We start from the raw sequence: 57,671 nt of genomic DNA, 5'->3' as shown, positions 1-57,671 counted from the left end.
TAATCGCCATTGTGGAGAACCCCCTCGGGAAAGAAATGCTCCGCACCAACAATACGAAAATCAGCCACATCCGCGGTGGTACAAAGGACCACCCCCCGGTCGGGATCGATTTGGGCATCAGCGTAATGGGGGCGGTCCGTTACGGAGAGAAGCCGACCGGTACTATCCCGAAGGACCAGGTGGGAGCCCTGGCTGAGGCAGGCAGGCGCATAGTCTGTGCTCCGGGACCAGGTAATGGGGTTAATGGCAATGGAGCCCTTTGGGAGGGTGATGTTCTGTCCGGTGACACCCGGGGCTTCGGTATTGTAGGAGATAATGACACCTGTATCCCGGGCTCCTTGGGCAAAATGGAGGTGGGGATTAGCCGTGAGATATTCTGGGGTGATGCCAAAGCCGATAATATAAGCCGCCACCATTTGATCCAGATACTCCGGATGCTGCCGAAAGGCCGTGGACAGCAGCATTCCCCCTAAAAGTGCCCCCTGGGAATGACCGGCTAAAATAAAGGGGCGGCCGCCATTTAAGTTTTCCATATAATAAGTAAAGGCATTTTGGATATCGGTGCAGGTTTTATCGATGAACTCCCCAAAAATGGTTTGATCGTCACTCAGCAGACATTCAATACAAGCCTGGCGGTAAAAGGGAACGAAATAATTACCAACGGTCTGAAAAGCTGAGCCTTTGTAGGCAAGGTGCTCCGTGGCCCGGACCCGCATGGCGGGGTGGTCCACATCACAGATGAGGGGGGCACGGCCGGTTTTAAAATAAGCGGTGGGATAGAGATAGAAAATATCCACCGGATGGTCGATGGTTCGAGGAATTTCCATCCAATGATGGGCATTACGATAATCAGTCATTCTATTTTGTGACACGTTCGGGTTCCTCCAGTTTTCAGGTTTTGTCAATTTTCAGTGAGGGTCAACGTATAGGGATGGTCCCAGTTTTGATAAAAAACAACACTGGCGCTGCTGCTGTACAGGTCGTAGACCACAGACCATCGTGTGGCCTCATCCCCCTTGGTAACAGCTGTTTTTTTCAGAATAGTAAAGGCCTCCTTTTGGGAGACGGTCTTTTTAGTTGCGGCAATGGCCGATTGGATGGTCTTGAAGGTTTTAGCAGCATGATCCCCGGGACCCTTGGTCACGGCACCCTTGGATTGGTAACGATCGGTGGCAATGGTACTGCTCACCGTGGCCATTTTGTTCTTAGGATATTCAACCACCGTCGAATCCCCGGTTTTATCAGCAATCAGAAAGGCGTAGCCATGATCCCCGGGTGCGGTCATATCGTAATTGCCCAGGAGGACAACGGCCTCCTGGACTGTGGCGCATTGGTCTAGCATCATGCGGACAGCCAGGGTAGTGGTAATGGGAAGCAAGTCATTTTTTTCTTGGGTAGGAGGATCACTGAGGCGAATGGCCGCAACGGAGAGGCCCTGATCATTGACACCGTCTGTGGAAAGCAGAGGCGCGGCAAGGAGTCGGGCATAGCTTGCAGTCTTTAAAAGGTTGCCCGGAAGGCTTGACATGGCCAGGGAGGCATAGCCGGACCGGGGTGTGCTTCGGATGAGCAGGGCACTGGTAGCCGTCCCGTTATAATTGCGGGCGAGAAGATAGTTCTGGGTTAGGGATTCGATCCGCTGCCCCATGACATGGGTATCTGGGGAGGCCTCGGCATCAAAGGCGGCCCCACCGGCTGAAAGGGCCGGCAGGCTGAAGGCGGTATTGAGGCCGAGAAAAAGTTGATGATTAATGGCGCTGGCCAGGTCCTCCGGTGCGGTGGCTCCAGATTCCAGAATATTGGAAAGGCGATAACTGCTGGTATAATCCATGGTGTACAGAGCATCCTCGCCGCTTGACGTTCCTGAAATTTGCCGGAGGGAGGAAAGGGTGCTGATTGTCCGCCCCTCCAGCGTAAGGATGGCCATGAGGAAAATCCCCAGGACGATGGGAATACCAACCCACCATTTTTTAGTTTTTGTCATCTGTTTCATTGGTTTCATAATGGCAGTATATCATCAATGGGGCAATGACCTCAACAAAAATTGAAAGATTTCAGAAATTGCAGGCTGACTATTTTCCAGAAATGCCAGCGGCCTCCAGGGCATTCATGATGGCTTCAAAGGTGTCAGTTTGCCAGGCACTGCGGCCAATGAACAGCCCGTCCACATCCTGGCATTTGGCATAGGGCACGGCATTATCTAAATTGACACTGCCGCCAAAGAGCAGAGGGATGGTGTGCCCGATGCGTTCGCCATAAAGTTCAACCAGGACCCCACGAAGGGCTGTGTGAATCTCAGCCACGACCTCAGGTTCTGCAGGAATCCCCTCGACACCAATGGCCCAATAGGGCTCGTAGGCAACCCATACCTTGGGGGCATCCTCGGCGGAGACCCCGTGAAGGGCAATTTTAAGGGATTTGGCCAGGGTTTCGGCAGAAACGCCAAATTCCTTTTCCTGCATGGAGTCGCCAATGCAGACCAGGGGGGTAAAGCCATGGCGCAAGGCAGCCAGGGTCTTTAGATTGACGGTATAGTCCGTCTCGTTAAAATATTTCCGCCGTTCGCAGTGGCCGATTTCCAAAATATTGATGCCGATTTCCTTTAGTTGGACGGGGGAAATTTCACCCGTAAACTGTCCGGCATCCTCATAATGGACATTCTGGGCACCTAGCATCAGGGGGGAATGGGCGTGATCAATGGCCTCCCGCTGCTTCCAAAGCTGCACATAGGGCGGGATGATGAAGAAATCAAAGGCCGGGTGCTTGGGAATAATGGCGGTCAGCCCCTTTGTATAGGCCAGTCCTTCCGCCGTGGTTTTATTCATTTTCCAATTGGTACCGAGTAAAAATTTATTCATGATGGTTCCTTTTCTTAATCTTAATCTGGGGAATAAAATAGCAATAAAGGCCACTTGGTGCAGACTCGCACCAAAATGGCCTCAATGGTCAGGACGCAAAGGCCCTATTTCTTCATGTATTTCGCTTCCAGCTCACGCATCCGTTCAACCTTACGGGTGGATCCGCCGCCAGCAAATTCGCTATTCATCCAGGCGTCCGCAATCATTTTGCCCAGTTCAACACCGATGCAGCGTGCACCCATGGTGAGGACATTGGCGTCATTGCTCTTGGCCAGACGTTCAGCAGCAAAGCAGTCAGAACAAGTTCCGGCGAATACACCAGGGACCTTGTTGGCCATCATGGCAACGCCTAAGCCCGTGCCGCAGATCAGAAAACCACGGTCATAGGATCCGTCGCTAATCTTTTCAGCCAGGTTAAAGGCAATGTCAGGATAGTCACAGTCATGGGTTTCAGAATATTTTAAATCGGTAATATCGAAGCCCTCTTCTTTTAGGTGTGCGTAAATAGCATCCTTGAAATCAAAAGCAGCATCATCACAATCAATGCAGATTCTCATAATGGGTTCCTCCTCGATTCACATAAGTTATGCGATTTTTATGAGTTAATTATGACACATTTTCAAGCATAAGGGAAGCAGAAATTATGTTCAATATTGAGTTTTCAGAATTTTATCGGTGTTGGGTAAAAAAATACACTTTGAGGGTCGGGGAACGTGCTATGATACAGTTAGAATCTTATTGGGATTACTTTTACTTAATTTCAGAAATTCGCTATTTTCAAATTCATAAAAATACGTTATCCTAAAGGCACAAAATCATTAGGAGGACAGAATGGCAAAAACGGGAATTATCATTGTATCCCACAGTGAACAATTAGCAGCCGGTGTTGCAGAATTAGTGGCTGAAATGGCCAATGATCAGGTTGTAATCCAGGCGGCAGGTGGAACTGGTGACGGGCGTATTGGAACCAATACCCTGCGGATTTTAGAAGCCATCGAGTCGATGGAGGCATGTAAAAGCATCCTGGTGTACTGTGATATGGGAAGTTCCATCATTAGTACAGAAACGGCCATGGATATGATTGACGACGAAGATTTAGCCGAAAAAGTCCACATCGTGGATTGCCCTTTAGTGGAAGGCTGTTTCGCAGGAACCGTCCAGGCAAGCATTACCGATGATACAGAAGAAATAAAGGCGGTATCCGCCCAGGCAAGAGAACTCCATAAGGCATAATTTATAATTAGAAGATATAATAGGCTTTTAATCGGATGGCAATGGCGGTCCGTTAAAATAATAAATTCAGGAGGAAGTAATATCATGGTTATGAAACGTTTGATCAACGACCCGTATGATGTTGTAGAGGAAATGCTGGAAGGTTATTGTGCGGCCCATGCTGGCTATGTCAAAATGGACGACAGTGACGAAGCACAGGGCCGTGTCATCTTGGCCAAAGATGCCGGTACCAAGGATAAAGTTGGTGTGGTTATCGGTGGTGGCTCCGGCCATGAACCGCTGTTCTTAGGTTACGTTGGGGAAGGCTTTGCCGATGCGGCTGTCATCGGAAATATCAACACTTCACCCTCTCCGGACCCCTGCTATGCTTCTGCCCGTGCGGTAGACAACGGTAAGGGTGTCATCTTCATGTATGGTAACTACGCTGGCGATGTCATGAACTTTGACATGGGCGCTGAAAAAGCCGATGAAGAAGACGATATCCGGGTAGAAACCGTGCTGGTAACCGATGATGTTATTTCTTCAGAAAACATTCCGGACCGTCGTGGGATTGCCGGGGATTTCTTCGTCTTTAAGGCCGCTGCTGCTGCCGCTGCCATGGGTAAAGATTTAGACGAAGTCGTTGCTGCTGCCGAAAAATGTAATGATGTGACTCGGACCATGGGTGTGGCCATGAGCTCCGCTACCCTGCCTTCAAAGGGTGGCCCCATTTTCGAAATGGAAGATGGCGATATGGAAATCGGTATGGGGATTCACGGTGAACCCGGTGTACGCCGTGGGAAGATTGAACCCGCAGATGCTGTCATTGACGAAATCATGGCACCCATCCTGGCTGATCTGCCCTATGAAAATGGGGATGAAGTTTACGTCCTGGTTAACAGCCTTGGCGCAACACCACTCTTAGATCTCCACATCTGTTTCCGCCGTGTGGCTCAGATCCTGGAAGAAAAGGGCATCAAAATCTACAAGGGCTTAGTCGGTCCCTTTGCAGCTTCCATGGATATGGCAGGCATGTCCGTTACCTTGGTTAAACTGGATGACGAAATGAAAGAATTGCTCGACTATCCCTGCGACGCACCATACTTTACACAAGTCTAAAGTCGCGTGTTTTAAATGGTGAAATGACCGTGGAGAAGAGTTTACTCTTCCCACGGTCATTTTGGCCGTTAAAATATAGGGCATAGCCCTAAATGAGCGTAGTCGAAGGCGGAGCGAATGTGCACTGCGCGACGTATGTTAAGTTATTATTTAGGAGGAAAAATGAGCGAATATATCTTAGAAAAACAATACTTTGTGGATGTCATCAAGGACCTCATTCCCTGGTCCGAAGAACGGAAGGATTATTTTACCGATCTGGACTCTGCCATCGGTGATGGTGACCACGGCATGAACCTGTCCATTGGTTTCCGGGAAGTCGCCAGCCATATTGATGAATGGCAATCGGAAAGTGTTTTCAATCTCTACAAAAAAGTAGGAACCGCCCTTTTAGATAAGGTTGGCGGATCTGCTGGCCCACTCTACGGCAGCTTTTTCATGAAGTTTGGCCTGCCGGTCAAAGCTAAGGGCGAGGATGAAGGGGTTACCTTCGATGAATTTATCGAGTGTATGGATAAGGGCATTGCCATCATCCAGAAGCGCGGGAAATCCACCATCGGTGAAAAAACCATGAATGATACCCTGATGCCAGCCTTGGACGCTCTTAAAGCGGCTAATGAAGCGGGGGATACCCCCAAAGCCGCCATGGCTAAGGCTGTGGAAGCCGGAAAGGTCGGTTTGGAATCCACCCGGAATATCGTGGCCACCAAGGGCCGGGCCATGCGCCTGGGCGAACGGGCCATCGGCCATTTAGATCCTGGTGCCGCCTCCACGGCAGAAATGCTGGAGATTTTTTATAAGAATATGCCGGAGTAAGAGAATCATTAAAAAGATACACTCAAACAGGACAGCCCCTCGGTAGAGATGCTGTCCTGTTTTACAATGCCCAGTTATGCATAAAAAAGGAGTAGGAATGTGAAGCCAATCATTGTAATTCCCATGGGGGATGCGGCGGGGATCGGTCCGGAGATTACGGTAAAGGCTCTGGCCGATCCAATGATTCAGCAGATTGCCCGATGTGTCGTTGTCGGGGACCGGGAGGTGCTCGAAGATGCCCTTCGTTTCAGCAAGGTGGATTTAAAAATCAAATGTATCGAGACACCCGATACCGGTGATTATCAACCAGGTATCCTGAATTTAATGGATCTTAAGAATATTGAAATGAAGACACTTAGAATCGGTGAAATCCAGGCGATGACCGGGCGTGGGGCTTATGAATATATTAAGACAGCCACTGAATTGTGTTTACAGGGAAAGGCGGATGTCCTGGCTACCACTGCCATTAATAAAGAATCCCTGAAGCTGGCTGAGGTGCCCTATATTGGGCATACCGAAATTGTTGGGGCATTGACGGGAACCCAAAATCCCCTGACCATGTTTCAGGTGAGAAACCTTCGGGTATTCTTCCTTACGCGCCACATCTCCCTTCGCCGGGCCTGTGATTTGGTCACAAAAGATGCCCTGTTAACCTTTATGGATGCTTGTGTAGAGGCCCTTAATGTACTGGGAGTAGATGCCCCCAAACTAGCTGTGGCTGGACTCAATCCCCATAGCGGGGAGCATGGACTCTTTGGAACTGAAGAAGTGGACCAGGTTATCCCCGCCGTGGAAGCTGCCCGGGCCAAGGGCATGGATGTAGTCGGTCCCATTGGGGCAGATTCCGTGTTTTATCAGGGACTGCAGGGTCAGTTTGATGCCGTCCTGTCTTTGTACCACGACCAAGGGCATATTGCTACCAAGATGGTGGATTTTGAGCGGACTATTTCCATTACCTGTGGGATGCCCATTCTGCGGACATCGGTGGATCATGGGACGGCCCTGGACATTGCCGGAAAGGGGATTGCCAGCCCTGTTAGCATGATTGAGGCCATTCGTTTAGCGGTGGCATATGCGCCGAAGTTTAAGCATGGAGGTAATGTTAACAATACAACCATTTAAGTTTTAACACTTTAAAAAAACAGAGTTGTCACCGTTGTAAGGGACAGCTCTGTTTTTTTAAAGTGTGATCGATTCTTCTAAAATCCGCAAGGACAATTCCAAATACAGCCGCTCATCCAAATCCTCTAAATCCAACTCAATCAACTCCCGAATCCGGTCCATGCGCCCAATAAAAGAATTACGATGGATATACAAAGCCGTAGCGGTGGCCGAAGCATTGTAGCGGTGGCGAATAAAGTGGGCCAGGGTGGTGAAAAAGGCGGTGCCTTGCTTTTCATCGTGCTGGATGAGGGCCAGAAGCCCGGGGTGGCACACCAGTTCCGGAGGAAAGGTGTGGATACCAAGGTCTAACAGACAGTTCAGGGCATCCTCATCAAAGGTGTGAACCCAGCGGGAGGGGGCCGCCTCCTGACCCCGGGTGAGGATGTAGCGAGCCTGTTTCCAGGCCGCCAGGAATTGCAGGGGCTGGACGAAGGATCGGCTGAGACCGGCCCGGAGGAGGTTTTCCCGCAGAAAGTAGGAGAGCTCACTTCGAAAATCCCGATCGGGACAGCAGCGTTTAAAATCGGAATTGTTGAGGAGCAAAAGGAGGGAATCCTCAAAGCTCAGGCAACAGGCACCGGGCCATTGGCGCTCCATTTGTCCCTGAAGATAGGCCAGGTTATAGGCCACCCGGTCGGTGGCATTTAAGGTAAAGGCAATGCCTTGGAGGATATCCCCTGGGGTATAGCCATTGTCCCCAAGGGCATCCAGCAGGCCATCGGGGTCCACTGGTTTGCCCCCATAGTAGTCCTCCAGCAGCTGTCGAAGGCGGAGCCGGCTGGGCGGGGTGATATCAAACCCCCGGGATTGGGTATAAATCTCCTCGACAAAGGGGCCAAGGATATTAAAAATGGCTTTTTTATAGGCTACTTCTACGGCATCATCATCCAGGACAATAACGTTCAGGCGGCCCACACACCGGTCATCGCAGAAAATATTTCGGGTGACGACGGTATTATCCGCAGAAAAAACATAGGCTTCCCTTCGGTTTTGGGCTTCACCAAAGCCCGGTGCTGTGGTGAGGGAGCTGATGTTTTCCATGGGGAGGTAGTTGGCCTCATCGATGTAGTGGGTGAGGGTCGGAAGGGAGTCATCGGTGTAGGCCACGTATTTAAATTCCTGATCACTTAGGCTGAGAGGGGCTGGCAGAACCTGTTGGGTCGCTTCGAGAAGGGCGTGAAAGTCCATGGAGCTGTGGAGGATTTGAAAAAGACTTTGATGCCATTTTTCGAAAAGCTGGAAGATGGTCGCCAAAATATTAAAGATGATCTGATGGGAGATGGGATCACTTAATACAATAAGGTCATTGTCGCCGATATCCAGGTCATCTCCAGGCGGCTCCAGGCAGATGATGACACAGTGGTGGATGATGGGGATGTCCTTTGGGAGGTCCTCCCCGGAAAAGATGATGGCACAGCCGGTCATGGGGAAAAAGGCGTTGTAGTACAGGGCATGGCTGACGGGGTAATGGTTTGAGCATCGGGCCTCGGCCACATCAAAATACTGGGACAGCTGGTATAAAAGAATATCGCCATTGATCTGCATATCATCCTCCACTGTGCAGGTTGCACATTATTTCTATAAAGATTTTAACAGATTCACGGATTTACAGCAAGATGAAACGGGTTTATGATGGGGACATAAGAGAGTGACAGGGCAAAATGCCGGCATGCTGCTGTCCGGATACCGCCTTTTGTAATGCGGTCGTATTGTTTTGTTAAGGAGGGTATGTATGAGTAGGACAAAAAAGCGTAATGCGGCGATGATCGTCATCACCTTGGTGTTCCTGGGGATTTTCTTTGGAAGCTATTCCCAGTATCAGGTGGCGGCGGTGCCATCCATGGTTTATTCGGCTTATGGGCTAACGGATGCCCAGTTTTCCAGTATTATGACGGCACCACTGATTCCTGCACTGTTTTTAAGCATCGTCCTTGGGGTGTTGGTGGATAAGTATGGGGTGAAGCAAATTGTTTCGGTGTGTATGGTGATTTCGGCCATTGGGCTGTTTATAAGGGTTTTCGCCACGAATTACACCATGGTCTTTTTAGGGATGGCCCTGGCGGGCTTTTCCATTGCGGTGCTCAATGCGAATCTCGCTAAGATTACGGCGACGCTGTTTCCCATGGAGAAGGTTGGGGGCGTAATCGGCATCATTATGGGGGGCTCTACCGGAGCCATGGCAGTCGCCTATGGGACCACGGCCCTTTTCCCAAGTCTGGAGCTGCTTTTTTGGGTAACGGCTATTATTTGCGCCATTATTACCGTGTTGTGGCTGGTGCTGGTCCGGAAGTCGGATTTTCAAGGCGCATCCAGCGGGGTGGTGGAAAGTGTTCCCATTAAAGAGGCCCTGGGGGTTTCTTTAAAGAGTAAAAATGTGTGGCTTTTGGGACTGACGATGCTCACCATGCTGGGTGGAGCCATGGTCATCGCTAATTTCCAGGTGGCCTATCTGACCACTTACAAGGGCTACACGGAAATTTCCGCAGGGTCCTTTGGAACGGTATTGATGATTGGCTCCATCATTGGGTCTGTCAGCTTCCCGATGATTATAGCTAAATCCAAACGACCCGCTTTAATCCTGCTCATCGCCGGACTCATTGCCGGTGGTGCGGCGGTGGCCATGGTGGAAGGGGCGGCCTGGAGCATTTATCTGGCATCCTTTTTAAACGGCGCCCTGCGCAGCGGGATGATTTCCATTATGGTTTCCCTGACGGTGATGTTCCCGGAAATCGGGGCGAAGTATGCTGGGACAGCCAGTGGGATGGCATCCACCATGATGAATCTGGGGTCCATCATCATCCCCACCTATATCGTCATTCCCCTGGCGGGCGGCAATATGATGATGTATTTTTACCTAGCAGGGGTGTCCATCGCCATTTCAGCAATACTGCTCTTTGTCCTTACCCGGAAGATGAATCTGGGTACCAATGTGTGATTGTAGTTTAAATAAACGGAGGAAAAATCATGTTAACGAAACGTCAAAATCTGCTTGAAACCATTCGCGGCGGTCATCCCGATCGCCTGGTTAATCAGTACGAAGCCTTTGAATGTACGGATGCCGTGTATAAAATGCTCATGGCCGATCCCATCAGCGCCCAGGGAGAAATGGTCTTCCCCGGAAGCGGGCCCAAGAAAAACGCCTGGGGCATTACCTTCGATTGGCCAGAGGGTGTGCCCGGGATGTTTCCTGTCCATGACGATGCCCATAAGGTTTTAAAGGACATTTTAGATTGGCGGGAGGTGGTTGTGGCACCTAAAACCGATTTTACAGCAGAGGATTGGGCACCTTTTATGCCCGCCGTCTCCGCCATCGACCGAAATGAAGTCTTTGCCACCTGCTTTGTGGCACCCGGTGTCTTTGAGCAGTGCCATCACCTCATGGGGATGGAGGACTGCATGATCAATCTCTACGAGGAGCCCGAAGAAATGGCGGCCCTCATTGAGTATATTACGGACTACGAGCTGCGCTACGCCGAGCAACTCTGCACCTATTATAAGCCAGACTGTATCTTCCATCACGATGACTGGGGCAGTGCCAAATCCTCCTTTATGTCACCGGCCATGTTCGAAGAATTCATCGTTCCGGCCTATAAGAAGATTTATGGCTATTACAAATCCCACGGGGTCGAGCTCATCGTCCACCACAGTGACTCCTACGCCGCCAACCTAGTCCCGGCCATGATTGAAGTGGGGATCGATATCTGGCAGGGCTGTATTGACGCCAATGATATCCCCACCCTGATCAAGGAATACGGGGGACAGATTTCCTTTATGGGGGGCATCGATAATTCCAAAATCGATAAAGAGGATTGGACCCCGGAAGGTGTGGCCAAGGAAGTGGACGCCGTGGTGGAAGCCTGTGGCAGCCAGTACTTTATTCCCTGTATCACCCAGGGTGGCCCGGGCAGCGTGTACCCCGGAGTGTACGGGGCCATTACGGAGGAGATTGAGAAACTGAACGGAAAATAAGAAGGGAAGAATGGATTAAAGGGAATGCACAGTGTTATGGCTGTGCGTTCCCTTTTGATATGATTGCGTAAATTATGTATTGGAGGGGTCAGAATATTTCTGAGTCTGCTGTTTTCGATAGTTCATTGGGGAGAGGAGATGTCGGCTTTTAAAAGCCCTGGAGAAAGAGCTGCTTTCACGATAACCACAGTGCAGGGCGATTTCCTCCACGGTTTGGTTGGTTGTGGTGAGGAGGTGGCAGGCCTTGGCCAAACGGAGATTAAGGATATAGTCCTTGTAATTGAGATTTTCAATCTTATTAAACATGCGGCTGAGATAGGAGGTGGAGATATACATTTCCTGGGCAATGGATTCTAAAGAAAAATCCACATCATTTTCGATATAATGGGCAATTCTTTTTTTGATATCAGCAATCCGTTCTTCATCGATGGAGATATAGCTGGGATGAATGGTGTTATAACAGGCCCTCAGAAATTGTTCAAGCAAACGAAGCAGGGATTTGGTCCTGCTAATGGATTTAAGGTTAAGAAGCAAATTGTTATAATGTTCAGACAAGCGGGTGACCACTGGTGCATCTAAATCCCGGGTAATAGTGGAAATAAAGAAGGTGGCAAAAGCCTTAGAACGACCAAGGGCATCTGAGCAATCCATTTCAGGATCAGGGATGATTATCTTTCCTGATTTTTTAATCCATGAGGAAAGCCCGGTATCTGTACATTGATCAAATTCCTGGATTAGAGGAAGATAATTGGTGTTGAGGGATGGGGCATCCAGGGGAGGCTGGATGGCGTTAGCCTTCGATGCTGTGATATTACTATAGAGGTATTCCCATCGCAGAGGCTTCATCATAATTTGAGCATTGGCATTGGTTTGGACCAATTGGGTGAGCTGGTCAAAATAGGTATTGGCTGTAAAGAAAAGCTGACAGTGGTTGGTTCTGGGGTAATTGCGCAGAAACGAAACACAGTTCCGATAGTTATCAGGGCTGATGTTAATAAAAACCACATCATGGGGATAGCGATTATTCCACAGACCAGAGGCAATGCGGTAATTCCCTAAATAATTGAGGCGATTATCGGCAGTGAGGTACCGGGAAAAAACCTGGGCTTCAATATGATTGAATTCCAAGGCCAAAACGTTCTTACGTGGTACCATGGGAAACCTCCTTAAGATTTTAGAATCGATGGAAATTGGAAATAAAAGCAGTCCGAGGATGTGTACATTTTAAAGTCGGTGGGATAAAAATCCCCGAGGTGATCCGCCACTAGCTTGAGGGTGAAGAAGCTGGCTTTAGAAAAAAACAGCTCCTGATCCAGAAGGGCGTCCTCGGATTTAAAGTTAATATCCGGAAACTGAACCAAAGGGCAGGAAATCCGTGACTTGAGCAGATGGTTTTCCTTAATCAGGGTCATATAAATCTGGACCGGGGTATCGGCTTGGGAAAGGCTGGACAAAAACACATTGGTGATAATGGGCTGCAGTCCGGTGATGGGGACCAGTTCATGGGATAGTTTTGATGGGACATCTAGAACCAGCGTAACCTGCTGATCGAAGGTGGTGTTAAATAGATCCACTAATCCTAAAATATCCTCCATTTCCTTTTCCATAGAAATATAATGGGTATCCGTGGCGATGTTGCGCTGGAACAGGGTGGAAAAAGAAAACAGCAGATCTGCGGTATGACCAGCGTTCTCTAAAATAGCTTGATTATAGATGGTATTAAAGGCTTCGGTCAAAAATAGGGCATTGTACTGATTCACCATGAGCTTTGATTTCAATTTGACATTTTTATTTTCTAAAAGCTTTTTTTCTTGCTCCTGGAGCTTTTGCTGCAGGATTTTTTCATAGCTGATTTTTGCGATATAATTTGCAATTTCGGTAATAAAGGTTGAGTAGGAACGAATCTGCTCATAGGACATCCGCGGAGCAGTTTCCAGATGGTGGGTATAAATGGGGCCAAGATAAGGATCGGAGAGAATATCAGTCCGTTCATCACAGATATAAGGAATCTTATCGGCATCTGCTTCGGTTAAAAGCATCTGGCCGGTGAATAGATTACCCACAGACTTTTCATTAATAATGATAGGGGCACAGACATCCACTAAGCCCGCATGGCATTTATAAATACAGGGCTTTTCCTGGATGGAGGCTTCCAAACCGCCGAGAGCATCACATTTTATACAGCGTTTTTGACGCTCAGGGTCCTCCCGAACCGCCAGGCAAATGGGGTGGAACAGACGCTCGGTGGTTACCGGATTCCCACGGTAGTCCGTAACGAGAGAGCTCATTTGTGTGGCATCGGTATAAGCGCTCAATATCTTTTCCAATTCATCAACATTAATAATTTCAGCTAAATTCATGATAAATTGCGGCATCTCCTTTTTCTCCTTTGCCTGTATTCCGTTGGTATAAACACCTAATTGTTATCTTTTAATGGCAAAATAATTCTACTACCTTCCTAAACTAAATGCAAGAAGGTTTACAATTCCTTAAGTGGAGTAAGAATGACAAAAAAATCTCTTTTGGGAGGGGAAGTGTATCAAAATTAAATCTTTTAACTATTAAAATACTTTTGATTTAAAACGAATTTAAGATAAATTGTCTTTTGTTGTCTTATTGATAATTTTTAACTGAAAAGTCCGAATTTCTACTGTATGCGATGTCAAAAAATGCACAATTTCCAACAAATGGTGCAATGGTTAAAAAATCATCCGGCCAGTACAATTAAACCAATCACTTCTTGCGAGGAGGGGAGTTATGGATGATAAGTTTCAACTCGGGCTGGTCCTGAATATCCAACGGTTTACCGTACACGATGGACCAGGGATCCGCACGGAGATCTTTTTAAAGGGATGTCCCATGCGGTGTACCTGGTGCAGCAATCCAGAATCACAGATTATTCATCCGGAGGTCGGGGTACATGCGGATAAATGTATCGGATGTGGTGCGTGTCTGGCGGCATGCCAGCGGGGGGCCCATATCGTAAAGGATGGTCTGGTGACCGGTATTGATTACAGCCTGTGTGCCTATTGCATGGACTGTGTGAAGGAATGCCCGACGGGGACCCTGAAGGGCTATGGTGAATGGAAATCGGTCAAATCGTTGATGAAGATTATCGAAGCGGACCGTTCCTATTATAAGAATTCCGGCGGCGGCGTGACCATCTCCGGGGGCGACCCGCTGGTCCAGTGGGAATTCGTCCGGGAGCTGCTGCGTCAATGCAAAAAGAAACGCATCAACACCTGTGTGGAAAGCGAGCTGTATTGTCGCCAGCACGTCTTAGATGAAATCCTGCCCTATGCGGATCTCATCATCTCGGATATCAAGCACATCGACCCGGAGGTCCATAAGGGCTTCGCTGGTGTGAGTAATGCGCTGGTTCTCGAAAATATCAAGCATGTGGTGGATTGCAAGGTACCGCTCATCCTGCGGATTCCCATCGTTCCGGGCTACAATGACGATGAGGCCAATATCCGGGGGACGGCGGCATTCATCCAGAAGGAGCTGGGCAATCGCATTGTGCAGCTGCAGCTCCTGCCCTTCCGGCCCATGGGCGAGGATAAATACCTTTCCCTGGGACGGGAATACCCCATGGAGGGCCAGAAGCAGATTGACGCCAAGGTGTACATGCCGGCCAACCGGCGCATCGCTGAGATTTTCAGAGAATACGGTGTACCGGTGGAAAATGGTGCCGATAATCTGAATGCAGAGATGGTAGCCGGCGGCAAACGCTAAAAGCAGAGTGGCACCTGGTGCCAAAAGAAAGGGGATGAGGGAATTGGCAGGAGACGGTCGGCGGATTTTTACATCGGAATCCGTCACAGAAGGCCATCCTGATAAGGTGTGTGATATTCTGTCGGACTCCGTTCTGGATGCCCTGCTCCGGGAGGATCCGGATGCCCGGGTGGCCTGTGAGGTGACCGCGTCCACTGGACTCATCCACGTCATGGGCGAGATTACCACCACGGCGCATATTGATTACGACGCCGTCGTCCGGGAGGCCCTGGTGGGCATCGGATACGATGGCGAGGAAAGCGGCTTTGATGGCCGGCACTGCGGGGTGATGGTCAGCCTCCACGCGCAGTCTCCGGATATCGCCCGGGGCGTGGATTTGGCCCAGGATTCCAAAAGCCTGGGGGCCGGGGACCAGGGCATGATGTTCGGCTATGCCTGTGATGAGACCGAGGCCTTCATGCCTCTGCCCATCCACTATGCCAATGCTTTGACCAAGCGGCTGGCGGCGGTGCGCAAGCAGGGAATCTTAGATTATCTGAAGCCGGACGGGAAGGCTCAGGTTTCGGTGCGCTATGGCGACCATGGTCCCATGGCCGTGGAGACCATCGTGGTGGCGGCCCAGCATCGGCCGGAAATCAGCCCCTCCCGCATCCGTCGTGAGATGATCGCGGCGGTGATTGAGCCGGTGGTGCCGGATATCCTGCTGGGCGAGGATGTCCGCATCCTGGTCAATGCCACGGGGCGCTTCGTCCTGGGAGGACCGGGTGCGGATACGGGATTGACCGGCCGGAAGATCATCGTGGATACTTATGGCGGCTATGCCCGCCACGGCGGCGGCGCCTTCTCCGGGAAGGATCCCACCAAGGTGGACCGCACCGGCAGCTATGTCGCCCGGTACCTGGCCAAAAATATCGTTGCGGCGGGCCTGGCCCGAAAATGCGAAATCCAGCTGGCCTATGCTATTGGCGTGGCCAAGCCCGTATCCCTTTATGTGGATACCTTCGGGACGGCACAGGGGCACAGTGATGCCGCCATCGCCGGACGCATTGCCCAGGGCTTTGATTTAAGGCCCCAGGCCATCATCGAACGCTTAGGACTGCGGCGCCCCATCTATGCCCAGACCGCCAGCTATGGCCACTTCGGCCGGCTGGATCTGGAGTTGCCCTGGGAAGCCGTGGATTTAGGGGATTTATTTTAAGGGGGTCCCAGGACCCTTGTTGAAACGTTAAAAAACTGCAGTTGCAGATAATTTTTAAAAATTAATGGAGGTTTTATTATGAGTTGGAACATGAATGATCAGGATGTCAGCAAAATCGTATCTCGTATCTTGGGGGAGATGCAGGGATCGAAGCCAGCGGCGGTCAAGGATGAAAGCCGTCCCGATTTCTACAAGAATTTCGTTCCCAATGAAGTCTTAGGCGAAGGCGGGTGTGAACCCTTCGATACCGACTACGGCCTGATGGACTCCTCAGTCTTATCGACCTTGGGACCCAGCCCCTATCCGAGAGTGAACCGGATTCTCAAACGGGTACACGAAATTGAAGAAACCGTGGATGAAGAACGGGCCATGCTTTTCACCGAAGCCCATAAAAAACTGGGTGCCGGCGGCTCTGTGATTCTGAAGAATGCCAAAATCTTAAACCACATCCTCCAGAACATGACCATCAACATCTATCCGGACGAACTCATCGTTGGCGAAATGGGTGCACCGGCCCGTTTCTCACCCATCTACCCGGAATTCTCCTATGACTGGATTGTGGATGAGCTCCAGAACTCACCCTGGGCAGACCGTCAGTCTGACCGTTTCGCCTGCTCCGAAGAAACCAAGAAGAACCTGCTCTCCATCGCCGACTACTGGGAAGGCCAGAACTTAAAGGATCAGCTGGAACAGTTCTTAAGCGAAGAAGTCTTAATCGGTTCTTCCTTAGGCAATACCGCTCCCGTCCACTTCCCGAATCTGTACATGTACGGCGGCATCGGCCACTATACCATGGACTTTGACGGCGTGCTCAAATGCGGCCTCAAGGGCGTGAAATGCCACGTTGCCCGCTGCCTGACCAGCTTAGGTGAAGACAGCATCGATACCCAGGAAGGCCTGGAAAAACGGGAATTCTATACCGCCACCTTAATCGCACTGGAAGCCGGCTCCATGTGGATTCGCCGCTACGCCGCCCTAGCCAAGGAAATGGCCGATCAGGAAGCCGATGTCGAACGGAAGAAAGAACTCCTGAACATCGCAGAAAACTGCGAATGGATCTCCGAAAACCCGGCCCGCAACCTGTGGGAAGCCATGCAGCTCATGAACTTCATGGTGGAACTGGTCCTCATCGAATCCAATGGCCACTCCATCTCCTACGGCCGCTTTGACATGATTTTGAATCCTTACTACGAAGCCGACATGAAAGCCGGCCTCATCAAGAAATCCTTCGCATCCCAGCTCATCGAGTGCTTCTATGTGAAGATCTTCGAACTGCGTAAGCTCAGAGACGAACAGACCGCGACCCTTAACTCCGAAGTGGGTATCGGCGGCTCCTGCCTCCTCTGCGGTGGCGTCAATGAAAAGGGCGAAGATGCCACCAATGATATGACCTATCTGTGTATCGAAGCCTACAACCATACCCGCCTCACCGACCCCTGGTTCGCCGCTCGTTGGTTTGAAGATGCACCCTGGGAATACAAGGTGAAATTAGTGGAATCCATCAAGATCGGGACGGGCCAGCCGAAGCTCTTCAATGACGGCGGCGTTATTCCCACATTGATTGCCAATGGCCTCACCGTTGAAGAAGCCCGTGACTACACCGTCGTCGGCTGCGTGGAAGTGGAAGTCGCCGGCAAGACCTACGGTGCCCACGATGCCGATTACTTCAACATGGCCCGTGTTCTGGAATTCGCCATCAATAATGGGAAGACCGTCGAAGGCGAACAGGTATCCATCGACACTGGCAGCATTGCCACCTTCAAGAATATGGATGAAGTCATGGCCTCCTTCGAAACTCAGATGAAATATTGGGTTAACCGCATGGCCGCCTTCATGAATGCGACAGAAATCATGCACGCCCGGATTAAACCTCTGCCCTTCGCATCCTGCATGATCAACGACTGTATCAATAAGGCGAAGGATCTCACCCAGGGCGGTGCCAAGTACAACTTCGCCGGTCCCCAGGGTGTTGGGATCGCATCCGTCGCCGATGGTCTGTCCACCATTGAACAGATTATTTTCGATGAAAAACGCGCCACCGGTGCCGAACTCCTGGATGCCCTGAGCAAGAACTGGGCAGGTTATGAAGAATTATACCGCTATATCAACAGCGAACAGGTCCATCACTATGGTAACGATGATGACTACGCGGATAAATATGCGACCTATGCAGCAGACGTATACTGTGATGAAGTCAGCAGCCACAATTGTACCCGTGGTGGCAAAATGATCCCCGGGATCTATTCCGTCTCCGGTAATGTCGGCATCGGCCTGACCCAGGGAGCCTCCATTGATGGCCGTATGGCCCAGGAAGCCCTGTCCAACAGCTTAGGACCAGTGCATACCAAGATTGGCTGCCACGATGTCACCGGACCCACCGCCATGGGGAATTCCGCCAACAAGATCGACCATCAGAAGGCCGGAAATGGCACCCTGATGAACGTCCGCTTCAGCCCTGCCTGCGTGGCCGGTGCCAACGGAACCGAAAACTTTATCAATTACATCGATGGCTATTTCCATAAGGGTGCCCAGCACTGCCAGTTCAACATCGCCAATACGGAAATGCTGAAGGATGCTCAGAAGCATCCGGAAAACTACCCGGGCCTCTTAGTTCGTGTTGCCGGATATTCCGCTTACTTCGTACGGATGACCAAGGCCCTCCAGGACGACCTCATCGGCCGGAACTCCTACGATAATTTCAACTAGGATACCGTTTATCGATCAATACACACACCTCGTGATGGGGCATTCCGCTATCCGGAATGCTCCATCCTGAATAAAGAGATAGGAGATTATAATGCAGAATGAAGCCTTGGGCATGATTGAAACCAAAGGGATGGTGGGCTGTGTCGAAGCCGCCGATGCCATGGTGAAATCCGCCAATGTTGAGCTGACGGGCTATGAGATGATCGGCTCCGGTCTGATTACTGTTATGGTCCGTGGTGATGTCGGTGCGGTGAAAGCCGCCGTCGATGCCGGTGCCGCCGCTGCGGACAAGGTCGGACAGGTGGTTTCGGTCCACGTCATCCCCCGTCCCCATCCCGATGTAGAAAAAATGCTGCCGAAGTTTGAATCGGTTTAATGTGAGAGGAAGAAGCCATGAAAGAAGAATTAATGAGCCAATTAATGGAAGAAGTGATGAAGAAGATTGATACGGCAGAAGCAGCCGACTGCTGTCCGAAACCCGTTGCCAATTGTGGTTTGACCGAATTTGTTGGAACTGCCATGGGCGATACCATCGGATTCGTCATCGCCAATGTGGATGCCAATCTCCACGAAGCCATGAAGCTGGATGCCAAATACCGTTCCATCGGGATTTTATCCGCCCGTACCGGTGCCGGCCCCCATATCTTTGCGGCGGATGAAGCGGTCAAAGCTACCAATACCGAAATGGTCATTTGTGAAATGGCCCGGGATACCAAGGGCGGCGCCGGTCACGGCTCCCTCATCATTTTTGGCGCAGAAGATGTGTCTGATGCCAAGCGTGCGGTGGAAGTGGCGCTGGCCGACTTAAACCGGACCTTCGGGGATGTTTATGGCAATGATGCCGGTCATCTGGAATTCCAATATACCGCCCGCGCTTCCTTCGCCTGCAACATGGCTCTGGGCGCACCCATTGGCAAGGCCTTCGCCATCATCGTCGGCGCACCCGCCGGGATTGGTGTCCTTATGGCTGATGCCGCTTTAAAGGCTGCCAATGTGGAGCTCATCGGCTTTGCATCACCGGATAACGGTGGAACCAAGTTCTCCAATGAAGGCATGATCTTCATTTCCGGGGATGCCGGCGCTGTCCGTCAGGCCGTCTACGCCGCCCGTGAAATCGGACTGCCATGCCTGAACGCCCTAGCCGGTCCCGCCGCCAGCATGACGACCCCCTATATTTAAGCATCGCAGAGTGGAGGCGTGAAATGGAATTGAATTTAAAAGACATCGAAGAACTGGTAAAACAGGTGGTTGATCAACTCGGGGATACCGAAGCGCCCCAAGGGGTGGAACCGGCCATCAAATGGGGGATCTTTGATACCATGGATGAGGCGGTGGAGGCAGCTTGGACGGCCCAGCGGGATTATATGAAATGCAGCCTGGCTATCCGTCGTCAAATTATCCAGGCCATCCGGGATACGATGATGGAAAAGGAGCACAGAGAGACGATTTGTGCCATGGCGGTAGAGGAAACAGGTATGGGGAATTATGAGGATAAGCTTATTAAGCATGAGCTGGCCTCTCTCCATACCCCTGGAGTAGAAGATCTTAAGGCAGAATGTATAACCGGGGATGACGGCCTCACCCTTTTGGAGTTGTCCCCCTTCGGTGTAATCGGAGCGATTACACCAACCACCAATCCCAGTGAAAGCCTGATTGGTAACGGTATTTCCATGCTGGCTGGGGGGAATACCGTTGTATTTTCTCCCCATCCTAAAGCCGTTAAAACCTGTCACTACACCTTAAAACTCATCAATCAGGCGATCTATAAGGCAAGCGGTCTGTGTAACTTGATGGTAACCACTGTCAAACCCAGCATCGAAAGCGCTGACGTCATGATGGCCCATCCCAAAATCAACATGCTTTGTGCCACTGGGGGACCAGGGGTTGTTAAAGCCGTTCTGCAATCCGGTAAAAAAGCCATTGGTGCCGGTGCAGGGAATCCCCCGGCTCTGGTGGATGAAACCGCCGATATTGAAAAAGCCGCCAAGGATATCGTCGATGGCTGCTGCTTCGATAATAATATGCCCTGCATCGCCGAAAAGGAAGTCGTGGTGGTGGATGAGGTGGCGGATTACCTCATTTTCAACATGAAGAAACACGGCGCCTTCGAGTTGAAAGACCGGAAGGTCATCGATGCCCTGGCCGAAATGGTATTCCCCGGCGGTCGCTTAAGCCGAGAATTCGTGGGCAAGGATGTCCACTATATCGGAGCCGCCGCGGGGATCGAGGTCCCCAGGGAAGCCCGCTGCCTCATCATGGAGGTTCCCAGGGATCACCTGCTGGCTGTGGAAGAGCTGATGATGCCCATTCTGCCCATTGTTCGAGTCAAGGATGTGGATGAAGGTATCGATGTGGCCTGCGACTTGGAGCATGGCAATCGACATACGGCGACGATGCATTCCAAAAATGTGGATAAACTGTCTGAAATGTCCAAGCGCATCCAAACTACCATCTTTGTGAAAAATGGACCTTCCTTTGCCGGACTTGGCGTTGGCGGAGAAGGCTTTCCGACCTTCACCATTGCTGGTCCAACAGGAGAAGGATTAACCTCGCCTAAGTCTTTCGTCCGACGTCGCCGCTGTATCTTAAGCGGTGGATTTGAAATCAAGTAAGAGGGTTTAGCCCGATTACAATCCCTTGGAAAGAAAGCCAAATCATCTGACTTTGGCTTTCTTTTTAGCCAGTAGGGAATGGAGGAAAATATGCGCTTTATCAGAGACTATGCAACAAAGCTAACCACCGCAGAAAACGCCGTTAAGGCCGTTAAATCCGGAGATTGGGTCGATTATGGATGGACCACTGGAACACCGAGAGCCTCAGACTATGCCTTGGCTAAACGGATCATCAATGAAAATCTTACCGACCTTAAATTCCATGGGGGGATTCTGATGTGGGAGCCTGAAATTTTTAAAATTCCCAATCCAAGTGCCCATTTGGTGTGGAACTCATGGCATCTCAGTGGTATTGAACGTCGGGCGGTACAACAGGGATTTGCCTATTACTGCCCCCTGCGTTATTCGGAGCTGCCCCGATATTACCGTGAGAATATCGAGCCCGTGGATGTGGCCTTTTTCCAGGTAGCGCCCATGGATTCCCACGGGTATTTCAATTTTGGACCCAATGCTTCCCATATGATGGCCCTTTGTGAAACCGCCAAGGTCATCGTTGTTGAAGTCAATAAGAATATGCCCCGCTGCCTGGGCGGGGTGGAAGAAGCCATCCATATTTCCCAGGTAGACTATATCGTCGAAGGAGACAACCCGCCTATGGCCGAAATGGGGGCGGGCAAGGCTGGTGAGGTAGATCGAAGGGTCGCTGAACTCATCGTGCCGGAAATCCCCAATGGGGCGTGCCTTCAGCTGGGCATCGGGGGGATGCCCAATGCCGTGGGGGCCCTCATCGCTGAATCTGACCTCAAAGACCTGGGGGTCCATACGGAGATGTTCGTGGATGCCTTTGTGGATATCACCGAGGCGGGGAAGATCAACGGCTCAAAAAAAGCCATCGATCGCTTCCGCCAGACCTATGCCTTTGGGGCGGGAACCCAAAAGCTCTATGACTTTTTGGATGAAAATCCTCAGTGCATGGGGATGCCCGTGGACTATACCAATGATGTTCGGGTCATCTCGCAGATTGACAACTTCATGTCCATCAACAATGCGGTGGATATCGATCTCTTTGGCCAGGTGAACGCAGAATCTTCGGGCTATCATCAGATTTCAGGGGCCGGCGGTCAGCTGGACTTCGTCCTGGGGGCCTATCTGTCCAAGGGAGGGAAAAGCTTCATCTGTTGCTCCTCTACCTTCAAAACCCGGTCTGGTGAATTGAAGTCACGGATTTTACCCATCTTAAAGCCCGGTTCTACGGTGACAGATACCCGTCCCAATACCCATTATGTGGTCACGGAATATGGAAAGGTCTGCTTGAAGGGAATGTCTACCTGGCAGCGAGCCGAGGCTTTGATCGCCATCGCCCATCCGGATTTCCGGGATGATCTCATTCAAGAAGCTGAAAAAATGAAGATCTGGCGAAAAAGCAACCGATAAAGGAATTTTTAAAAAGTGAAGGGAGATGTTTGAGGCTATGGAACCCATGGATGCCATTCAAAAGGCCATTGATCATCCCGAAAAAATCGTCGTTTTTTCCATTGCACCAGGAGTGCGGGTTGGAATGGGTGACACCTTCGACCGAGAGCCAGGGGCATGGATAGAGGGACAATTAGTGGATGCATTACATCGGCTTGGGGTAGATTATGTGTTAGACCTTGCCTTTTCAACGGATTTAAGGGCAGTCGAAATGGGCGTGGAATGCCTGCTGAGACTCCGCAGTCAAAAGGATCTCCCACTGTTTATCAGCGGTTGTCCAGCTTGGACACAATATCTAAAAAAGCATGCCCCCGCCAAAGGGAAGTGTTTATCCACGGTGAAAAGTCCTGGTGAAATCCAGGGAGCGACAGTAAAGACTTATTTTGCCGAGGAGCATCATCTTGACCCTACCCAGATGATCCATGTCATCGTTACATCCTGTGGGGCCGAAGGAGGGATGTCTACGAGTCCTAATGATGTCGGCATCCTTTTGGGAGACGGCGTTTTACAGGACAATGACTATATTATGACGACCCAGGAACTGGCGATATGGCTTAAATCTGCTGGGGTAGTGCGAAGTACCCTTAATTCTGGACAAGGCTGGGACAGTCCCTTGGGGCGAGGCAGTGGTTCCGGGATTATTTCGGCCACCACAGGGGGGACGATGGAAGGCTTGCTCCGAACCCTGCAACAGGTGTTAATGGGAAAAGAGTCATTGCCGAATGAAATCGCCTGGGAATCTATCCGGGGAATGCACTGTGTCAAAAGTGCAGTGGTGAAAATTGCCGATTTATCAATTCATGTAGGTGTTGTCTATGGACTGGATGTGGCAGAACGCCTTTTAGCTGGCCGGTATGATGGGCTCTTCGATATTATCGAGGTGATGGCCTGTCCCGGGGGCTGCATCGGTGGGTCCGTACCGGAGATGAGGACCCTGTATCGGGAAGCGGCAGCATCCCCCGGGCAAACGGCTTTGGATAATCCGGAAATCGCCGGAGTTTACAAGAGCTTTTATGGTTATCCCTTTAGTGCCATGGCGAGGCAGCTACTCCATGGGAAAACCTAAGATTCAAAATTTGGAGGTATTGATGAAAGCTTTACTGGATTATGCATTAGCCCTGGACAACGAAGATGCCCAGGGCATTGCCACTCTTTTTTCAGAGCATTGTTATTTTAGTGATGGTGCCCTTCGGCGGATGGGCAGATCAGATATAGAAGTAAGGCATTCAGGAGATTTAGCTGGGGTATTCACCACCCTCTTTAGCCAATATTCCTTTTCGGTAGAAATCAAGCAAATGCTGCCCCATGCCATGATCTATATTGTCCGCCTTAATGGGGAGGCTTTCCCCTGTATTGGCTGTGCCACTTTGGATGGGGATGGGCGGATTTCTGAATATATTATTCGTCCCCTTTGAAAGCACAGATTTAGAATATCATTTCAACGCCACATAAATGGCAATTTCCCCATTTACCGGATCCGGGCTTAAGTACTCTTCAAAATCCCCGGTGAAGCTGCGGCCTAAATCCATTTCCCAGATGGCACTCCAGGCGGCCACTACGGCCTGAACCATATCACCCCGGATTAAGAAGCGGGCATAGCGCCCGGCGGGGATGATTTTGCGGGCAAGCTCCGGGTTATCAGCTGCGGAGACGGCGGTACCCACGGTGACGCAGTAGGTCTCACCGGCGTAGTCGGAGTACAGACCGATGGCGTGGTCATCCACCTTGTTTTTAATCTGGGGATACACCCCGCCCTCGTACAATTTCTTCCAAAGATTTCCGATAATTTCCCCCATTTTGGGATCATTATTTCCAGTGGTGGCAGAGAGCCCCACGACAATCTTTTCCTCCAAGGATACCAGTTCATAATCCATAAAAAAACCTCCTGTTGTTTGTATGATGGTCCCAGTGTACCAAATGAAATATGACAACAGGATGTCTTATTAAGAATAAACTTTTAAATTTTCTTCCAGACGGCGGCGCATTTCTTCCCGGAGGGAAGGTGGGGAGAGGATCTCACAATGGGCACCGAAGGTGGCCAGGTATTGATAGAGCCATTCCCCGGGTGGCAGTTCCAGGGTCACTTCAAAGCGGCCGTCGGGGAGAGTGGTATAGGTGTTGAATTCATCCCGGACCCGATAAGCCAGATTGGGGGAAAGCCGCAGGGTCACGGAAAGCGTGGGTGTATCGGTGGCAGGATCATCGGTGAAAACCCGGGTGGGTGCCACCCGGCTAAAGATTTCTGGAAGGGGCGTGAGGTCTTGCATTCGGCGCAGCTTAAAAAATCGAGGTTCATCTCGGAGGGTGCAATGGGCGTAGAGGTACCAGCTTTGTCCTTTAAAGCAGAGCTTTAAGGGCTCTACTACCCGCCGGACAGAGTGGGTGGCACCGTGGTAATAAAAGGAGACGCGGTGCTTCCTAAGGATGGCCTCCTTTAAGGTGGTGAAAACCGCTGCCTCCTCCTGGCCATTTCCCCAGTCTGAAAAATCCACCTCCAGCCAATCATCCTGGGGTGTGCCAAAAAGGGCGGCGAGCTTGGTTAGGGTAGTATTGGCAGGTTCTGGGCTCAGGGTATCTAGTGCCTGTATGGCCGCGAGGATGCTGAGCTGCTCTCTTTCGCTTAGGATGGTCCGGTCCAGGACGTATCCCGGCAGCAGGGCGATGCCGCCACCCTTGCCCTGGGCGGTATAAATGGGGATGCCCGCCTGGGAGAGCTGATCCACATCCCGATAGATGGTCCGAGTGGAAACCTCAAAATGCCCGGCCAGCTGCTTGGCGGTTAGGGGCCCCCGGGCCAGGAGCAGGTTGAGGATTTCGAAGAGTCGGCTATTTACCATGGGTGATGGCCTCAATTCGTTGGGTCAGTTCCGCCACCAGGTTTTTAAACCGTCCATTGGTCTGTAGCACGGCGAAGGCGGGATAGTCCCGAAGGCTGGCTACTAAACTTTGGGCAATGCTCCCATCGCTTCGGGGGGCGACGGGGCCTAAATCAAAATCTGAAAGCCAGGGATCGATCTGATCAAAAAAGTCATCGCCGTGGAGGGTGAAGGGAAAGAGGTCTGGTGTGACCATGGACACGTAATGCCCCAGCATATCCAGGGCAGCTTCTTTCTTGCCTTGAGCTAAATAGCCAGCGGCTGCTGTCAGATAAAATTGGAACATGGTATTGGGGTGGAGGGCTTCCAGCTGGAAGGCATCCCTTAGGGTAAGGAATCGGGTGATGATGGCATCAAAACGCTTGGGTTGGTCGGGGTTTAAATTTAAATCCGTCATCAGCAGGGATGAAAAAGCCAGAAGGGCATTGTAGGTCCCCACCTGGATGGTTTCCTGGGCGGCTCCGGCATCCCCCTTGGCCTGGTGGGCCATGGCCAGCAGCGCGTGGTCATCGCCACAGTCCGTGGTACTGGTACAATCCTCCAGGAGGAAGATGGTGGTGTCATAATTTCCCAGGTTATATTGGCAGAGGGCTTCGATGGCATTGGCCTGCTTGAAAATTCGCAGCTCCGGGGAGCCTGTTTTGCAGCGCTCCATCAGATCCAGGATTTCCTGGAGGAGGGCGGGATGGCGTTCCGCCGGAAAGCGATCCAGATGGTTTATGAGGAGCAGGCCCATTTGGAAGAGCAGGGGCATGCAGGCATAATAATCGTGAATTAAGGTCTGGCATTGGCGGTATACGGCTTCCGCTGGCTCGGTGGTGAAGGCCCGGGCCAGGCGATGGTAGGTTTCCCGGATTTCCTCCCGGGTAAGCTGGGGTTCGTAGCCCATGAGGGTATCGATGGTCACCCCGAAATAATCAGCCAGCTGGGGGAGCAGGGTGATATCGGGGAAGCTTTGCCCCGTTTCCCATTTGGATACCGCGGCCTTGGAGACCCCCAGAAATTTAGCCAGGGCCTCCTGGGTGATTTTCCGATCCTTGCGCAGGGCCGTTATTTTTTGAGCGAGATGGATGTTTTTCATTGTGGTCGTTACCGGACGTCCCAATACCGTGCAGCTTCGCTTTTAAAGGGAATTTGTCCTTCGAGGGCGGCATCCAGGGTGGCCAGGAGCTTGGGGATATCGGCATTCAAGGTTCCGGCAAGGTTGACATAATTGGAGATATGATTGGCCCGGAGGACGCTGCCGGGGCTATCCATATGGGATAAGAGCAAACGGGTTTCAGCGGCGACCTGTATGGGGGTCAGCATGGTGAAATCCCCCCGGGCGACCTCCGCCACCATGGGGGCTTGTCCCTCTAAGCGCAGGGTAAGCAGGCCGATATAATCGGGATTCATGGCGGAGAGGGCTTCAGCGGTATGAATGGCATGGTCCTGCCAGTGGGCAGTCCCCCCCAAACCGGAAATCGCCGTGACCGACAGGGCGATACCAGCCTGGCGGATACGCTTGCCCCCGGTGATCATATCCGCAGCACTGGCGCCCTTATTGACATGGGTCAGTACCCCATCGTCCCCGGATTCCAGGCCCATATAGGCCATGATCAGGCCCAGGGAATGGAGCTCGGCCAGCTGGTCGTCGTCCTTGGTGCCAAGGCTTTTAGGGGAGGCATAGCAGGCTACCCGCTCACATTCTGGAAAAAGCTGGGAAATGGTCTTTAGGATGGTGATTAAATGGGCCTGGCGCATTACCAGGGCATCACCATCGGCTAAAAAGATGCGATGGATGCTGGGATAGAATGAACGGGCTTCCCGAAGGTCCTCTAAAATAGCCTCTAAGGGCCGGATGTGGAATCGCTTTTCCTTATACATATCACAGAATCGGCAGGCATTGTGGCTGCAGCCGACAGTCGCCTGTATAATGAGACTGTAGGCTTCACTTGGGGGGCGGAATACCCGTCCTTCATAGTTCATTGATGTCGTTCCTCCTGTTCATTTATGCTGGCATTATAACATAGGTTTAATGTAAAAAGCCATTGGGATGGACAACATTATCCGTAAGGGGGTCCAGCACCCGCATGGCACTATCTCCCAGGGTGATGGCCCGCCGTACGGCCTGGTTGCCGTAGCGTGTGCGCAAATCGTCGATGGTTCGGTCCAACCGGGCGGTACGCTCTCTGGCCACCTGATCGGTAAAAAAATCAATTTGGGTCCCCCACACTGGGTCCACCAGATCACAGGCCTGAATGGACATGGATCGAATGGGGGAATGGAAGAAGTAATTGGCATCAAAAATGGCCATGGCCGTGGTGATGAACTCCTCGGTAATATCTGAGGGGGCAGCAAATTTTTTCTGCCTCGTGATGGAGTGGAGCTGCTTATCCCTTAAATGAAGGGATAAGGTTTGGGCGAGGAGGCCAGCGGTCCGGAGCCGGGCCGCCACACTTTCGGAAAGGATGGTGGTCATCATTTTCACATCCTCCCGGGTTTCCAGGTCCCGGGGGGCGGTGTAGCCATTCCCAATGGATTTCACCAGCCGCCTGGTATCCCCCAGGGCTTCATCAAAGGGACGAACCGGAGAGATGTCCTGTCCCAGGGCAAAGGCCTTGAGCATCAGGCCGATTTTCCCCATTCGCCCTTTCAGGAACCCGTCATCCAAACGGGCCAGCTGTCCAATGGATTTTACCCCTACTGCATTTAACTTCCGGGTGGTGGCCCTGCCGCAATACAGCAGATTTTCAATGGGGCTATTCCATACGAGGTCCTTGTAATTTCCGCGGTTGATTTCAGTGATGGCATCCGGCTTTTTATAATCGCTGCCAAATTTGGCAAAGACCTTATTCCAGCTGACGCCGATGGATACGGTCAGGCCAAGCTCTTCCTTAATGGTACGGCTAATGGACCGGGCGATATCCATCCCACCTCCAAACAAGCGCTGGGAGCCGGTGACATCCATCCATGCTTCATCCAAGCCGAAACCCTCCAGCTGGTCGGTGTAGCGGTTATAAATTTTTCGGGCCAATTGGCTGTAGTGGATATATTTAGGATAATGTGGGGGAAGAAGGATGAGGTCTGGACATTTCTCCCGGGCCTGCCAAATGGCCTCTGCGGTTTTCACTCCCATCTCTTTGGCCGCCTGGGATTTCGCGAGGATGATGCCGTGACGGTTTTGTGGATCACCGGCCACCGCGACCGGTCGATCCTTAAGCTCTGGTCGGGAAAGGAGCTCCACCGAAGCGTAAAAACAATTCATATCGGAATGTAATATAATGCGGTCCAATTAAAATAAACCTCCATAAAAGGAATCTTATTTTTATATTACACCTATTAATGGAATATGTAAAGACTAAACTGCATTATAAGAAATAAAATGAAGGAGAGGATTTTATTATGGAAGAATATGTGCTATAATAAAAAAATGGAGGATGAAAAAATGAAAATGAATACCCTAATCGCTGATAACTTGAAGAAGTTAAAAAAAGCACGCAATTTAACCAATAAGCAGCTGGCTGAGACATCCGGTGTCCCCCTCAATACCCTTTCAAAAATCATCTGTGGTATTACCACCAACCCGACGGTGAATACCTTGGCGGCCCTGGCCCAGGCCCTGCATTGCCAGATGTGGGAGCTCTTTGATGATGATATGGGTTCTCGGAAGCACCTGAGTAAAAATGAATCCATTGTTCTGGAACATTATCGGAATCTATCCAAAGAGGGGCGGCAAATGGTCCGCAGTCAGATTCAGGAATTTTGGGATTATGAGCAGGCCATGATTCGTGAAGAGGCCTCGGTTCCCTATGTGGAAATTCCATTGTATTGTCTGCCGACCTCGGCCGGGACCGGGCAATTTTTGGACTCTGATGATTATGAAATAACCGCATTCCCCGCTGAAGAGGTCCCGGGCCGGGCGAATTTTGCCGTCCGTATTTCAGGAGACTCCATGGAGCCTAAATTCCACAACGATGATATTGCCTTCGTTCAGCAGACCCAGGATCTGAAGCCTGGAGAAGTGGGAATCTTTATTTTAAATGGAGAGGGCTATATTAAAGAGCTGCGCCAGCAGGAGGGAGGAGAAGGCATCTATCTGCATTCCCTCAATGAACGTTACGCCCCCATCATCGTAAGGGCATCGGACGACCTGCGGGTGGTTGGTCGGGTACAAACCCTTTAAGAAACAGACGAAAAAGCCGGATTTTGCGCGTAAGCTAACAGAAGTGTAGAAATAGAAGCAGTGGAGCGAGTTATACTGTGGCGTAAGCTAACAGAAGCGAAACGAATTATACTTGCGTCCGTGGAGAAAATAGCGTATAATGAAATCAATTAACTGGTCAGACCACTGACCAAAAATAAAATTCGATTTGGAGGAAGAATATGCATTTTTCAATTCCCTATGGCAGTACACGGCTGAGTCTTAACTTAGCCGATGAACAGATTGCCGGAGTCCTGGAATCCAATATTACCGATTTGAAAGCAGAAGGCTCGGAGGACGATATTGTCGTTGCCGCCATGGCTGCTCCCTTTGGTGGGAAGACCCTGAAGGAGATGGCCCAGGGTAAGAAAGACGCCACCATCATCATCAGCGACCACACCCGGCCCGTGCCCAGCAAGCATATTATCCCCTTTATGCTAAAGGAGCTGCGGGAAGGAAACCCGGATATTGATATCACTCTTCTGGTGGCCACCGGCTTTCATCGTCTGACCGTCAAGGAAGAGCTGGTGAATAAGTTGGGTGAAAAGATTGTGGCAGAAGAAAAAATCATCGTCCACGATTCCGCCAATGCCGATGCCAATGTTAAAATCGGGGTACTCCCCTCGGGGGCAGACCTCATCATCAACAAGGTGGCCGCCGAAGCCGATCTGCTGGTGGCTGAAGGCTTCATCGAACCCCATTTCTTTGCCGGCTTCTCCGGCGGACGGAAAAGCGTTCTTCCCGGTGTATCCGATCGGGTGACGGTGCTGGGCAACCATTGTGGGGCCTTTATTGCCAGTGACCATGCTCGAACAGGGATTTTAGAGGGAAACCCCATTCACAAGGATATGAAATCCGCCGCCCAGCAGGCGAACCTGGCTTATATCGTCAATACCGTTATCGATGAGGATAAAAAGGTCGTGGCTGCCTTTGCCGGAGACCCCTTCACCGCCCATGAGGCAGGGTGTGAATTCCTCCGGGGCTACTGCAAGGTGGATGCCATTCCGGCGGACATCGTCATCACCAGTAACGGTGGGGCACCCCTGGACCAGAATATGTACCAATGCGTGAAGAGCATGACCGCCGCCGAAGCCAGCGCCGGGGAGGATGGGGTTATCATCCTGTGTGCAGAATGTGCCGATGGGACCGGTGGAGAAGGCTTTTACCGTGCCTTAAAGGATTGCGAAAGCCCGGCAGCCTTGATGGAAGAAATCCTCCAGGTTCCCCAGGATCAGACCAAGCCCGATCAATGGGAATACCAAATTCAGGCCCGGATTCTGATGCAGCACCCCGTCATCTACGTCAGTCGCCCGGAAATGCAGCAGACCATCGAAGAAATGAAGATGATCTACGCTCCGGATCTTCCCACCGCCATGGCCAAGGCCAAGGAAATCAAAGGGGATAACGCTAAATTCACGGTTATTCCCAATGGGATTGCGGTAATCGTGTCGCGGTAGCTAACAGCCATGCGCTGAAGCAATATAAAAGGGTATTGAAAGCTCGCTTTCAAATACCCTTTTATATTGCTTCAGCATACGGCGCAGCCGTGCATAAGTGAAGGGGCAAAGCCCCGGAACGCGGCGTGTTTATTCCTCTCTGAAAACGCCTATATACCGGATGTGGTAAAGATAAAGGACTGTAGATTATAAAATGGTGGATTTAGAAACCGACTATCGTCACGGGGTATACCGCCATTTTACTGAGGATTGCAAATGATCATTCTCGCTGTTCTACGATTCCCTCCATGGGGGATGCCGTCCCTTTTTTGCTTCTCCCTTATTTTTGCGGGGGGGTGCCTTGCTTTAATTCCTCCCGAATCCGTCGATACTCGATAATCGGTGAATCTCCGGGAATGAGATGCTCATCCATCACGTACTCTGATTTTAAGGGACGTTGGGTTTCCACCACCCGGCGGTCCTGATTGAGCACGATTTTGCTAAAGAGCTTTCCGCTGAGGTCCACGGCTTTGTGGAGGAGAGGAGCCCGGATTAGCCGCTGGTAATAGCGCACATAGACCATGGTGTGTTCCTCGTCGATGGGGGCAAAGGCCGCAAAGACCCGCATCAGGGGAGAAATTCGGTTTTGCCAGATGTTGGGATATCGAAATTGCAGGGAGAACCATTTTTTATAATCCACCTCAGCATCGGGGCGCAGGGGGATGGTCCGGCCATCGTCTACCTCGTTATGGACATAAAAGGTCAGGGTATCGTCGTCGTAGATGACCTTCGGGCCATCCACCAGGGTTTTATTCCCCCGGCCAATGGTATTATGATGGACAAAGGGCACGTGCACGGCGTCCAGCTGGTTTTCGATGCATCGGGAATAATGGGTATCCCAGGGGTCCCGGATTTCGGAAAAGGTCATCCCCTCAAGCTCGTTAAAGAAAGGGAGTTCAAAGGTAGTGGGTTCATCATCACCATACCACAGCCAAATGAGGTCATGGGCCTCCTGGACAGGATAAGCCGAGACCTGGTAGTAATCCGGGACCGGGGTGTTTTTACCATTGGCGGGAATTTTAGTTACCCGACCCATCCCATCGTATTCGATGCCGTGGAAGGGGCAGGCAACCGTGTCACCACAGTGCCAGCCGGCGGCGATGGAGGCCCCACGGTGGCAACACTTGTCGGCAATACACTGAATGTCACCCTGGGTATTTCGGAAAAAAACGAGTTGCTCACCCAGGCGTTTGACGCCCGTTAATTTCCCCTTTTTAACCTCTCGGGAGGACAGGATTGCATACCATTTATTTTTAATCATGGAAAACCTCCTTCAGATGGAAGCTGGTGCCAACAACCATCGATGTGACATTATTATATTCGGATTTTCTTAAGGTAAGACCGAAGGATAAATGCAATAATGAAAAACATGGAAAAAGAAAAGGGGCATAAAATGGATTTTTTGACTCAATTTAATGGATTCATCGAAAAGTGGATGGCCTTGGTTACACCTGCCTGCCTGATTATGGGGATACTGTATGCAGATTGGCTAAGTCACTTTTCCTTCTTAGTAACAGGGCTTTTCGCTTTTATGACCTTTACAGGGAGCCTGGGGTCTAATTTTAAAGACATGGGGCGCATCGCCAAACACCCGATTCCCTTGGTTACCGTATTGATCCTTCTTCATGTAGTGATGCCGTTAATCGCTTTTGGCGTGGGGAGGGCCCTTTTCGGACAGGATATGGACCTTGTCACTGGAATCGTACTGGAATTTCTGGTGCCTACGGGAATCGTGAGCCTGGCCTGGGTGAATATCTACGGGGGCCACTCAGCCCTGACCATTTCCATCATCGTTATCGATACTCTGTTGGCGCCTTTTATGGTGCCTCTGATGCTCCATGGGCTGTTGGGCAGTGTGGTAGAAATGGCACCCTGGGGGATGATGCAGCAATTGGTTTTCATGATTGCACTGCCAGCCTTGGCGGCCATGGCCCTCAACCAATGGACGATGGGCCGGGTCAGTCAGAGCTGGAAGCCTCGATTAGCACCCTTTAGTAAGCTGGCCCTTATTGGGGTTGTAACAATCAATTCAACACGTATCGCTCCCTATATGACAAGTCTGACCCCGACGCTGATCGCAGTGGCAGGATGTATCCTGGGATTGGCGATATTTGGATATATTGCGGCTCTGGGAATGTCTCGGGTGCTCCATTTAGATGGACCGGATACCATCTCGGTGATGTACAATGGGGGAATGCGCAACATCTCAGCGGGGGCTGTCATCGCGGCCCAATATTTTCCGTCTGAGGTCCTTTTCCCGGTAATGATTGGGACCTTGTTCCAACAGGTGATCGCTGCGGGGGCGGGCATGATGATAGTGAGAATGCCTTGGTTTTCAAGGGGGATTTCCTCATCGCATTGAGAAAGTTAAACGACCATCCTGTCAAGAGAGGGGATGGTCGTTTGTGTTGAATTGATTTTAATAATTTTCCGTATGCACTTCAAAATAGCTCTGGGCTTTAAAGCATACCGGGCAAACCCCAGGGGCCTTCTTACCCATGACCAGGTGGCCACAGTTAATGCATTCCCACATGGTTTCGTCAGCTTTTTCAAAAACAGCCTTCATTTCCACATTATTCAGCAGCTTGCGGTAGCGTTCTTCGTGGTGCTTTTCAATGGCGGCTACTTCCCGGAACTGTTTGGCCAGTTCAGGAAAGCCCTCTTCTTCAGCATCCTTGGCAAAGCCATCGTACATATCCGTCCACTCGTAGTTTTCACCCTCAGCGGCGTGGAGCAGGTTAGCAGCTGTATTCCCCAGCTCACCTAAAGCGGTAAACCACAGCTTGGCATGCTCCCGTTCGTTCCCCGCAGTCTTTAAGAAAAGCTGGGCAATTTGTTCGTAGCCTTCCTGGGCGGCAACTTCTGAGAAATAAGTATATTTATTTCTGGCCTGGGATTCTCCGGCGAAAGCAGCCATGAGGTTCTGTTCGGTCTTGGTCCCGGCGTATTTATTTTCAGTTGCGGGTGCTTCAATCTTTTCAAATTTATCTGCGGGCTGTTTGCATTTTGGGCAAACAAAATTTCCCGGCAGGTTGTCTCCTTCATATACATAACCACAAATAGTACAACGATAACTCATGTTTGTTCTCCTCTTTCTTTAAAAATTACTGTTTGACATTAATATTTTCCCCCTAATACCCTGAAATGTCAATGGCAAGTTGGAATCATTTCAATATGGAAAGAAAAAATTCAGTATCCTTACAGAAAGAACCCCCAAGATCGTCCTGGGGGTTCTGCTGTGGTTTCGCCTTTTGTTTGAGGAACAGTATGGATGCAAAACCAAGAAACTAAAGGGGATGGGAGTGTGATTCCGGCCCTCACTAAAGGTGGTCAGGCACCAGCCTGAATCTTTTTCACCTCTTCAATGAAAGCCGGCAGGACCTTTAGCGCGTTGCCGACGATGCCGACGTTGGCAACTTCAAAGATCGGAGCATCCTCATCCTTATTAATGGCCACGATATAGTCGGAACCGGTGATGCCGCTTAAATGCTGGGTAGCGCCTGAAATGCCGCAGGCGATATACAGTTTAGGGGCGACGATTTTTCCGGATTGGCCGACCTGATGGTTTCTGGGAATCCAGCCGTCTTCGATGGCAGGGCGAGTTGCCCCCACGACACCGCCGAGGAGCTCGGCCAGGTCCTTTACCATCTGGAAGTTTTCGGCACTGCCCATACCCCGGCCGCCAGCCACAATAACCTCAGCCTCCTCCAGATTAACGGCTTCGGCGATTTCCTTGACCGACTCGGTAATCTGGGTACGAATGGCGTCATCGGCTACGGTAATGCTTTCAGAAAGGACGGTCCCTGCTGTGGGTTCCTCCACCTTCTTAAAGGCACCGGAGCGGATGGTGGCGATTTGGGGACGGGCCTCTGGGATGGATACATCGGAGAGGATCGTACCGCCGTAAAGGGGGGTGGTGAAGATGATGCCGTCATCTCCAAGGGCCGCAGCCATCACATCCGAGGCACAGCCGGTTTTAAACCGGGCTGCCAGCTTCGGGGCTAAATCTTTGCCATCCTGGGTTCCCCCAATAAAGACAGCGTCTGGCTTTTGGGCTTCGATAATCTGTCCTAAGGCATCCGCAGTGGCATCCAGATTGAATGCGGCGAAGGCGGGATCGTCCACTGCAATGACGGTATCCGCACCCAGGGTGGCGGCAGCCGCTGCCGCCTCGCCAATCCCTTCGCCCAGAAGAACGGCGATAACGGCTTCTCCCTTGGCTGTGGCTAAGGTTCTTCCAGCGGCCAGGGCTTCGGCGCTAACTTTAACGGGAGCACCATCAGCCAGTTCGACATAGACTAAGATGTTTTTGGTTTCTGTTTTATTCATAATGGCCTCCTAACCCAGTACCTTTGCTTCGACCATCATGGCGATGGCCTTCAGGGCAGAATCCTCGTCGGTTTCTTCCTGTATTGTGACACCGGCTTCCTTTTTAGGCGGCTCGTAAACCTTCAGAGTGATCACCTTCGACCCATCGGCGCCGACATCGGTGCCTTCTGCCAGGAGATCGGCGGCTAGGGTATCGATGGGCTTTTTCCGGGCAGCCATCTTGTTTTTAATGGTGGGGTAGCGGGGTTCGTACTCGGGCTTTGATACGGTGAGTACACAGGGGGTGGCGCTGACTACTGTGCGGTAGCCTTCTTCGGTTTCCTGTTTGGCGGTGGCTTTACCATCCGCTGCCTGGATATCGATGACGTTCGTAATCACCCCATCCCCCAGGAGATCTGCCAGGATAATCCCGGTTTGGCCAAGGGCCGCATCGGTGGCTTCCTTACCGGTAAAGATCAGGTCGAAGGCGCCTTTTTCGGCTTCCAGCTTGGCGATAGCATCCTTTAAAATAGTGGCGACACCCAGGGAGTCGCTGCCGTCAAAGGCGGCATCACAGGCCAAGGTGGCGAAGTCGCCACCGACGGCCAGGCAATTTTTTAAGGAGTTTTTCGCTTCATCGGGACCGACGCACAGAACGGTAATCTGGGAATCATCTCCCAGATTTTCCTTTAAGCGGGTGGCCATTTCTAAAGCATAGGTGTCGAAGGCGTTGACCACCTTGGTGATGTCTGCGATAGCCGGAGTGCCATCGGCACCCAGATGGACTTCAATGGAGTCATCAGGCACCTGCTTGATGCATACGAGTATATTCATGATGTCCTCCTGATCTAGCGGGGAATGGTGTTATTGGCGGTGACGATGTGCAGGATTTCGTTGGAGCCTTCGAAAATCTGGAAGATTTTGGCATCCCGCATGAGTTTTTCAACAGGGTATTCCCGGCTGTAGCCATAGCCGCCAAACATCTGAACCGCTTCGGTAGTTACTTCCATGGCACGGTCAGAGGCGTAGCATTTGGCAATGGCAGATTCCTTGGCAAAGGGGAGCCCCATATCCATCAGGGTCAGGGAGTGGGCCACCATTTGGCGGGAAACTTCAATCTTCATGGCCATATCGGCAATTTTGAACTGCATGGCCTGGAATTTAATCACCGGCTTGCCAAACTGAACCCGGCCTTTACAGTATTCCATGGCTTCTTCCATGGCACGCTGGGCAATGCCTGTGGAGACACAGCCCATCCAGGTCCGGGCCTGGTCCAGGGTTTTCATGGCGATGCCAAAGCCCTTGCCTTCTGCTCCAATGAGGTTGGCAGCTGGGATGCGGCAGTCTTCCATCACCACGTCGCAGGTGTTGGAGGTCCGAATCCCCATTTTATCTTCTTCGTTCCCAGTGGACAGACCAGGGGTTCCCTTTTCGATGAGGAACATGGACATTCCCTTCACACCAATACTCTTATCGGTGAGGGCCGTGACACAATAGAAATCGGCAATCCCCCCATTGGTGATGAAGCATTTTCGACCATTTAAGACATATTCGTCGCCGTCCTTAACGGCAGTGGTAGTGCCGGCAGCAGGATCAGAGCCAGCCCCAGGTTCGGTCAGGGCAAAGGCCCCAAATCCACCATCTACGATGATCTGACAAACCTTTTTCTTCTGTTCTTCCGTCCCGGCAATCAGCACTGGCTTGGTCCCCAGGCCACTGGCAGAAATGGTGGTAGCAAAGCCTGCATCTGCCTTGGCCATTTCTTCCATCAATGCGGCAATGTCTACCCGGGACAGCCCTGGTCCGCCGTATTCTTCGGGGATTTCTAAGCTATGAAGCTGCATTTCAATGGCCTTGTCATAAATTTCTTTGGGCCATTCCCCAGTACGATCGTATTCCTTACATTGTTCCTTGACTTCATTTTCACAGAATTCTTTAACGTCCTGTAATAAATCCTTTGCTTCATCCGAGATGAGATATGCCATGTTTAATATTCCTCCTATAGAAAAAAGTTTTCATTGAACTACGCTTCAATGGCGTAGCATACTTTGCCGGGGTTTAAGATCATATTGGGATCGAACACTTCCTTGATCCCACGCATCAGCCGCATATTCACCGGCCCCACAAAATCGGATAAGTATTCCATCTTGCCCGAGCCAATGCCGTGTTCTCCGGAAATCAAGCCGCCCATTTCAGTGGCCTTGGCATAGACCTGCTTCATAAACTTAGCCGCTTCTTCCTTGAACTTCCCTTCCTCCATATCATTGCTGCAGGTGTAAACGTGGAGGTTGCCGTCACCGGCGTGGCCAAAGCTCTTAATGGTAAAACCATGTTCATCCTGTAAGGACTTGGCATAGGTTAAGAATTCCGGAATCTTATTGACCGGGACCACTACGTCACATTCATCCAGAAGGGTGGTGTTGGCTTCAATGGCTTCGAGCAAAGCACTGCGAACCGCCCAAGCATCCCGCATGAGCTGGGGTGTATCGGCCACCAGCACATCGATGGCGCCGGATTCCAGTACGATTTCAGAGGCCGCTTCCACAATATCCATGAGTTCATCCTCGTCGCTGCCATCGAAGGTAGCTAGGACATAAGCCCCGATTTCCATCCCTTCCATCTGCTTAGGATAAACCTGTTTGCCCAGGAATTTTTCGGTGTCATCCACCACATCCCGTTCCATAAATTCCAATGCCTGGGGGGAAAGGTGGTTTAAGAAGAATTTCGGAACCGTGGCAATGGCCTCTTCCAGGGTTTCGTAGGGGATAATCATGCTGATGGTGGACTTGGGCTGGGGGATGACCTTCAAGGTCAGCTCAGTGATAATGCCCAGGGTCCCTTCAGAACCGATCATCAGGTTCAATAGGCTAAAGCCAGAGCTGGTTTTAGAGACGGTGGCGCCTTCGGTGACCACCTCACCCGTGGGCAGGACTACCGTCATCGCCCGGACATAATCTCTTGTGGTACCGTATTTGACAGCCCGCATTCCACCGGCATTGGTGGAGACATTGCCGCCGACAGTGGCAAATTTTTCGCCAGGATCTGGGGGATACATCAGCCCTTGTTTGATACAGTCCTCGGCTAAATCATTGAGGAGCACACCCGGCTGGATGCGAACCACAAAGTTTTCCTGATCATAGCCTAAAATCTTGTTCATTTTAGTGGTGGAAATCATGACCCCACCCAACAGACTCACCGGGCCGCCGGTTAATGCTGTACGGGCACCACTGGGGGTAACGGGAATCTTATTTTCATTACAAATGGTCATTACAGCAGCGACTTCTTCGGTTGTTGTGGCTTCCACCACTACATCCGGCATGGCCTTGCCGTAGATGCTCATTTCATCGTGGCAGAAATCTTCGTTAATCGCATCCCCAACCAGTACATGGCCAGGAGCTGCGGCCTGAATGGCTTCGATGATTTCCGGGGTTACCGGATTGTAAGTAATACTCATAATCTGTTCCTCCTCAAGATGATTATAAACGTAGGAAATCGTCAGACCCAGAAGATCAGCCAGGGGCCTAATTGGTCTGACCACTTACCAGTATTATATTAATTGGTCTGACCACTGTCAAGAAAATTATACATTTTGTAAATGATGAAAAATGTAAAATACTGAAAATTCTAATTGCTTCCTTTATGTTTCCTGAATCAAACAGGAGAAAGAATTGGGACCCTTGACAAAGCCTGATAACTAATTTATAATCAATTCAAGTTAGAAATAGCTAACACAATTGTTCTAAATAAACGATTGAGAAAGAAAGGAAGACATCATGAAACAAGAATTAAGCAACCAATTAAATCAATATTTAGCCGACAGTGCTGTTTTATATATCAAGCTGCACAACCTCCATTGGAATGTGGTTGGACCGGATTTCAAGCCCGTCCATGAATATCTCGAAGGTCTTTATGACACCATGCCAGAGATTTTAGATGAGGTGGCCGAAGCCTTAAAGATGCACGGCGAAACCCCACTGGCGTCCTTAAAGGATTATCTGGCCGTGACCGATCTTGAAGAACTGCCATCCAAAGAGCTGCGCTCCCTGGAAATCCTCCCAATCGTCAAAGGGGATATGATCAGCATGAAGGCAGAAGCGGATGCCATCCGTTCTGAAGCGGATGCAGAAGGCCTGTATGATCTCGTTGCCATGATGGAAGGTCATCTGGGCGGATACAGCAAGACCATTTGGTTCCTGGAATCTATGATGAAATAAGTAGAAAACAAATGAAAGGATGCGAAAACCCTTTTGGGGTGGACGCATCCTTTTTAGTCGTGGAAGGTTGATGTGATAACAGGGCAATTATCCAGGGTAGATTGCGAAAATTCGTCCTCTGTGCTATGCTAAGAGCATCACGAGTAAAGAGGATACACAATGAGCATCGTATTAGGAATCGATACCGGCGGCACTTACACCGACGCCGTCTTATATCAGCAGGAACAGCAGGCTGTACTGGCTAAGAGCAAATCCCCCACCACCCGGGGGGACTTGGCCGTGGGAATCCAAAAGAGCATCGAGGCCCTGGATATTAAAGAGCCGGGGGCCGTGGCCAAGGTGGTACTTTCCACCACCTTGGCCACTAACGCCATCGTCGAAGGAGAAGGTCGCCCGGCGGGGCTCATCATCATCGGGGAGCCACCTAAGGGCGAGCTGCCCCAGGGTGAGGTCCAACGCATCAGCGGGCGGGTCAACGTCAAGGGGAAAGAGGTTATCCCCCTGGATCCCCTGGAGGTGCGGGCGGCCTGCGATGCCTTGGTTGGAAAGGTCGAGGCCGTGGCCATCGCTGGGATGATGAGCGTGCGTAACGCCGTCCAGGAGTTGGCTGTAAAGGCTGAGGTTAAGGCGTGCTGTGGCGTACCAGTGGTATGCAGCCATGAGCTTTCCAGCAAACTGGGCTTCCATGACCGCACGGTCACCACGGTGCTCAACGCCAGTCTTATCCCCATTATTGAAGGCTTTATCCAGGCGGTGGAAAAAGCGCTGAAAGCCCTGGGAATCACTGCACCCATCTACATGGTTAAGGGCGATGGCAATCTGGCCAGCCTGGCCTTTATCCGGGAGAAACCCATCGAATCCATCCTCTCCGGTCCGGCGGCCAGTATCATCGGAGCCCTGGCCCTGGCGGGGACCGCCGATGGCATTGTCGTGGATATGGGGGGGACCACCACCGACAGCGGCGTGGTCCGAGGCAATACCCTGGCCCTCTCCCCGGTGGGTGCCCGTGTGGGGAGTTGGCAGACTCAGGTTAATTCCGTGGAGATTAACACCTTTGGATTAGGCGGCGATACCCAGATTATCGTGGAAGAAGGGGATTTAATGCTGACGGGCCAGCGGATTTTACCCGCCTGTCGTGGTGGTCAGACAGGTTTGACCCCCACGGATATCCTGCATCTCACCGGAGAATACATGAAGTGGTCGGTGGATGAAGCGAAGGGAGCGGCCGTGGCCCAGGCAGAGGCCTTGGGGGTGGGCCTGGAAGAATACCACACCCTGGCCCAAAATAAAATTTTGACAACCATTGAGGATGCCGTGCTGGCTCAATATCGGCACCACGAGCCAGAGGCTGAGCCCGAGGTGGGGTATGTCGCTCGGATGCAGGGGCCCGTGGATCGGTCAGAAAATTTACTTAAAGAGCTGCCAATTATCGCCATTGGTGCCCCGGCAGGAGCCTGGTATGGCAAACTGGGGGCATCCGGGGAGCAGGTCATCCTCCCCGAGCATTTTGAGGTGGCCAATGCCGTGGGGGCGGCGTGTGCCGCGGTTGAGGAGCAGGTCTGCGCCATTGTCCGCCCCGACGAAGCCAACGACGGCTACGTAGCCCATGTGGCCGGCCTGTGCCAAAGCTTTTCAGATAAGGATACCGCCGTGGCCTGGGTCTCCCAGGAGGTCGAGACGCGGAGTTTGGCCGCTGCCCGCTGTCAGGGAGCACAATCCGTTTATGCCCAGGTCTTTGTGGAGGAGATTGTAGAAAAAATCGGATGGCGGGAACGCTATGTCCAGAGCAATGTACGGGCCGTAGCCAAGGCTACGGGGCTTCAGATAAAATAAGAATCCAAACAAAAAACTTCCCTAATAGGAAGTTTTTTGTTTGGTCCCATGGAATTAAGTTTAGAAAATTAAGCTAATGCTGCTGTAATAATAGCCATAGAATAGACTTCTGCAGCATTACAGCCCCGGGATAAATCGTTAACCGGCGCATTAAGACCCAACAGAATCGGGCCATAGGCTTCAAAATTTCCTAATCGCTGGGCAATCTTGTAACCAATATTACCGGCATTGATATCTGGGAAGATGAACGTATTAGCGTGGCCTGCAACCTTGGAGTCTGGGCATTTTGTCCGGGCAACTCGGGGGGCGACGGCGGCATCAAACTGAATTTCACCTTCAATGGCTAGCTCCGGTGCCAGGGCACGGGCCTTTGCCGCTGCATTGCGCATCTTATCCACATCTTCCCCAGAGCCAGAGCCCAGAGTAGAGTAGCTTAAGAAGGCAACCTTGGGATCGATACCGAAAATTTTTGAGCATTCTGCGGCTTCCACAGCGATTTCAGCCAGTTCATCCTCGGTGGGGTGGATATTGATGGCACAATCGGCCATGGCCAGCACTTCATTTTCCCCGATGGCTGAGGGACGAACCAGGATGAACACGGAGGATACGATATTGTTTCCCGGCTTTGTCTTGATCAACTGTAAGGCTGGGCGGACGGTATCCGCAGTGGAGTAGGTTGCACCACCGAGGAGGGCATCGGCAACGCCCATTTTGACTAACATTGTTCCAAAATAATTGCCCTTGGAAAGAATTTTTCGGGCTTCTTCTGGCGTAACCCCCTTGCTCTTGCGCAGTTCACAGAAGAGCTCGATCATTTCATCCATCTTATTGTAGGTCCGGGGATTGAGAATCTTTGCCCCTCGGATGTTGAAACCAGCTTCTTCTGCAGCGGCCATAACGGCATCGGATTCCCCTACCAGGATCGGCTGTAAAAAGGTTCCAGCTAACAGGCGGGAAGCCGCTTCTAAAATACGCGGATCCGTTCCCTCTGTAAATACAATTTTCTTAGGATCCTTTTTCAAAGTATCAATCAGTTGTCCAAATCCAAACATAGATAACGCTCCTTATATGTAATGATATAGTCTCACTAAAAATCATTCTATACCCTGGCCATGCAAAATGCAAGGGTATTATTTTACATAATTTCCTGAAGGAGAAGAGGGCTGACGCCATAAAATTGTCCGAATTATTGCAGTTTTATGGGTGAGTAGACAATAAACAAACAATCTTTGGAATTCAGGGGGAAGGTTCTCCATATTAATGGAAGAGACCACTCAAGATTTGAAAAAGTTAAATCAGGAACACTGCGCTGCCTATTCGTAATCATACAAAATTTTATTGCAATTATTCTTTTCCCTGGGCTCCAATCCGCGCAACTACTTCCCGCACCGCATCAGACAGCCACTTCCGTTCAAGCACCGCCTCAATATCCCCCGCCATAATAGCAGGGACAATCTCCTTCACCTGTTCGTCGGGGAGGTCCCACCACTTCAAGGCGAGAAGCTGGTCGATGGTGGTATCGTCAAAGCGCTTGCGAATCACGCGGGCTGGGGAGCCAGCCACCACGGTGTAGGGCGGGACATCCTTGGTCACCACGCTGCGGGAGCCGATGATGGCACCGTCTCCGATGGTGACACCGGGCATGATCAGGGATTCAAAACCAAACCACACATCGTTGCCCACGGTGGTGGGACCCTTCCATTGAGCGACCTTGGCGAGGTCCTCTTCACCCAATTCCCAATGGTCGGGAACGATGGGAAAGGGATAGTTGGCCAGGGAGGTAAAGCTGTGGTTGGCAATGGGGCAGAGAAATTTGGTCCCACAGGCAATGGAGCAGTATTTCCCAATGACGATCTGGTCCCCAAAGCCGGGGAAATGGTACAGGATATTATTTTTTAGGAAATCCCGGGGATCTTTAAAAAAATCATGGTAGTAGGTATGCTCACCGACCTGAATTTCGGGGTCGTCAATGACGTTCTTTAAATAGACCACGTCGGTGCTGTCATCCATTAAATAAACCCGTTTATCATTATCTTTACGCATAATCCCTCTCCTTTACACCTACGGTGACCAATATTATTAATAGTGTAGCACGTTTTCGGAGTGGGGGGAATGCCAGGGCAAATTCTTACATCTAAAGGCTTTGATTTTACTGCTTTATTGCATCCTAAGGACTTCGGCCACCTGTTCTGAGATATCTTGTACTACAATGATGGCCTGGAGGGGTACTCCACCTTCGGAGAATTGGGTGGCAAAGTCCACTTGCTCCCAGGAGTAGGTACCATCGGTATTGGCGGCGCGGAAGACGACATGGCCGGCTTCTTCACCCCGGAGGATTCTTTCGTAAAACGCATGGTATTTCAGACGGTCCTGGGCAAGGATGCTGACCGAATCGTAGGGGATGTTTTTTTGGACAACGGGAACACCATGTTTTTTTGCGTAATGTTCTGGCATGATGAGGGTACGGGTGGCAATATCAAAATAACAGATGTATTTTCCCATTTTAGAGATTGAAAGGCGCAGTGCCTCTTGGCTCATTTCAAGCTGCGCCTCAATCTGCTTGCGCTTAGTAATATTCTCGACAGTGATATAGAGAATGGCAGTATCGCCGTTTTGGGAGAGTAATCGGCTTCGGTTACAGGTCCACTGGCCAGAGGTATCCGGAGATAAGGGGCGGTGTTCAACTTCACACTCGGCCTCCTTTCCCGTTTTTATTGCTTCTTTAAGCATATTTTCATAACGCGTTCGGTGGATGGGTTCAAAGTGCTCCAGAAGATGCTGCTGCTTATAGAGGTAGGCCTCTCGGGTGGTGTGCAGCTCCTGATAGAAGCGGTCATTGGCCCGGAGGATTTCCGCGTTTCCATTCTGGTATTCAAGGATGGCCGCACCGCCTACAAAGCTATTAAAGAGCAGGGTATTCTGGGCAGAGGGGTCCCAAAAGGCGGCAATACCACTAAGGTTGGTGATTTTATACCGATTGGTACGATCGATCGGGCGCAGGACAAGCAGGGATTCAAAGGTGTCAATGGGCATGGGTTTATCAAAATAATAGCCCTGCATATAGAGACAACCCAGGCTTTTGAGGTAATCGGCCTGATCCTGGGTTTCCACTCCTTCAGCAATAACGGGGATTTTAAGCCAATGGGCCATTCGGATGACAGAAGATAGAATGTTGCCACCCCTGGCATCATTCTGACCAGAGGAGAGGAATTTTAAATCCAGCTTGAGCAGATCCACAGGCACATCCTTGAGGGTGTTGAGGGAGGAATAGCCAGAACCAAAGTCATCCATCTCAATGAGGAATCCGGCATCACGTAGGGTTTGGACAACTGTCATCAGGTGTTCGGGGTTCTGCATATAGGCACTTTCTGTAATCTCCAGTTTAAGCATGGTATGGGGAAGCTGATACCCATCGACCAGGGCGATGAGATAGTCACATAAATGGGGATTGTAAATATCAATCCGGGAGATGTTGACAGAAACGGCGATGGGAACATATTGGTTGGTGTCATCCAGCCATCTGCGCAGGGTTCGGCAGCACTGCTCCCAAACATATTTATCCAGGGCGGTAATAAATCCATTGCGTTCAAAGAGCGGGACAAAGACGGAGGGGGGCAGGAGGCCGCGCTGGGGATGGTTCCAACGGACCAAGGCCTCTGCACCGATAAGGGCCCCATTTTCATAATTAATCTGGGGCTGCAGGTAGACTTCAAATTGTCCCTGGGTCAGGGCGGGGACCATTTCTCCGGATAGTGCCTGCTCCTCCATAATCTGATCCCTGAGGGATTTATCGTACTGGGCAATGCGCTGGGTGTAGCTGCCTTTAATCGACTTTAGGGCGAGGAGCGCCCGGTCACACATGATGGAGATATCGATATCCCTGGATTCAATAAGGTAGACACCAATATGGCTGGAAAGTTGAAAGGTCAGGGGATAGGAAGAAAACCATCCTTCAATTCGGTTGTAAAAAGCTTCATTTGAAAGGGCGTTTTGGGGAAGAAGGCATACAAAATGATCAGAATCCAGATGTGCAAAAAGCGTACGGTCATCCCGAAGACTACGGAAAAAGGTACCGCAGTCTCGTAAAAGGGTATCGCCCTTTTCCACACCCAGGGTATCATTGAGTATTTTAAAATTATCCAAATCAATGCGGATGAGCTGGTAGGGGCATTGGGGATTGGAATCTAAAAGCTGCCGGGCATGACGATAAAAGCCAGATCGATTTAAAAGGCCGGTTAAAAGGTCGTATTCCTGTGCAACCGCTTCGGTGATATCGGTGCTTGCAATTAAGATAATGGCTTTATCTGCTGTCAAATAAGTGCATTTCCATTGAAAGTAGCCACTTTTAACACCTTCTTGGGTCTTAACTGGAAAGCTGACGAGGTAAGGATCCTGGATGCTCAGCTGGCTGATGATGGTTTCACGGCAAAGAGCTTGAATGGCTTCGTCGTAATGGCTATCTTGGATGATATCTTTAAAAACAACGGACAGAAGCTCGTCATAATTCATCTGGATGAAATCATCCTTTTTAAAATGAAACTTGGTATCGTCGCTGTACAGGGTAACGACACCTGTTGCCGTTTCAATTTGGCCAAGAAACATATAATCATCATTGATGAGTCGATTAATCATCAAGTGCATATTATTTAAGGTAATGGTTTTTTCTCTCATCATTCACTTTTCCTCTCATTTAGCAGGGTAAAAAGTATTCATGGAAATTAATGGATGTATTTTAACACAATAAACATGAAAAAATATTTAGAAACGATAAAAACGCCCGGGAAAACCAGACGTTTTTAATGAGCATTCTATTTTTAGGTAAAATTTGTACATGAATTCGGATAACCGGTGTACCCAAGGGGAGTACGCCCCCGTCCATGGGACGGCTTATTCAAGCAGCAAAATGCTGCGAAAGGGGGATTAAAATCCCAGAAGCGGTCCGCCGAGGAAGACCACCAGTCCAATGAGCACCACATAGGCGGCACAATACTTGATGGTGCTGCCCAGGATGCGACCCTCCTGACCAATCAGGCCAGTGGCGGCGGTGGCAACGGCGATGCTCTGGGGTGAGATCATCTTACCCGCAGTCGCCCCAGCCATATTGGCAGCAGCGATCCAGTAGGGATCGGCTCCGATGGCCTGAGCAGCCTCTACCTGAAGCTGTCCGAAAAGGACGTTGGCGGAGGTATCACTCCCAGTGACAAAGGTACCCAGGGCACCAATGATGGGGGCAATAAGGGGATAGACGTTCCCGGTAAGGGCGACAAGCACAGCGGCGATGACCGAAATCATCCCGGAGTAACCCATCACCTTGGCGAGGCCGACAATGGAACATACCGTAATGGCGGTTTTAGCCATTTGTTTGACGGTCTTGCCTAAAACAACTGCAATTTCCTTAAAGGACATTCCTTGGCACAAGCCTCCCAAGAAGGTGGCAATGATGATGAGCGTGCCAGGACAAGCCAGCCAGGCAAAGGTATAGGGTTTTGCACCCTCCCCGGTGTAAATGGGAATCGATGTTTTCACCATGTTCAGCGCGTGATTAATTGGGGGGACAAGCGATGAACATAAAATAATCAGGAGGAAAACAAAGATAAAGGGAAGCCATGCAATAAACCCTTCCTTTGCCGATACTTTGTCCCCGTCTGCCGATTCCGCGTCCCTATGGTAGAACTTCTTCGCGATGAAGATAGTCACTCCCAGGCAACAGATGGAGCCGACGATGGCGGGAAGCTCCGCGCCAATAAACTTGGCCACGACGATTTGGGGAAGCGCAAAGGCTAACCCCGAAGCTAACGTGATACCGAACACACCTTTGATGGCTTTAACGCCACCACCGGCAATGGCCACCAGCACAAATGGGATGATAAGAATCAGCACAAAGAGCTGGATGGTGACCACATAGGATAAGTGCATCACGTCCAAACCAGCCACCTGGGCTAAGGTGGTCACCGGGAGGCCGATGGCACCGAAGGCGGTGGGGGTGGTATTGGCAATTAGACACATCACCGCTGCCACAACGGGGCCAAACCCCAGAGCAGCCATGATGCCAGCGGGGATGGCAACGGCAGTACCGAAGCCGGCGATGGCTTCTAAGAAGCCACCAAATCCCCAGGCGAGGATGAGGACGAGGATCCGCTTGTCCGAAGACACGCCAGTCATCATTTTCTTGATGGTATCCATACTCCCCGAAGCAGTGGTGAGATTATAGGTAAACACCGCCGCAATGATAATATAAACAATGGGCCATAGCCCCATCACGATGCCCTCCAGGGCTCCGGTCAACGCATTAACGAAAGAAAATTTCCAAACCAAAATCGATAGGAGTAAGGTAATGACCAGGGCAATGGAGCAAGCAATGTGCCCAGGCATCTTAAGGACGCCCAGGGACACAATGAGCCACACGATGGGGACAAGGGCCAGGAAGAAAAGCAAGATTTGGTTATCCATGATTCTCCCCCTACATCTGGCAAACTTTTTTAGGGTTCAGGATATTTTTAGGATCGAAGGTTCGCTTGATACCATCCATCAGATCCATTTCAAAACGGCCATAATCCTGGAGCAGGTAATCCCGTTTGGCATACCCGATACCGTGTTCACCGGAAACCAGGCCTTCCATTTCAAAGGCTTTGGCATATAATTTGTCAAAGGCTTCTTGGAGCACACGCTTCCAAGTGACTTCATCCAAATCATCCTTGCAGATGTAGAGGTGTAAATTGCCGTCGCCGGCATGGCCGAAGCTGGGGATTCTGACCCCGAGCTCTGCCTCCAGCTCATGGCTGTAATTAATGAAGTCCGCCACACGGTTCCGTGGGACGACCACATCGCATTCGTCCATTTCAGTGGTGGATGCCTTGATGGCTTCCAGGAAGGCCCCCCGGGCACTCCAAACGGAGTCCTTGCGCTCATCGGTATCGACGATGTACACATCCTTGGCACCCTCGGAAAGGCAAAGGCCTGCCACCACTTCGTATTCGCTTTCCACCTGTTCCTTGGTATTCCCATCGAAGGTCAGCAGAATATAGGCGGCACTATTGGTATCGGGAAATTTCTTCCCTAAAAATTCTTCGGCGAAAAGGATGGTGGGTTTTTCCATAAATTCGATGGCCGTGGGAATGGCCTTGGATTTAATAATCTTGGGGACGATGGCCGCTGCATCGGCAAAGGTTTCAAAGGGGATCAAAAGGCTTAAGGTCTTTTGGGGCAGGGGGAGCAGGCGCAGCACGGCTTTCGTGATGACGCACAAGGTCCCTTCGGAACCGACGACCAGATCCTTAAGGCTGTAGCCGGAGCTGTTCTTAACGATTTTACCCCCCAGCTCACAGACTTCACCATTTGGCATAACGACGGTCAGCCCCCGGACATAGTCTCGGGTGACGCCGTATTTTACAGCACGCATCCCACCGGCGTTGGTGGAGATATTCCCTGCAATGGTAGCGGATTTTTCGCCAGGGTCCGGCGGGTAGAATAAATCATTGTCTTCGACAAACTGGGACAGCTCCATGAGGAGGACCCCAGGCTCTACCGTGATGGTGAGGTTTTCGGTGTCCAGCTCTAAAATATGGTTCATCAAAGTAGTTTCAATCATAATGCCGCCATAGACGGGGACGCAGGCCCCCACAAGGCCGGTGCCGGAGCCCCGAACCACTACGGGGATATCCCGTTCGTAGGCGTACTTCATAATGGCAGAAACTTCTTCCGTGGAGATGACCTGGATGAGGACATCCGGGTAATGGGAGATGGTGCCCATTTCATCGTGGCTATAATCCTCGCTGATTTCATCGCCAACCATAATCCGGTTGCGATCCACCAAACTCAGTAAATAATCAATATCGAATTCGTCAATTTTTTTATAAGCCATTACACTGCCTCGCTTTCGGCACAATTGGAACCAATCATGGTCATGAGTTCTGGAAGGATTTCATATAAATCTCCGACGATCCCCGCATGGGCGATGTTAAAGATGGAAGCCTTGGGATCGGAATTAACGGCGATGATGAAATCGGAATTTTGCATCCCTGCAGCAAACTGGACGGAGCCAGAGATACCCAGGGCAATAATAATCTGGGGCTTGACCGTTCGGCCAGACAGACCAATTTGGCGTCGGGGGTCGAACCAGCCCGCTTCGATGCAAGGGCGGGTACAGGCCAGCTCTGCGCCAATGGCATCAGCAAATTCCTGAATCATGGGGAGGTCCTTATCGGATTTTAGTCCCCGGCCAACAGCGACAATGACATCGGCTTCGGAGATATCAATGCCCTTTTCCTTCTGAATAACTTCCAGGACATCGATGCTGGACTGATATTTGTCGTCTTCCATGGTCATGGGGATGATGTCCCCAGAGGCTTCTGTGGAACGGACTGGCGCGTTGAAGATCTTATAACGCACGGTGGCAAACTGGGGACGATTGTTTTCGGTGACAATTTGGGCCATGATGTTTCCCCCAAAGGCGGGGCGAATCTGGACCAGATCGGTATTTTCCTTCATTTCAAGAACGGTGCAGTCAGCGGTGAGGCCGGTGCGGAACCGGGCGGCAACCCGGGGTGCCAGGGAACGACCAACATTGGTGGCCCCCACTAAAATGGAAGAGGGCTTTTCTTTTTCGATAAAATCGGAAAAGGCATTGGCGTAGGGCTCAATAGCGAAGTTTTTAAGCTGGGCATCGTCATAGACAAAAACCTTGTCTACCCCGTAATGGAGCAGCTCCATGGCCTGTTTCTCAACGCCCGAGCCAATGAATAACGCATAAACCGGATGATGGATGACGGCGGCCAGTTCCTTGGCCTTGCCAATGAGCTCCAGGGTGACCGGATGGACCTGGCCTTCCACATGGTCCACATAGACAGTGATCCCCTTGTAGGCATCCTTATCGACCTTGGGTGCCTCGTCGGCTTCAAATTCTAAGATACCTTCCGGTCCTTTTTTCAGGCACATTTTACACATTTTACAAGCGGCGGTAACCTCTAAGGTGTCATTTTCATAGGAAAAGGCACCGAAGGGGCAGATTTCAGAAAATGCCTCGAAAACGTCCTGGCCGCAATTGGGTTGAATTACTTTAATTCCTGCCATTTTGGTTCCCCCTAGATATATTTCTGTTCAGAAAGGATGCCGTAAAGCACCTTGGCCATTTCTCCGGATGTTCCCTGATAGCTGGTTTTCTTGGTGTTGGATTCTGGTGGGAAAATGCGTTCGACAGAGGTCGCGGAGCCAGCGAGACCATAATGTTTTTCGTCGGTGTCGTACATATCCTTTAAAGATAGCATCTGGACTTCCTGTTTTCCGGCTAAGGTTAGCTTACGCAGATAGGAAGGAAGGCGAGGGGTATAGATATCCTTATCCACGGTGAGTAGACAAGGGGTGGTGACCCGCTGGACCTCAATGGAGTTTTCCATGTTCATCTCGATGGTCAGTCCTTTGTCATCCGCCATCCGGATTTTTCCGACGTTGGTGACATGGGGGATACCAAGGAATTCGGCCATTTCCGGACCAACCTGGGCGGTGTCTCCATCGGTGGTCTGCTTCCCACAGAGGATGAGGTCAAAGCCGCCTAATTTCTTGGCCCCCTGAGCCAGAGTGTAGCTGGTGGCCACCACATCTGCCCCGCCAAACTTGCGGTCAGAGATGAGGCAGCCGGCATCAGCACCCATGAAGAAGGATTCTTCAATAACCTCCTTGGTCTGTGGCGGTCCCATGGATAATGTCGTAATGGAGCCACCGAGTTCGTCCCTTAATCGAAAGGCGGTTTCCAATGCGAACAGATCATAGGGATTCATTTTAGATTCCACCCCGTCCCGGATCAGTACGCCGGTTTCCGGGTCCACTGCGACGTTGGATGTCCCGGGTACCTGCTTGATACACACTAAGATTTTCATTAATATTACCTCCTATTGGTCAGTGGTCTGACCAATTGATGGGTTTAGTATATCGGGATGTCCATGAAGTGTCAAGGGTAAAATCTTGTGAAAAGGGGTAGGGTGTGTTAAAATAACCATATATTGCTCAGATAATGAGTGCATTGGAAGGAAAGTAAAATGGTTTATAAAGATATCTCACAGAAGAGGATTTATTTGCAAATTCTCGATCAGATTAAAGATAATATTGTCCATAAGCAGCTGCGGGCAGGGGATCGGCTACCACCGGAGCGGCAATGGGCTGAACAGCTGGGCGTTTCCCGGGCCACGGTTCGGGAGGCCATTCGTTCTTTGGAGATGTATGGCTTGGTAACGTGTCGTCAGGGAGAGGGGAATTTCGTCAGCGATAATTTATCCACAGCCCTTACCCAGCCCCTGTCCATCATGTTTTGGCTAAATGATGGTGAAGTTCGGGATATTCATCGGTTCCGACAAGCCTTAGAGCTCCAAGCGGCTCATTTGTCAGGGGAGAATGCCAGCGATGCTGACATTGCTCTCTTAACGGATATCCACACCCGAATGGAGAGGGCGGAGGATGAGAAGGCAGCATCGGTGCTGGATAAGGAGTTTCATGATACCATTGCCAACATTAGTGGAAATTGCCTGATTCGGGATACGTTATCTTCGGCGACGGGTTTGATGGAGGATATCATTCGGGAGGGACGTACTGCAATCCTTAAAAAAGAGCAGGATGCAGAGGTCATTAACTTCCAGCATCGGCGGATCTTGGAGGGTATTGCTTCCAGAGATGGCCGGCTGGCCGAAAAGCGTATGCTGGAGCATATGCTTTATATTGAGGATTTTTTGGATGAACTAACCGAAGGCATGAATGCCAATAGGGCTTAGAAAAAATTTGCCATTACCGGTTAGAATTATATCTTGATTATCCGTTACATACTGGTATTATTGATAGTATAAATAATATATTTAAGGGAGAGTAATATTATGGCGTATCGAATTGTTTTAAATGAAACCTCGTACCATGGTTCCGGTGCCATTCAGGAAATCGCTACAGAAGCAAAGGCCCGTGGCTTCCAGAAAGCTTTGGTCTGTTCTGACCCCGATTTGGTAAAATTTGGTGTGACCCAGAAGGTTCTGGACGTGTTAGACGGTGCTGGACTGGCTTATGAAATTTTTTCAGAAATCCAGCCGAATCCGACCATCGAAAATGTGCAGGCTGGTGTGGCTGCATTCAAGACTGCTGAAGCGGACTATCTCATTGCTATTGGCGGCGGCTCCTCCATGGACACCGCTAAGGCAACGGGTATCATCATCACCAACCCGGAATTTGCAGATGTTCGCAGCCTGGAAGGTGTGGCAGATACCAAAAACCCTGCAGCACCTATTTTCGCTGTGCCAACCACCGCTGGTACCGCTGCGGAAGTCACGATTAACTATGTCATCACCGATGTCCAGAACACCCGTAAGATGGTGTGTGTCGATGTCCACGATATCCCCGTTGTGGCCTTTGTTGATCCGGATATGATGAGCAGTATGCCCTATGGCCTCACCGCCTCTACCGGTATGGATGCTTTAACCCATGCCATCGAAGGCTACACCACCGCTGGTGCTGTGGAAATGACCGATATGATGAATTTAAAGGCTGTCGAAGTCATTGCCCGCAGCCTGCGTGCAGCCTGCAATAACGACCCCAAAGGTCGGGAAGATATGGCCCTTGGACAATACCTCACGGGTATGGGCTTCTCCAATGTAGGGCTCGGCATCGTCCATTCCCTGGCCCACTGCCTGGGTGCCAAGTACGATACACCCCACGGCATTGCCAATGCCATCCTCCTGCCCACTATCATGGAATATAACGCTGAATATACCGGCGAAAAATTCCGTGAAATCGCTCGGGTCATGGGTGTGGAAGGTGTAGATGACATGACTCCGGAAGAATACCGTAAAGCTGCCATTGATGCTGTTAAGCAGTTATCCGCGGATGTCGGGATTCCCGCTGATCTGAAGGATATTGTAAAAGAAGAAGACTTAGATTTCTTAGCAGAATCTGCTTATGCTGATGCTTGCCGTCCTGGTAACCCCCGGGAGACCAGCGTGGAAGAAATCAAGGCGCTGTACAAATCCTTATTGTAAGAAAAAGACCACAAAGAATACCCTCAGCCGCCCTTCGGGGCGGCATTCTTTATCTTTCTTTAAAGAATATGGTGTATAATGAAATTTAAACCTAAAAGAATGAAGGGGGATAGAGAAATGTTAGATGACAAATTATTTTATCAGATGGTTAAAGATCATGAAGCGTGGCTGGCAGATCCCTCAAAGGGAAAACCAGCAGATTTTTCCGGGATGGATTTGAAGAATCATGACTTTGTTAATGTCGATTTGCAAAAAGCCAATTTTGAAGGTGCCGATTTAGAGGGGTTGAAGTTTATTCGATGCAATCTGGCCTTTGTAAACTTTAAGCATGCCAACCTTACCGATGTCATCTTCTCGAAGTGTGAGCTGTACCAGACCAATATGCAATCGGCTAAAATGGTGGACTGTGAGTTCCGGGAAGTGCTCATGAGCAAGACCATTATGACGCCAAAGGATGAGCAAAAGGAACGTTATGTCTCTAAATATGTTAAAATTGATGACTAATTTGGGGCTTTCGGGCCCTCTTTTTATTTTTTGCTTTTAAACCCCAGGGATTTAATGTAGAATAGCAGTATTACAATCGATTTTTTGGAAAGGTATTCATAGAAAGCGAAAATGTCATGAACAAACAACGTAAGGTGGTGTGGTCGGTTTTGGCGGTTGTCATCGTCATTGTCGCCATCCTCATCACTGGCAACAAATTTTATATTGATTATCTGTGGTTTTCGGAAATGGGCTATCTGGATGTCTTTTTTAAAGAGCTTGTGACGAAGCTGACCATTGGGGTCCCCCTCTTTATTATTCTAGTGGTCCTGGTGTATTTTTACCTGAAGTTCTTAAAACGCTTATCGGAAAAATACCTAGGGGTAACGGGGCGAATCGCTACCCAATCAGAGAAACGGGTGGCTCTGGTCATGACGGCGCTGGCAGCTTTGGTGGTGACAACCACAGTAGCCAATGGGATTTGGAATGAAGTACTCCTCTATACCAACTCGGATGGCTTTGGAATAACGGATGCCCTTTATGGTATGGATCTGTCCTTCTATTTCTTTTCCCTGCCTTTGTTTAAAGCCGTTTATTCCGTGGTGTTCAATTGCTTTATCCTGATGGTGGTTCTTACCTTTTTATACACAGCCTATGTGCTGTACCGTGAGAATGACTATACCCCCAGGGATTTGGGGGAATTAGGAGAGTCGGTGGTAGATTTTTTTAAGCGTTTTGTCACTTTAGCAGGACGCCAGATTGGTGTTTTCCTAGGGGCCTTTTTCATTTTGCTGGGCCTGGGTCAGGGAGTCAATCTTTTTGAAATGGTCTACGGTGGCACGGGGATGGTTTATGGTGCTGGGGCCTCGGATATTATCATCGGACAAAAATTTTTATTCCTGCGCATGGGGCTTTGCGTCATCTTTGCAGTGACCTCGGTCATTGCTGGGATTCGTTTGTCCGGCGGCGGGAATAAGCAGGTCACCCGAAAGAATTATATCCTGTTGGCAGCGGGACCAGTCCTTTTTATTGCAGTGGCGGTGGTGGGTACCGTTATTCAGGCGGCTTATGAATATGTCGCAGTGGTGCCCAACCAATATGTGGCAGAATCCCCCTATTTGGGAAAGAATATTGAAGCCACGCGGAAATCTTACGGTCTGGATAATGTGGTGGTTAAGGAATATGCCCCAACCCAGGCTATTACGGCAGCGGATGTGGCAGCAAACAGCACAACCATCAGCAATATCCCCATTAACGACCCCGGGCCGACGAAGGAAATGTATAATTCGCTCCAGGGGATTCGGAATTACTATAAATTTGACAGTGTTGATGTCGACCGGTATACCATCGATGGCACCTATACCCAGGTTTTCCTGGGAGCCAGGGAGATGGATAATCAGGCATTATCCAGCGATGCCAAGTCCTGGATTAATCTTCATTTGAAATATACCCATGGCTTTGGTGTGGCGATGTCTCCGGTGAATCAGGTGAATGCTGTTGGCCAGCCGGAGCTGATGATTAAGGATATTCCACCGGTCACCACCACCAAGAGCCTATCCGTGGAGCAGCCCCGGATTTACTTTGGTGAAGGGAATCAGGATTATGTGGTGGTGGGTGCCTCCAGTCCGGAATTCGATTATCCCAAGGGAGATAATAATGAGGAAACCTGGTATAATGGCACGGCCGGTATTAAGATGTCCTTTATCAACCGCTTGGCCTTTGCCCTGTATACCGGGTCCCCGGAAATGTTGTTCACCTCAGAGATCACAGGAGATAGCCGCATTTTGCTCCATCGGAATGTCATGGAGCGCATTAAGACCATTGCGCCCTTCCTTGAATATGATGACAACCCCTATATTGTACTGGTTGGTGGCAAGCAGTATTGGATTGCGGATGCCTTTGTAAAAAGTGATAAATACCCCTATGCTACACCCTATGATAAGTCTGGGAATAACTACTTGAAGAATTCCGTAAAGGTCGTGGTGGATGCTTATAATGGGGATGTCTCCTTCTACCAGGTGGAAGATGAGCCCATTACCAACACTTATTCGGGCATTTTCCCAGATCTCTTTAAATCCATGGATGAAATGCCCGAGGGTCTAAGGAGCCATCTGCGTTACTCCAAAACCCTCTTTGATGTGCAGTCGGGGATTTATAGCACCTATCATATGACGAATCCCCAGGTCTTCTACAATAAGGAGGATCAATGGGATGGGGCAAAGCAATTCTATGGTGATTCCAAGGAAGAGGTGGAAATCGAATCCTCTTATATTATTATGAAGTTGCCGGATCGGGATAATGAATTCATGCTCACCAAGACCTTTACACCCAGCAATAAGGATAACATGATTGCCTGGCTGGCAGGGGTATCTGATGGGGCGGATTATGGCCAGCTGCTGTTGTATCAATTCCCCAAGCAGGCTTTGGTGTACGGGCCCATGCAGATTGAGCAGCGCATCGATCAGGATACCGTCATCAGTCCCCAGTTAACCCTTTTAGGGCAGCAGGGTTCCAAGGTGCTCCGGGGCAATATGATGACTATCCCCATTGAAGAGGGTCTCATCTATGTGGAGCCGGTTTATCTTCAGGCCAGTGGCGGGGAAAACAACCTGCCAGAATTAAAGAAGGTCATTGTATCCGACGGTGATGCCATTGTCATGGCCGATACCCTGGGGGATGCTTTGTCCCAGGTCTTTAACTATACGGCGGCCAAGGAAGGTGGCGGGGCATCCACCGCGGATAACTCTGCCGCAGCACTGGTGAATAAAGCCAACACCCTATACAATGAGGCTACGGAGGCCCAGAAAAATGGGGATTGGGCAACCTACGGCAGTAAGCTTTCAGAGCTGCAAAAAATTCTCTCCCAATTAACCCAGGTAGTAAAATAGGGGAGTCGTTTAAAAAATAAAGCCCGAAAACGGGCTCGTGATGATCATCGTCGCGAGCCCGTTTTTTTTATGGGCATTTAAGAAAAAAAGGGATATAAAACACAAAAAATGCCATAAGAAGAACAAATAGAACCAATAAAAAGTGGTCGGATTTGTGTTTGAAGCTGTTGAAAATGGCTTAAAACCTACATTCCCGAAACACCTAACGAGTATCCGCCATCATCCTTAGCACTGCGGTGAAGCTAATAGCGGCCTGACCCCGAGGGAGCGATAGAGTTCTTCCTGTTTCTTTAGAACCTCGCCCTGCACGGGTGCTTTCCCGGGCTCGAGGTAGCATTCGATGACATCAAGCTCATCCAGTACTTCATGGAGTGTATACTTTGAAAAGAGATCCGCCGTTTCCATCCTTTTCTTGATGGACGAGAGGAAGATGAGTGCGATGAATTCAACAAACAGCTTCCCTTCCAGGGCGCTTTCTGAGGATGTTAGGGCTCTGCGCATATTCAAACGGTCTTTTAAATCACCA

At 50.5% G+C, this 57,671-nt stretch carries 49 protein-coding genes and 1 pseudogene (1 of these 50 running past the window's edge); 24 read left to right on the top strand and 26 right to left on the bottom strand.

Annotation, left to right across the window (positions count from 1 at the left end; all coding sequences use genetic code 11):
• From BLW33_RS04185 to BLW33_RS04170, 4 genes are all read right to left on the bottom strand, one after another.
• Positions 1-857, bottom strand: the 5' portion of a protein-coding gene (locus BLW33_RS04185; RefSeq protein ID WP_090305516.1) for a DUF3089 domain-containing protein. It extends 79 nt beyond the left edge of the window; the window shows 857 of its 936 coding nt (coding positions 1-857); its start codon is at positions 855-857; its stop codon lies off the left edge, out of view.
• Between the two features lie 44 nt (positions 858-901).
• Positions 902-1,984 carry a linear amide C-N hydrolase gene (locus BLW33_RS04180; RefSeq protein WP_207647803.1) on the bottom strand — a complete coding sequence of 361 codons (1,083 nt, stop codon included), beginning with the start codon at positions 1,982-1,984 and terminating at the stop codon, positions 902-904.
• An 88-nt stretch (positions 1,985-2,072) separates the two neighbouring features.
• Entirely contained in the window at positions 2,073-2,858 is a 786-nt protein-coding gene (locus BLW33_RS04175) for a triose-phosphate isomerase (protein ID WP_090305509.1), read from the bottom strand.
• A 104-nt stretch (positions 2,859-2,962) separates the two neighbouring features.
• The gene (locus tag BLW33_RS04170; protein ID WP_090244751.1) at positions 2,963-3,415 is read right to left on the bottom strand and encodes an RpiB/LacA/LacB family sugar-phosphate isomerase; all 453 of its coding nucleotides are present in this window, start codon (positions 3,413-3,415) and stop codon (positions 2,963-2,965) included.
• A 274-nt stretch (positions 3,416-3,689) separates the two neighbouring features.
• Between BLW33_RS04170 and dhaM the strand changes: the two genes are divergently transcribed.
• From dhaM to pdxA, 4 genes are all read left to right on the top strand, one after another.
• On the top strand, positions 3,690-4,091 hold the full coding sequence (gene dhaM, locus BLW33_RS04165; protein WP_090305507.1) for a dihydroxyacetone kinase phosphoryl donor subunit DhaM: 402 nt from the start codon (positions 3,690-3,692) through the stop codon (positions 4,089-4,091).
• A gap of 84 nt (positions 4,092-4,175) precedes the next feature.
• On the top strand, positions 4,176-5,189 hold the full coding sequence (locus BLW33_RS04160; protein WP_410173250.1) for a dihydroxyacetone kinase subunit DhaK: 1,014 nt from the start codon (positions 4,176-4,178) through the stop codon (positions 5,187-5,189).
• Between the two features lie 162 nt (positions 5,190-5,351).
• A complete protein-coding gene (gene dhaL / locus BLW33_RS04155; RefSeq protein ID WP_090305505.1) occupies positions 5,352-6,002 on the top strand; it encodes a dihydroxyacetone kinase subunit DhaL in 651 nt (216 codons plus the stop codon).
• 99 nt (positions 6,003-6,101) lie between these two features.
• Positions 6,102-7,124 (top strand): 4-hydroxythreonine-4-phosphate dehydrogenase PdxA, encoded by a 1,023-nt coding sequence (gene pdxA, locus BLW33_RS04150; protein WP_090305502.1) that lies wholly within the window; start codon positions 6,102-6,104, stop codon positions 7,122-7,124.
• A 57-nt stretch (positions 7,125-7,181) separates the two neighbouring features.
• Here the strand turns inward: pdxA and BLW33_RS04145 are convergent, their stop codons facing one another.
• Positions 7,182-8,711 carry a helix-turn-helix domain-containing protein gene (locus BLW33_RS04145; protein WP_090305499.1) on the bottom strand — a complete coding sequence of 510 codons (1,530 nt, stop codon included), beginning with the start codon at positions 8,709-8,711 and terminating at the stop codon, positions 7,182-7,184.
• Positions 8,712-8,898: 187 nt separating this feature from the next.
• Here BLW33_RS04145 and BLW33_RS04140 point away from each other — a divergent pair, with 187 nt between their 5' ends.
• Positions 8,899-10,101 (top strand): MFS transporter, encoded by a 1,203-nt coding sequence (locus tag BLW33_RS04140; RefSeq protein WP_090305498.1) that lies wholly within the window; start codon positions 8,899-8,901, stop codon positions 10,099-10,101.
• 29 nt (positions 10,102-10,130) lie between these two features.
• Positions 10,131-11,135 carry a uroporphyrinogen decarboxylase family protein gene (locus BLW33_RS04135; protein ID WP_090305495.1) on the top strand — a complete coding sequence of 335 codons (1,005 nt, stop codon included), beginning with the start codon at positions 10,131-10,133 and terminating at the stop codon, positions 11,133-11,135.
• 72 nt (positions 11,136-11,207) lie between these two features.
• Here the strand turns inward: BLW33_RS04135 and BLW33_RS04130 are convergent, their stop codons facing one another.
• Together BLW33_RS04130 and BLW33_RS04125 are read right to left on the bottom strand one after the other, a co-directional pair.
• Positions 11,208-12,290 (bottom strand): helix-turn-helix domain-containing protein, encoded by a 1,083-nt coding sequence (locus tag BLW33_RS04130; protein WP_090305492.1) that lies wholly within the window; start codon positions 12,288-12,290, stop codon positions 11,208-11,210.
• An 11-nt stretch (positions 12,291-12,301) separates the two neighbouring features.
• Positions 12,302-13,510, bottom strand: coding sequence for a PocR ligand-binding domain-containing protein (locus BLW33_RS04125; RefSeq protein WP_090305489.1), 1,209 nt, complete (start codon positions 13,508-13,510; stop codon positions 12,302-12,304).
• 382 nt (positions 13,511-13,892) lie between these two features.
• Here BLW33_RS04125 and BLW33_RS04120 point away from each other — a divergent pair, with 382 nt between their 5' ends.
• The 9 genes from BLW33_RS04120 (at position 13,893) to BLW33_RS04080 (ending at position 24,274) form a co-directional block, all read left to right on the top strand.
• Positions 13,893-14,870, top strand: coding sequence for a glycyl-radical enzyme activating protein (locus BLW33_RS04120; protein WP_090305486.1), 978 nt, complete (start codon positions 13,893-13,895; stop codon positions 14,868-14,870).
• Between the two features lie 34 nt (positions 14,871-14,904).
• Positions 14,905-16,068, top strand: coding sequence for a methionine adenosyltransferase (gene metK / locus BLW33_RS04115; protein ID WP_090305482.1), 1,164 nt, complete (start codon positions 14,905-14,907; stop codon positions 16,066-16,068).
• A 78-nt stretch (positions 16,069-16,146) separates the two neighbouring features.
• Complete coding sequence (locus tag BLW33_RS04110) at positions 16,147-18,774, top strand: glycyl radical protein (RefSeq protein ID WP_090305479.1); 2,628 nt, start codon at positions 16,147-16,149, stop codon at positions 18,772-18,774.
• Between the two features lie 91 nt (positions 18,775-18,865).
• Complete coding sequence (locus BLW33_RS04105; protein ID WP_090305476.1) at positions 18,866-19,150, top strand: BMC domain-containing protein; 285 nt, start codon at positions 18,866-18,868, stop codon at positions 19,148-19,150.
• A gap of 17 nt (positions 19,151-19,167) precedes the next feature.
• Positions 19,168-19,953 carry a propanediol utilization microcompartment protein PduB gene (gene pduB / locus BLW33_RS04100; RefSeq protein WP_090305474.1) on the top strand — a complete coding sequence of 262 codons (786 nt, stop codon included), beginning with the start codon at positions 19,168-19,170 and terminating at the stop codon, positions 19,951-19,953.
• A gap of 23 nt (positions 19,954-19,976) precedes the next feature.
• Positions 19,977-21,386, top strand: coding sequence for an aldehyde dehydrogenase family protein (locus BLW33_RS04095; RefSeq protein WP_176966620.1), 1,410 nt, complete (start codon positions 19,977-19,979; stop codon positions 21,384-21,386).
• Between the two features lie 90 nt (positions 21,387-21,476).
• Entirely contained in the window at positions 21,477-22,820 is a 1,344-nt protein-coding gene (locus BLW33_RS04090) for a butyryl-CoA:acetate CoA-transferase (RefSeq protein WP_090305471.1), read from the top strand.
• A 37-nt stretch (positions 22,821-22,857) separates the two neighbouring features.
• Positions 22,858-23,925 carry a [Fe-Fe] hydrogenase large subunit C-terminal domain-containing protein gene (locus BLW33_RS04085; RefSeq protein WP_176966619.1) on the top strand — a complete coding sequence of 356 codons (1,068 nt, stop codon included), beginning with the start codon at positions 22,858-22,860 and terminating at the stop codon, positions 23,923-23,925.
• A 22-nt stretch (positions 23,926-23,947) separates the two neighbouring features.
• Positions 23,948-24,274, top strand: coding sequence for a hypothetical protein (locus BLW33_RS04080; RefSeq protein ID WP_090305466.1), 327 nt, complete (start codon positions 23,948-23,950; stop codon positions 24,272-24,274).
• 18 nt (positions 24,275-24,292) lie between these two features.
• Here BLW33_RS04080 and BLW33_RS04075 read toward each other — a convergent pair whose 3' ends face one another.
• The 5 genes from BLW33_RS04075 to BLW33_RS04055 form a co-directional block, all read right to left on the bottom strand.
• Positions 24,293-24,733: a GyrI-like domain-containing protein gene (locus tag BLW33_RS04075; RefSeq protein ID WP_090305463.1), complete on the bottom strand. Its 441-nt coding sequence runs from the start codon at positions 24,731-24,733 to the stop codon at positions 24,293-24,295.
• 69 nt (positions 24,734-24,802) lie between these two features.
• Entirely contained in the window at positions 24,803-25,696 is an 894-nt protein-coding gene (locus BLW33_RS04070; protein ID WP_090305460.1) for a helix-turn-helix transcriptional regulator, read from the bottom strand.
• Positions 25,686-26,816, bottom strand: a complete 1,131-nt coding sequence (locus tag BLW33_RS04065) for a helix-turn-helix domain-containing protein (protein WP_090305457.1) — start codon at positions 26,814-26,816, stop codon at positions 25,686-25,688. Before BLW33_RS04065 ends, BLW33_RS04070 begins: the two co-directional genes overlap by 11 nt.
• A gap of 8 nt (positions 26,817-26,824) precedes the next feature.
• Entirely contained in the window at positions 26,825-27,703 is an 879-nt protein-coding gene (locus tag BLW33_RS04060; RefSeq protein WP_090305454.1) for a radical SAM protein, read from the bottom strand.
• Positions 27,704-27,749: 46 nt separating this feature from the next.
• On the bottom strand, positions 27,750-28,982 hold the full coding sequence (locus BLW33_RS04055; RefSeq protein WP_090305720.1) for a Y-family DNA polymerase: 1,233 nt from the start codon (positions 28,980-28,982) through the stop codon (positions 27,750-27,752).
• A 180-nt stretch (positions 28,983-29,162) separates the two neighbouring features.
• On the opposite strand from BLW33_RS04055, the gene BLW33_RS04050 reads away from it, so the two are divergent.
• Together BLW33_RS04050 and larA are read left to right on the top strand one after the other, a co-directional pair.
• Positions 29,163-29,900 carry an XRE family transcriptional regulator gene (locus BLW33_RS04050; protein WP_176966618.1) on the top strand — a complete coding sequence of 246 codons (738 nt, stop codon included), beginning with the start codon at positions 29,163-29,165 and terminating at the stop codon, positions 29,898-29,900.
• A 200-nt stretch (positions 29,901-30,100) separates the two neighbouring features.
• The gene (larA, locus tag BLW33_RS04045; RefSeq protein ID WP_090305448.1) at positions 30,101-31,375 is read left to right on the top strand and encodes a nickel-dependent lactate racemase; all 1,275 of its coding nucleotides are present in this window, start codon (positions 30,101-30,103) and stop codon (positions 31,373-31,375) included.
• Positions 31,376-31,694: 319 nt separating this feature from the next.
• On the opposite strand, the gene BLW33_RS04040 is transcribed toward larA, so the two are convergent.
• The gene (locus BLW33_RS04040) at positions 31,695-32,675 is read right to left on the bottom strand and encodes an aromatic ring-hydroxylating oxygenase subunit alpha (protein WP_090305445.1); all 981 of its coding nucleotides are present in this window, start codon (positions 32,673-32,675) and stop codon (positions 31,695-31,697) included.
• Positions 32,676-32,783: 108 nt separating this feature from the next.
• Here BLW33_RS04040 and BLW33_RS04035 point away from each other — a divergent pair, with 108 nt between their 5' ends.
• The gene (locus BLW33_RS04035; RefSeq protein WP_242911589.1) at positions 32,784-33,776 is read left to right on the top strand and encodes a bile acid:sodium symporter family protein; all 993 of its coding nucleotides are present in this window, start codon (positions 32,784-32,786) and stop codon (positions 33,774-33,776) included.
• 57 nt (positions 33,777-33,833) lie between these two features.
• Here BLW33_RS04035 and rbr read toward each other — a convergent pair whose 3' ends face one another.
• The 5 genes from rbr to BLW33_RS04010 all read right to left on the bottom strand — a co-directional run bounded on the left by rbr (position 33,834) and on the right by BLW33_RS04010 (position 39,176).
• On the bottom strand, positions 33,834-34,493 hold the full coding sequence (gene rbr / locus BLW33_RS04030) for a rubrerythrin (RefSeq protein ID WP_090305442.1): 660 nt from the start codon (positions 34,491-34,493) through the stop codon (positions 33,834-33,836).
• A 251-nt stretch (positions 34,494-34,744) separates the two neighbouring features.
• Complete coding sequence (locus BLW33_RS04025; RefSeq protein ID WP_090305440.1) at positions 34,745-35,743, bottom strand: electron transfer flavoprotein subunit alpha/FixB family protein; 999 nt, start codon at positions 35,741-35,743, stop codon at positions 34,745-34,747.
• A 9-nt stretch (positions 35,744-35,752) separates the two neighbouring features.
• The gene (locus BLW33_RS04020; protein ID WP_090305437.1) at positions 35,753-36,556 is read right to left on the bottom strand and encodes an electron transfer flavoprotein subunit beta/FixA family protein; all 804 of its coding nucleotides are present in this window, start codon (positions 36,554-36,556) and stop codon (positions 35,753-35,755) included.
• A 14-nt stretch (positions 36,557-36,570) separates the two neighbouring features.
• The gene (locus BLW33_RS04015) at positions 36,571-37,707 is read right to left on the bottom strand and encodes an acyl-CoA dehydrogenase family protein (protein WP_090305434.1); all 1,137 of its coding nucleotides are present in this window, start codon (positions 37,705-37,707) and stop codon (positions 36,571-36,573) included.
• Between the two features lie 38 nt (positions 37,708-37,745).
• A complete protein-coding gene (locus tag BLW33_RS04010; protein ID WP_090305432.1) occupies positions 37,746-39,176 on the bottom strand; it encodes an FAD-binding oxidoreductase in 1,431 nt (476 codons plus the stop codon).
• Positions 39,177-39,495: 319 nt separating this feature from the next.
• Here BLW33_RS04010 and BLW33_RS04005 point away from each other — a divergent pair, with 319 nt between their 5' ends.
• Both BLW33_RS04005 and BLW33_RS04000 read left to right on the top strand, forming a co-directional pair.
• The gene (locus BLW33_RS04005; RefSeq protein ID WP_090305429.1) at positions 39,496-39,936 is read left to right on the top strand and encodes a Dps family protein; all 441 of its coding nucleotides are present in this window, start codon (positions 39,496-39,498) and stop codon (positions 39,934-39,936) included.
• A 159-nt stretch (positions 39,937-40,095) separates the two neighbouring features.
• Positions 40,096-41,769, top strand: a complete 1,674-nt coding sequence (locus BLW33_RS04000; protein ID WP_090305427.1) for a hydantoinase/oxoprolinase family protein — start codon at positions 40,096-40,098, stop codon at positions 41,767-41,769.
• A 68-nt stretch (positions 41,770-41,837) separates the two neighbouring features.
• On the opposite strand, the gene pta is transcribed toward BLW33_RS04000, so the two are convergent.
• The 7 genes from pta to lctB form a co-directional block, all read right to left on the bottom strand.
• A complete protein-coding gene (pta, locus tag BLW33_RS03995) occupies positions 41,838-42,821 on the bottom strand; it encodes a phosphate acetyltransferase (RefSeq protein WP_090305424.1) in 984 nt (327 codons plus the stop codon).
• 292 nt (positions 42,822-43,113) lie between these two features.
• Positions 43,114-43,812: a CatB-related O-acetyltransferase gene (locus tag BLW33_RS03990; protein WP_090305421.1), complete on the bottom strand. Its 699-nt coding sequence runs from the start codon at positions 43,810-43,812 to the stop codon at positions 43,114-43,116.
• A gap of 114 nt (positions 43,813-43,926) precedes the next feature.
• Complete coding sequence (locus BLW33_RS03985; protein WP_090305418.1) at positions 43,927-46,443, bottom strand: EAL domain-containing protein; 2,517 nt, start codon at positions 46,441-46,443, stop codon at positions 43,927-43,929.
• Between the two features lie 246 nt (positions 46,444-46,689).
• Complete coding sequence (locus tag BLW33_RS03980) at positions 46,690-48,219, bottom strand: L-lactate permease (RefSeq protein WP_090305415.1); 1,530 nt, start codon at positions 48,217-48,219, stop codon at positions 46,690-46,692.
• A gap of 10 nt (positions 48,220-48,229) precedes the next feature.
• Positions 48,230-49,630: a lactate dehydrogenase subunit LctD gene (lctD, locus tag BLW33_RS03975; RefSeq protein WP_090305412.1), complete on the bottom strand. Its 1,401-nt coding sequence runs from the start codon at positions 49,628-49,630 to the stop codon at positions 48,230-48,232.
• Positions 49,630-50,838, bottom strand: coding sequence for a lactate dehydrogenase subunit LctC (gene lctC / locus BLW33_RS03970; RefSeq protein WP_090305409.1), 1,209 nt, complete (start codon positions 50,836-50,838; stop codon positions 49,630-49,632). The genes lctD and lctC overlap by 1 nt, the downstream gene beginning before the upstream one ends.
• Before the next feature lie 11 nt (positions 50,839-50,849).
• A complete protein-coding gene (gene lctB / locus BLW33_RS03965) occupies positions 50,850-51,641 on the bottom strand; it encodes a lactate dehydrogenase subunit LctB (RefSeq protein ID WP_090305407.1) in 792 nt (263 codons plus the stop codon).
• A gap of 195 nt (positions 51,642-51,836) precedes the next feature.
• On the opposite strand from lctB, the gene BLW33_RS03960 reads away from it, so the two are divergent.
• The 4 genes from BLW33_RS03960 (at position 51,837) to BLW33_RS03945 (ending at position 57,145) form a co-directional block, all read left to right on the top strand.
• Positions 51,837-52,526 carry a FadR/GntR family transcriptional regulator gene (locus BLW33_RS03960; protein WP_242911588.1) on the top strand — a complete coding sequence of 230 codons (690 nt, stop codon included), beginning with the start codon at positions 51,837-51,839 and terminating at the stop codon, positions 52,524-52,526.
• A 99-nt stretch (positions 52,527-52,625) separates the two neighbouring features.
• Positions 52,626-53,774: a lactaldehyde reductase gene (fucO, locus tag BLW33_RS03955; protein ID WP_090305401.1), complete on the top strand. Its 1,149-nt coding sequence runs from the start codon at positions 52,626-52,628 to the stop codon at positions 53,772-53,774.
• Positions 53,775-53,891: 117 nt separating this feature from the next.
• Positions 53,892-54,278: a pentapeptide repeat-containing protein gene (locus BLW33_RS03950; RefSeq protein WP_176966617.1), complete on the top strand. Its 387-nt coding sequence runs from the start codon at positions 53,892-53,894 to the stop codon at positions 54,276-54,278.
• Positions 54,279-54,394: 116 nt separating this feature from the next.
• Entirely contained in the window at positions 54,395-57,145 is a 2,751-nt protein-coding gene (locus BLW33_RS03945) for a UPF0182 family membrane protein (RefSeq protein ID WP_090305396.1), read from the top strand.
• A 225-nt stretch (positions 57,146-57,370) separates the two neighbouring features.
• Here BLW33_RS03945 and BLW33_RS03940 read toward each other — a convergent pair.
• Positions 57,371-57,671: pseudogene (locus tag BLW33_RS03940) on the bottom strand (IS1634 family transposase); the annotation flags it as partial.

The organism is Eubacterium aggregans (assembly GCF_900107815.1).
Taxonomy (GTDB): Bacteria; Bacillota; Clostridia; order Eubacteriales; family Eubacteriaceae; genus Eubacterium_O; species Eubacterium_O aggregans.
Note: the sequence above shows the minus strand (reverse complement) of the source record. Positions and strands in the feature narration are given on the sequence as shown.

Bases quoted from the DNA above. Each gene is read 5' to 3' on its own strand.
- BLW33_RS04180 (WP_207647803.1), bottom strand. From the start codon at position 1,984: ATGACAAAAACTAAAAAATGGTGGGTTGGTATTCCCATCGTCCTGGGG.
- BLW33_RS04175 (WP_090305509.1), bottom strand. From the start codon at position 2,858: ATGAATAAATTTTTACTCGGTACCAATTGGAAAATGAATAAAACCACG.
- BLW33_RS04170 (WP_090244751.1), bottom strand. From the start codon at position 3,415: ATGAGAATCTGCATTGATTGTGATGATGCTGCTTTTGATTTCAAGGAT.
- dhaM (WP_090305507.1), top strand. From the start codon at position 3,690: ATGGCAAAAACGGGAATTATCATTGTATCCCACAGTGAACAATTAGCA.
- BLW33_RS04160 (WP_410173250.1), top strand. From the start codon at position 4,176: ATGGTTATGAAACGTTTGATCAACGACCCGTATGATGTTGTAGAGGAA.
- dhaL (WP_090305505.1), top strand. From the start codon at position 5,352: ATGAGCGAATATATCTTAGAAAAACAATACTTTGTGGATGTCATCAAG.
- BLW33_RS04145 (WP_090305499.1), bottom strand. From the start codon at position 8,711: ATGCAGATCAATGGCGATATTCTTTTATACCAGCTGTCCCAGTATTTT.
- BLW33_RS04140 (WP_090305498.1), top strand. From the start codon at position 8,899: ATGAGTAGGACAAAAAAGCGTAATGCGGCGATGATCGTCATCACCTTG.
- BLW33_RS04135 (WP_090305495.1), top strand. From the start codon at position 10,131: ATGTTAACGAAACGTCAAAATCTGCTTGAAACCATTCGCGGCGGTCAT.
- BLW33_RS04130 (WP_090305492.1), bottom strand. From the start codon at position 12,290: ATGGTACCACGTAAGAACGTTTTGGCCTTGGAATTCAATCATATTGAA.
- BLW33_RS04125 (WP_090305489.1), bottom strand. From the start codon at position 13,510: ATGCCGCAATTTATCATGAATTTAGCTGAAATTATTAATGTTGATGAA.
- BLW33_RS04120 (WP_090305486.1), top strand. From the start codon at position 13,893: ATGGATGATAAGTTTCAACTCGGGCTGGTCCTGAATATCCAACGGTTT.
- metK (WP_090305482.1), top strand. From the start codon at position 14,905: ATGAGGGAATTGGCAGGAGACGGTCGGCGGATTTTTACATCGGAATCC.
- BLW33_RS04110 (WP_090305479.1), top strand. From the start codon at position 16,147: ATGAGTTGGAACATGAATGATCAGGATGTCAGCAAAATCGTATCTCGT.
- BLW33_RS04105 (WP_090305476.1), top strand. From the start codon at position 18,866: ATGCAGAATGAAGCCTTGGGCATGATTGAAACCAAAGGGATGGTGGGC.
- pduB (WP_090305474.1), top strand. From the start codon at position 19,168: ATGAAAGAAGAATTAATGAGCCAATTAATGGAAGAAGTGATGAAGAAG.
- BLW33_RS04095 (WP_176966620.1), top strand. From the start codon at position 19,977: ATGGAATTGAATTTAAAAGACATCGAAGAACTGGTAAAACAGGTGGTT.
- BLW33_RS04090 (WP_090305471.1), top strand. From the start codon at position 21,477: ATGCGCTTTATCAGAGACTATGCAACAAAGCTAACCACCGCAGAAAAC.
- BLW33_RS04085 (WP_176966619.1), top strand. From the start codon at position 22,858: ATGGAACCCATGGATGCCATTCAAAAGGCCATTGATCATCCCGAAAAA.
- BLW33_RS04080 (WP_090305466.1), top strand. From the start codon at position 23,948: ATGAAAGCTTTACTGGATTATGCATTAGCCCTGGACAACGAAGATGCC.
- BLW33_RS04075 (WP_090305463.1), bottom strand. From the start codon at position 24,733: ATGGATTATGAACTGGTATCCTTGGAGGAAAAGATTGTCGTGGGGCTC.
- BLW33_RS04070 (WP_090305460.1), bottom strand. From the start codon at position 25,696: ATGGTAAATAGCCGACTCTTCGAAATCCTCAACCTGCTCCTGGCCCGG.
- BLW33_RS04065 (WP_090305457.1), bottom strand. From the start codon at position 26,816: ATGAAAAACATCCATCTCGCTCAAAAAATAACGGCCCTGCGCAAGGAT.
- BLW33_RS04060 (WP_090305454.1), bottom strand. From the start codon at position 27,703: ATGAACTATGAAGGACGGGTATTCCGCCCCCCAAGTGAAGCCTACAGT.
- BLW33_RS04055 (WP_090305720.1), bottom strand. From the start codon at position 28,982: ATGAATTGTTTTTACGCTTCGGTGGAGCTCCTTTCCCGACCAGAGCTT.
- BLW33_RS04050 (WP_176966618.1), top strand. From the start codon at position 29,163: ATGAAAATGAATACCCTAATCGCTGATAACTTGAAGAAGTTAAAAAAA.
- larA (WP_090305448.1), top strand. From the start codon at position 30,101: ATGCATTTTTCAATTCCCTATGGCAGTACACGGCTGAGTCTTAACTTA.
- BLW33_RS04040 (WP_090305445.1), bottom strand. From the start codon at position 32,675: ATGATTAAAAATAAATGGTATGCAATCCTGTCCTCCCGAGAGGTTAAA.
- BLW33_RS04035 (WP_242911589.1), top strand. From the start codon at position 32,784: ATGGAAAAAGAAAAGGGGCATAAAATGGATTTTTTGACTCAATTTAAT.
- rbr (WP_090305442.1), bottom strand. From the start codon at position 34,493: ATGAGTTATCGTTGTACTATTTGTGGTTATGTATATGAAGGAGACAAC.
- BLW33_RS04025 (WP_090305440.1), bottom strand. From the start codon at position 35,743: ATGAATAAAACAGAAACCAAAAACATCTTAGTCTATGTCGAACTGGCT.
- BLW33_RS04020 (WP_090305437.1), bottom strand. From the start codon at position 36,556: ATGAATATACTCGTATGCATCAAGCAGGTGCCTGATGACTCCATTGAA.
- BLW33_RS04015 (WP_090305434.1), bottom strand. From the start codon at position 37,707: ATGGCATATCTCATCTCGGATGAAGCAAAGGATTTATTACAGGACGTT.
- BLW33_RS04010 (WP_090305432.1), bottom strand. From the start codon at position 39,176: ATGAGTATTACTTACAATCCGGTAACCCCGGAAATCATCGAAGCCATT.
- BLW33_RS04005 (WP_090305429.1), top strand. From the start codon at position 39,496: ATGAAACAAGAATTAAGCAACCAATTAAATCAATATTTAGCCGACAGT.
- BLW33_RS04000 (WP_090305427.1), top strand. From the start codon at position 40,096: ATGAGCATCGTATTAGGAATCGATACCGGCGGCACTTACACCGACGCC.
- pta (WP_090305424.1), bottom strand. From the start codon at position 42,821: ATGTTTGGATTTGGACAACTGATTGATACTTTGAAAAAGGATCCTAAG.
- BLW33_RS03990 (WP_090305421.1), bottom strand. From the start codon at position 43,812: ATGCGTAAAGATAATGATAAACGGGTTTATTTAATGGATGACAGCACC.
- BLW33_RS03985 (WP_090305418.1), bottom strand. From the start codon at position 46,443: ATGATGAGAGAAAAAACCATTACCTTAAATAATATGCACTTGATGATT.
- BLW33_RS03980 (WP_090305415.1), bottom strand. From the start codon at position 48,219: ATGGATAACCAAATCTTGCTTTTCTTCCTGGCCCTTGTCCCCATCGTG.
- lctD (WP_090305412.1), bottom strand. From the start codon at position 49,630: ATGGCTTATAAAAAAATTGACGAATTCGATATTGATTATTTACTGAGT.
- lctC (WP_090305409.1), bottom strand. From the start codon at position 50,838: ATGGCAGGAATTAAAGTAATTCAACCCAATTGCGGCCAGGACGTTTTC.
- lctB (WP_090305407.1), bottom strand. From the start codon at position 51,641: ATGAAAATCTTAGTGTGTATCAAGCAGGTACCCGGGACATCCAACGTC.
- fucO (WP_090305401.1), top strand. From the start codon at position 52,626: ATGGCGTATCGAATTGTTTTAAATGAAACCTCGTACCATGGTTCCGGT.
- BLW33_RS03950 (WP_176966617.1), top strand. From the start codon at position 53,892: ATGTTAGATGACAAATTATTTTATCAGATGGTTAAAGATCATGAAGCG.
- BLW33_RS03945 (WP_090305396.1), top strand. From the start codon at position 54,395: ATGAACAAACAACGTAAGGTGGTGTGGTCGGTTTTGGCGGTTGTCATC.